This is a genomic window from Cellulosimicrobium sp. 4261 (assembly GCF_040546915.1).
Taxonomy (GTDB): domain Bacteria; phylum Actinomycetota; class Actinomycetes; order Actinomycetales; family Cellulomonadaceae; genus Cellulosimicrobium; species Cellulosimicrobium cinnabarinum.
This window is the reverse complement of the sequence record NZ_JBEPOQ010000014.1, coordinates 1-54,854: the sequence shown is the minus strand read 5'-3', so window position 1 is coordinate 54,854 and position 54,854 is coordinate 1. Positions and strand designations below refer to the sequence as shown.

Below are 54,854 nucleotides of genomic sequence, written 5' to 3'. Positions count from 1 at the left end.
CTGTTCGACCAGGTGCGCGACACGATGCTCGTCACCGTGTTCGTCTTCCTCGGGGTCGAGGGCGCGAGCGTCTACTCGCGGCACGCACGCCGCCGCGAGGACGTGGGCCGGGCGACGATCCTCGGGTTCACGAGCGTGCTCGCGATCTTCGCGTCGGTGACGATCGTGTCCTACGGGATCCTGCCGATGGCCGAGATCGCGGAGCTGCGCCAGCCGTCGATGGCGGGCGTGCTGGAGGCCGCGGTCGGGCCGTGGGGGAGCGTGCTCGTGGGCGTCGGGCTGATCGTCTCCGTCCTGGGCGCCTACCTCGCGTGGACCCTCATGGCCGCGGAGGTCCTGTTCGTCGCGGCCAAGGACCGCGACATGCCGCGGTTCCTCACCCGCACGCGCCGCGAGGACGTGCCGGTGAACGCGCTGCTGCTCAGCACGGCGCTCTCGCAGGTGGTGCTCGTCGTCACCTACTTCTCGGACGACGCGTTCGACTTCGCGCTCGACCTCACCGCCTCGATGACCCTCATCCCGTTCCTGCTGGCCGCGCTGTACGCGCTGCGGCTGCGGCTCACGCGCGAGACGTACGACGGCGCCCCCGCCCGCACCCTGACGGGCGACCTCGTGGTGGCGGTCCTCGCGTCGGCGTACACCGCCTTCCTGCTCTTCGCGGCCGGGCTCGACCTCGCGCTGCTCGCGTTCGTCTTCTACGCGCCCGTCACCGTCCTCTTCGTCATGACGCGCCGCGAGCAGGGGCGGCGGGCGTTCGGGCCCGCGGAGCTCGCGCTGCTCGGCGTCGTCGTGGCGCTCGCGGTGCTCGCCGTCGTCGGCCTCGCGGCGGGGTGGGTGTCGCTGTGAGAGCACCGGACCGTACCGACCGCACCACCGAGAGGGAGCACCCATGAGCGTCGCGTCCGCCGTCCCGTCCACCGTCCCGCCCTCCCAGCACGGCGTCCACTCCGAGGTGGGGCGCCTGCGCAAGGTCCTCGTGTGCGCGCCGGGCCTCGCGCACGAGCGGCTGACCCCGACGAACTCCGACGACCTCCTCTTCGACGACGTCATGTGGGTGGAGGCGGCCCAGCGCGACCACCTCGACTTCGTCAACAAGCTGACGAACCGGGGCGTCGAGGTCGTCGAGCTGCACGACCTCCTCGCGCAGACGCTCGCTATCCCCGAGGCGCGGGCGTGGGTGCTCGACCGCAGGGTCGTGCCGAACCAGGTGGGCCTGGGGCTCGTCGAGGGCACGCGCGCCTACCTCGACTCGCTCAGCGAGCGCGAGCTCGCGCGGTTCCTCGTGGGCGGCCTGGCGACGACCGACCTGCCCGACGACTACCGCACCGGCTACGTGAACCTCGCACGCGAGTCGACGGGCGGGTTCGAGTACCTGCTCCCGCCGCTGCCCAACACGCTGTACACGCGGGACACGACGTCCTGGGTCTACGGGGGCCTGACGCTCAACCCGCTGTACTGGCCGGCGCGCCAGGAGGAGACGCTCCTCATGAAGGCGGTCTACACGTTCCACCCCGAGTACCGGGAGTCGACGGTGTGGTGGGGCGACCCGGAGCAGGACTGGGGGCAGGCCACGCTGGAGGGCGGCGACGTCATGCCGGTGGGCAACGGCGCGGTGCTCGTCGGGATGAGCGAGCGCACGTCGCGGCAGGCGATCTCGCAGCTGGCGAAGGCGCTGTTCGACGCGGGCGCGGCGGAGCAGGTGGTCGTCGCGGGCATGCCGCGGCTGCGCGCGGCGATGCACCTCGACACCGTGTTCACGTTCGCGGACCGCGACCTCGTGACGGTGCACCCGGCGATCGTCGACGGCATCCACACGTTCACGCTGCGGCCGTCGGACCGTTCGCCGGGCGTCGAGATCACCGACGAGGGCGACACTCCCTTCGTCGACGTGGTGGCGGGCGCCCTGGACCTGCCCGCGCTCCGCGTCGTGGAGACGGCGGGCGACGCGTACGCGTCCGAGCGGCAGCAGTGGGACTCGGGGAACAACGCCGTCGCCGTCGAGCCGGGCGTCGTCGTCACCTACGACCGCAACACCCTGACCAACGCGGCGCTGCGGCGCGCGGGCGTCGAGGTCGTGACGATCGTCGGGGCGGAGCTCGGGCGCGGCCGGGGCGGCGGGCACTGCATGACGTGCCCCCTCGCGCGCGACCCGCTCGACTGAGACGCCGCTCGGCGGACCACCGGTGCGGCGCGGCTCCCGGGATACCCTGCACGGGCCGCCCACGACGAGAGGACCCGCCCGATGTCCGACCCCACCGAGCCGTACGAGCCGGTCGACGACCAGACCGTCATGCGGCCGCCGCGGCGGTACGGGGACGACGGCGCCGCGACCCCGGGCGGGACGCCGCCCCCGCCGCCTCCGCCCGGTCCCGGGCAGCCCCACGCCCAGGTCCCGTACGGCACGGACCCTTACGGGCAGCGCGGGGCGCCGCCCGCGCCGCAGGGCTACCGCGGCCCGGACCCGCACCGGACGCTCCCGCCGACGGACACGGGCGCGACCTGGCCCCCCGCGGAGACCGGTGCGACGTGGCCGCCCGCCGCGACGTCGTCCGGGCACACCGCGCCCCCGCCGCCCCGGGCGTACGCGGGCGCGCCCGGGGCGCCCTACGGCGCCCCGACCCACGGCACCCCGCCCCCTGCTCCCTACGGCACGCCGTCCGCGCCGTACGGGGCGCCGTCGGGCCCGGGCTACGGCGCGCCCGACGACGCGACGGTCGTCCCGACGGCGACCGTGCCGCCGTCGGACCCGTACGGCTTCTCCCCGTACGCGACGCCGCCGGGCCGCGGCCGTCGCCCGTGGCTCGTGCCGGTGCTCGCCGGCCTGGGCGCGTTCGTGCTCGTCGCGGGCGCCCTCGGCGTGTGGTTCGGGCTGCGCGACGACGCCGCGCCCGACCCCGGGCCGACGGCCGAGCAGGCGCCCGCGACGTCGGACGCGCCGACGGAGCCCGAGCCGGAGCCGGAGCCGGAGGAGACCGAGGACCCCGCGGACACCGACGTCACGGACGACGAGCCGTGGCTCGCGCAGGAGTACCGCGCGGGCGCGGAGATGGACCCCGAGAAGGGCCCCGGGCTCGCGCCCCTGTCGTGGGAGTACTTCTCCGACAACGACTACCTCGTCAACGACGACCGCATCGCCCTCGTCGCGCGGCGCGACTTCGCGTGCGACGACGTCCCGGCGATCCCCGCGATCCAGGCCCTCGCGGGCTCGTGCCAGGCCGGGTTCGAGGCGCGCGTCGTGTCCGACGACGGCCCGACCGTCGCGCTCGACGTCGTCGTGCTGGACGTCGGCTCGAAGGAGGAGGCCGAGCGCGCCGCCGCGGCGTTCAACGACGCGCCCGAGGGCGACCCCGTGGCCGACACCACCGGCCCGGCCCACCCGACCCTCGCCGCGGCGGTCCCGCAGCCCGGGTTCCAGGGCTCGTACGCGATCCTCGACGACGGGGACGCGCCGTCGGTCATGCTGAGCACGGGCACCGTCGTGATCATGTACCGGCTCGGGATCGACGACGGCCTGGAGCGCGACCAGGTGCTCCCGGTCGCGCAGGCGGTCGGGTTCGTCGTCACCGACCACGAGCTGGCCAAGTCGTTCGAGGAGAAGAAGTTCGCGAAGCCCAAGGCCGGCTGAGTGGACGGTCCCGGCGCTGGCTACGCTGGGAGCGGTGATGGATCCCGCCGGGGCGCAGCCGCCCGAACCGCCGCCAGGGCTGATGGTTCCTGACTCGTCGCACGTCGGCGGGCAGGACGCTGCCCGCGGGAGGAGGCCGCATGAGAGCACGGCCGCACGCGGGGCCGGTGCCCCAGCCCGCGCTCGACCGGATGGTCCCGTTCGCGGGGCACGCCGTGGTGGTGGGCGTCGTCCCGGGCGGTGACCCGCTCGTCGTCCGCACGGCGGCGGCCTGGGCGGACGCCGCCAGGTCCCGCCTCGTCGCGGCGTACGCCGACGCGTCGCGCGCCGTGGTCGAGGAGCACCCGGACGGGTCCGTGACGCACGCGTCCCTCGACCCGGACTCCGCCGACGACGCCTGGCAGGGCACCGCCGAGCGCCTGCGCGCCGAGGTCGCCGCGGAGCTCGCGGGAGCACGCGTGCCGTGGGAGCTGCGCTACCTCGCGGGGCGGCCCGACCGCGCGCTGACCCACCTCGCGCGCGCCGTCGACGCGGCGGTGATCGTCGTCGGCTCGCGCGCGCAGGGCTCGCTCGCCCACGTGCGCGAGCTCGTCGAGGGGTCGGTCGCCGTGCACCTGGCCCACCACCAGCACCGTCCGGTGCTCACGGTCCCGCTCGCCGTCGTGGACTGGAAGGAGCTCCGCACCCCGTGGGAGAGGTGACGCGCCGGACCCCGCTGCTCGCGCTCGCGGGCCTCGTCGCGGCCGGGGGAGCGGTCGGCACGACGGCGCGCGCGCTGCTCGAGCAGGCGTTCGCGCCCGTGCCGGGAGCGTGGCCGTGGACGACGTTCTGGATCAACCTCGTCGGCTCGTTCGTGCTCGGCGCGCTGCTCGAGACGCTGCTGCGCGCGGGCCCCGACTCGGGCGGGCGCCGCGCCGTCCGGCTCGGGTGCGGCACGGGCGTGCTCGGGGGCTTCACGACGTACTCGACGTTCGTCGTCGAGGTCGAGCGCCTCGCGAGCGGCGGGCACGCCGCCCTCGGCGCGGCCTACGCGCTGGGGAGCGTCGCGCTGGGGGTCGCGGCGGCGGTGGGCGGGGTCGCGCTCGGGGCCGCGGCCCGACGGCGGCGCGTCGCCCGGGGCGGTGGCGCGCGGTGACGGGGCTCCCCGACCTGCTGCTCGTCGCCGTCGCGGGCGGTCTCGGGGCGGCGTCCCGGTTCCTCCTCGACACGGTCGTCGCGCGGCACAACCGCTGGTCGACGCCCCTCGGGACGCTCGTGGTCAACGTGACGGCGTGCTTCCTGCTGGGGCTCCTCACGGGCTGGGGGGCGACGCACCCGGGCCAGGGGGACGTCGTGGCGGTGCTCGGCGTCGGGTTCCTCGGCGGGTACTCCACGTTCTCGACGGCGTCGGTGGAGGGGGCGCGGCTCCTGCTCGCGGGCCGCGGCACGGTCGCGCTCGTGCACGCGCTGGGGATGCTGCTCGTGTGCCTCGCGGCCGCCGTGGCGGGGATCGCGCTCGGAGGCGGGTGAGGCGTCGTGGGCCCAGATGCAACCTGGGGGTTGCGCTCGACCCGGCACAGTGCAACCGTGGAGTTGCACAGCAAGACCTTCCCCACGGAGAGGACGCACCATGACCACCACCAACGAGCCGGCCGTCGTCGACACGGCGTCGTACACCGTCACCCGGACCGTGACGATCGACGCCCCGGCCGCCCGCGTCTGGGCGGCGCTCACCCAGGAGGACCTCATCAGCCGCTGGTTCGGGCGGCGCACCTCCCTGCCCGACCTGCGCGTCGGCGGCGAGGGCGTGTTCAGCTGGCCCGACGTCCCCGACGTCCAGGTGCGCATCGAGGAGTACGACCCCACGACGACGTTCGCCTTCCGGTGGGGGACCCCGGTCGGGCAGCCCCTGGACGAGACGACGTCGACCGTCGCGCGCTTCACGCTCGAGCCGCAGGGGCCGACGACCGTCCTGCACGTCGTCGAGACGGGGTTCGAGCGGGCCGCCGACCCCGACGAGCTGCTCGAGAGCCACCGGCAGGGGTGGACGAGCGAGCTCGACGAGCTCGTCGAGCTGCTCGAGGGCGCGCTCGCGGGCGAGGGCGGGCACGCGTGAGCGCAGCGTCGACGGAGCTCGCGCCGGTGTTCTCCGCGCTCGCGGACGACACCCGGTGGCGGATCCTCCAGGAGCTCGGCAGCGCGGACCTCTCGGCGTCCGCGCTCGCCGAGCGGCTCCCCGTGAGCCGTCAGGCCATCGCGAAGCACCTCGCCGTGCTCGCGGAGGTCGGGCTCGTCGAGTCCGTCCGCGTGGGACGAGAGGTCCGGCACCGGGCCGTCGGGACCCGGCTCGGCGAGACCGCGCGCGCTCTCGAAGCCATCGGGGCGGCGTGGGACCGCCGGCTCGCGGCGATCAAGCGGATCGCGGAGTCGTAGGGGCCGTCGGTCAGGAGCCGGGAGCGGGGACGGGGTGCGCCGCGAGCGCCGCCGCGACGGCGTGCAGGTTGTGCGCCATGAGGCGCCCCGTCTCGCGCGCCCACTCGTGGCCGTGACCGGTCTGGACGTAGTCCGGCCCGGGGCCCGGGCCCTGGTTCCAGTAGGTCCACGCCTGGCCCGGGATCGTGTAGCCGATGTCCGCGAGGGCGCCGCTCACCTCCGAGATGACGTGGTGCGCGCCGTCCTCGTTGCCCGTGACCACGACCCCCGCGACCCGGTTGTAGGCGACCGGCATCCCCTCGGGCCCCTCCTCGGAGATCATCGCGTCCATGCGCTCGAGCACGCGCTGCGCGAGCGACGAAGGGCGCCCGAGCCACGTGGGCGTGAGGACCACGAGGATCTCCGACGCGAGCAGCCGCTCGTGCACGCGCGGCCACTCGTCGCCCTCGCCCACGTCGGTGACGACGCCGGGCGGCACGGCGAGGTCGACGAGGCGGACGTGCTCGACCTCCACCCCGCGGTCCTGGAGCGCCTCGGCGACCACGCGCCCGAGCGCCTCGGTGTTGGACGGCTCCGGGGAGCTCTTGAGCGTGCAGCTGACGAAAAGCGCCTTCATGGGGTCCTCCCGTGGCGCCGGGCGGTCGTGCCGCCCGGGACGGCCGGCGGCGGCTGGCTCCACCGTCCCGTCCAGCGTCACGGGGCCGCGCGGCGCTCGCAACGCGCGGCGTCGTCAGGGGAGGGCGGCGTCCTGGCGCCGGTAGCCCTGCGCGAGCCGGACCTCGCCCCGCCCGACGGCGGCGACGTCGTCCCACGGCACGAGGAACGTGCCGCGGTGCCGGCGCCGCACGAGCTGCGGCACCGGCCACGGCGCCGTGACGCCCGTGCGCTCGTACCCGAGGAACGACGACCCGGTCCGCGGGCTCACGAGGCCCCCGACGACCCGCGCGCGCCCGACGCGGCTGCGCCGTCGCACCTGCTCGCTCAGCGCCCGGTCCTCGCGGTGCGCGTCGTCGGGGTCGGCCCCGCCCGCGGGCGGGGCGTCGTCGGGCAGCGTGTCGAGCGCGAGGCGCACGTCGACGAGGAACCCGAGGTCCTCGCCGTCGGGCCCGAGGACGCGCGCGTCGAGCAGGTCGCCGAGGATCACGACCCCTCCTCGGGGTCGTGCCGGCCCCCCGGGACGCGGCCGACCACGTGCTCGCGCAGCCAGTCCTCGGTCCAGTGCAGGTCGAGCGAGTCCGCGCGGACGGTGAGCTCGAGCGCCGTGCCCACGTGCCCGACGTCGGACCACGGCACCCGCTCCCAGCGGGACGCGGGCGGTCGGCCGCCGAGCAGGCGCGTCACGAGCACCGGGCCGGTGAGGACCGCGCCGACCTCCGCCGGCTCGCCGGGCACCGCGTCCCGCGGGCGGTCGTCCGGCGAGCGGTCGGGCGCGTCGTCGTCCCCGGCGGGCGCGGCGACGAGCTCCAGGTCGTCGACGGTGGTGACCGGCTCGCCGTCGACGTCGAGCACCTGGCGGCTCAGCAGGTGCAGGCGCGCGTCCACGAGGCGCACCCCGGTCGGCACGGAGTCGTCGCGGTTCATGACCCTGCTCCCGTCGCGATCATCAGGGGGACCGCCGCCACCGCCGCGACGACGACGATCACCAGGTAGACCATGCCGAGCGCGTTGGTCACGCGCCCGTTGACGTGCTCGCCCATGTACTCCGGGTCGTTGGTCACGAGGAGGATCGGCACGTAGGTGAGGGGCAGCGCGACCGCGGAGAACACGACGGACATCTCGGTGACCGCCACCGGGTCGACGCTCGTCATGAGGATCGCCACGGCGAGCAGCAGCGCGACGACCATCGTCAGGTGGAAGCGTGCGGCGCGCGCCGGGCGGCGGAACTTCCCCCACGACCAGCCGAGGTACTGCGCGAGCGTGTACCCGCTGGACAGCGCGGTCTCGAGCGCGGCGCCGAACGTCGCCGCGACGATCCCGACGATCACCACCGCGAGCAGGAGCGTCCCCCCGGCCTCGGCGACGGGCAGCACGATCTGCGACAGCGACGACACCTCGATGCCCGCGGGCAGCAGCACGACGGCCGCGCACGCGGCGATCGCCACCGACAGGAGCCCGCCGAGCGGGAACCCGACGAGCACGTTGACCCGGTTCTGCGCGAGGTCCTTCGCGGTCCAGCCCTCCTCGACGGCGCCGGAGGAGAAGAAGAACACCTCGTACGGCGTCATCGCGGCGCCGAAGAGCGCGACGGCGTAGTACCAGTACGTCGCGACGTGCTCCGTCGCGGGCGGCGACGGCGGCACCGCCTGGCGCAGCAGCTCACCCCAGTCCGGCCCCAGCAGGAACAGCGCGACCCCGAACCCGACGAGCAGCAGCCCGAGCAGGCCGGCGACGTTCTCCATCACCTGGAACTTCACGCGCCACAGCACGAGCCAGACGGCGAACGCCGCGACCGGCATCCACAGCCGCGGCTCGACGCTGCTCGCGAGGTGCAGCGCGAGCGCGATGCCGCCGATCTCGGCGGTGAGCGTGAGGAGGTTGATCGCGAACGACGCCGCGAGGTTCGCGCCCGCCGCCCGCGGGCCGAGGCGCTCGCGGATGATCTCGAACGTCGCGCGACCGCTCACCGCCGCGACGCGACCCGACATCGACGCGAACAGGCAGATCCCGACGACACCCACGACCACGACCCACACGAGCGACAGCCCGAACCGCGACCCCACGACGGCGTTCGTGACGAGGTCGCCGATGTCGACGAACCCGCCGATCGCCGTGAGGATGCCGAGCGCGACACCGAGCAGCTGCTTCACGCGCCACCCGCCAGGGCGAGCACCGTGTCGAGGTCGTCGGCCGCGCGCGCGAGGTCGGCCTGGAGCTCGGACGCCGTGAGCGGCACCGCCCCGGCGGCCGACAGGTCGCCGCCCGCCTCCCGTGCGACCCACGCGCGCGCGGTGACGACCTCGGCCGTCGCGTCGGCGACGGCCGCGAGGCCCGCGTCGCGCTGCGCGGACGAGACGTCGTCCGGCGGTACCAGAGTGGTCAGGGCGGTCGTGGACTCCTCGAGGACCCGGACCTGGTCGAGCACGGCGGCGTCCGCGACGGGCGTCGTCACGCGGTCGGCGTCGAGCAGCCGCACGGTGAGCCGCGTCGTCTCGACCGCCGACCCGGCCTGCGCGACCGCGTCGGCGACGGCGGCGGTCGCCTGGCCCGGCTCCTGCCGGCTCACGGTGCAGCCCGCCGTCGTGCCGAGCGCGAGCCCGAGCAGCAGCCCGAGCGCGGCCCCGGACCGGGTGATGCGCGCACGACGTCCCACGTCAGCGATGGTGCCGCTGCTCCGGGGGGCCCGCACCCGGACGGGACGGCGGTCAGGCGGCCTGGACGCCCGCGAGCACGCGGTCGAGCGCCGGGCGCGGGTCGACCCCGGCCGGCAGGTCCTGCGCGACGGCGACGATCGACTCGGCGATGTCGCGCACCTTGACGTTGGCGAGGCTCGACGAGCGGCGGAGCGACGCGAACGCGGCGTCGGGGGTGACGCGGTAGGCGAGCGCGATGATGCCCTTGGCCTGCTCGATCGCGGCGCGGGACTGCGCCCACAGGCCGATCTGCTCGTTCGCCTGCACCCGCGCGCCGACGCCGACGACGCTCGTCACGTCGAGCACGACGCCCCGGGCGACGGGCACGCCCGTCGGGTCGGTCCAGGCGACGTCCACGAGCACGACGACCGCGCGCTCCCTGCCGCGGGCGTCCTGGATGACCTGCACCTGGACCGGCGCCTCGCCGGACACCGCGCGCGCGATGGCGGTGAGCGTCTGCTGCCGGTCCTTGCCCGTCGCCCGGTGGTGCCACAGGAGGAGCTCCGTCGTCGGGACGACCTCACCGGGGGCGTAGCCGAACAGCTCGACGAGCGGGTCCGACCACCACCACCGGTCCTCGTCCGGGTAGTACCGGAACTCTCCGGCGGCGACCGCTCCCGGAGAAGCCACCCACGTCGAGAGGGCGGTGCTGTCGGCCGAACCGTTCACGTCTGCTCCTTGCGGCCTCGAGGGCGGCGTCCGGGCCACTGCATGACCCCGTCGCCCCGGCGCACATGCTCCCGCACCGCGCCCCCGAGCGACGAATCCCGTGCTCAGGGGCGCGGCGGAGCGGTTCGACGCCGCGCTACGGGCGGTCCGGGGCCGTTCCCGCGGGCGCCTGCGCGGAGTCGGCCGACGCGTCGGCCGCCGGGCCGGAAGCCCTCTCGGCCGCCCGCCCCGGGCGCGACGGCACGAGCTTGAGGCCCACCACCGCCGCGATGATCCCGGCGATGAAGACCACCTTGCCCACGCTCACGGACTCGTCGCCCGTGAGGATGGCGTAGGTGACGGTGAGCGCCGCGCCGACCCCGACCCACACCGCGTACGCGGTGCCGATCGGGATGTGCTTGGTCGCCCAGCCGAGGCCGAGCATGCTCAGCGCGAGCGCGACGAAGAAGACGACGGAGGGCCCGAGGACGGACAGCCCGTCGGACTTGCCGAGCGCCGTCGCCCAGACGGCCTCGAAGACGGCGCTGACGAGCAGGATGATCCACGGCACGGTCAGCTCACCGCCTTGAGCCCGATGACGGAGCCCACGAGCAGCACGAGCAGGCCGACGCGCGCCACGGTGGCGCGCTCCTTGCCCGTGACGAAGCCCCAGACGACGGTCAGCGTCGCGCCGATCCCGACCCACACCGCGTACGCGGTCCCGGTGGGGAGCGTGGTCATCGCCCAGGCGAGACCGACCATGCTCAGCGACATGGCGACGAAGAAGACGACGGTCGGGCGCCAGCGGCGGAAGTTCTCCGACGCTCCGAGCGCGGTGGCCCACACCGCCTCGAGCAGGCCCGAGAGGACCAGGACGAGCCATGCCATGACAAGCAACCCCTCTGAGTCAGTCTTGTCCGTGCGGGTACTGCTCCCTCGTCCGCAGAGCTACCTCGACGCAACTCTGGTACTAACGTACCACATTCGGCGCCGCCAGCCGCCAGCCGCGGCTCACGGTCGTCAGCTCGCGGAACCCCCAGGCGCGCAGCTGCGCGATCTCCTCGTGGTCCGTCGCGTCCGTGCCGACCAGGACGCGGTGCACCCCGGCGAGCTCGAGCCACGCTCGGGCCTCGGCCAGCACCCCGGCCAGCAGGGCGTCGTCGGCCCCCGGGCCGGGCGCGAGGTCCACCAGCTCGGCGGTGCCTCCCGTCGCGGCCTGCCGCTCGGCGCGGCCGAGGGTCGTGTCGATCTCGACGTACGCGGCCGTCTCCGTGCCGCGGTGCGCGGTGAACCGCACGCCCCCGCCGGGGCCGAGCGTGCGCCGCAGGGCGACGCCGTCCGGCACGGGGACGGCGCGGGGGAGCGCCGAGGTCGGGGCGAGCAGCACCGTCTCGGCGTGCTCTCCGGGACGGAAGCCCGCGCGCTCCAGGGCCTCGCGGACGTGCGGCCACTGCTCCGGCACCCCGTAGACGCCCGCGAACGGGAGCTGCCCGTCCGCGTACGCCACGCGCACCTGCCACGCGGCGAGCTGGGCGTGGCACGCGGCCGTCAGCGCGTCCGCGGCCGCGCGGGCCTCGGCGGACTGCTCCAGGCCCTCGTCGTCGGGCGGCGTGACGAGGAGCCACTGCACGAGGCCGGCGTCGCGGTAGTCGTCGCTCGCCTCCGGCCCGGCCGTGAACCGGTGCAGGTGCGCGGCGCCCACCACCCGGTACCGGGACTCGACGACGAACGTCGCGCGCTCGACGACCCACGGGTCGACGACGTGCTCGTCGGGCTGGCGCTCCAGGCTCCCGAGCACGCTGTTGACCGAGAGCCGCGCGCCCGGCACGACGGCGGAGAGGTGGGAGTTGACGAGGTCCGTGAGCTGGTCGCGGTCGTCGCGACGGAAGGTCCGGACACGGGGACGTGCAGACATGCGGCTGCCTCCAGGCGAAGTGATGAGCTGGGAAGGCCGCCACGCGATGCGGTATGCGGGCACCCTAGCAGCCGCGGTCGCCCACCGTCAGGGGCGCAGCAGCGCCTTAATCGCGCGCCGCTCGTCCATCGCGGCGTAGCCCTCGGCCGCGTCGTCGAGCGAGACCTCGAGGTCGAACACGCGCGCGGGGTCGATGCGCCGTTCCAGCACGAGGTCGAGCAGCTCGGGCAGGTACCGGCGCACGGGCGCGGGCCCGCCGGACCAGTGCACGTGCCGGTAGAACATGTCGACCGCCGGGAGGTCGACGCCGTGCGGCAGCCCGACGACCCCGACGTGCCCGCCCGCACGGACGGCACCGAGCGCCTGGTTCATGGAGTCCTGCGTGCCCACCGCCTCGACGACGCTGTGCGCGCCGAGCCCGTCGGTCAGCTCGCGGACCCGCTCCACGCCCTCGTCGCCCCGCTCCGCGACGACCTCCGTCGCGCCGAACGCGCGCGCGAGCTCCTGGCGCGGCGCGTGCCGGCTCATCGCGATCACCTGCTCGGCGCCGAGCTGCGCGGCGGCGAGGACCGCGAGCAGCCCGACGGCGCCGTCGCCCACCACGACGACCGTCTTGCCCGGGCCTGCCTCGGCCGCACGGGCGCCGAACCACCCGGTCCCCAGCACGTCCGACGCCGTGAGCAGGCCGGGCAGGAGGTCGTCGTCGGGGCGTTCCGGCGTCGCGACGAGCGTCCCGTCCGCGAGCGGGACGCGCAGCAGCTCGGCCTGGGCGCCGCGCACGGGCTCCCGGTGCACGCACGACGTCTGGTACCCGGCCCGGCAGATCGGGCACGTGTTGTCGGACGCGAAGAACGACCCGACGACGAGCTGTCCCGGGCGCACGGTCCGCACGTCCGCGCCGACCTCCTCGACCGTGCCCACGTACTCGTGCCCCATCGCGACGGGGTGCTCGACCCGGTTGACGCCGCGGTACGTCCACAGGTCCGACCCGCACACGCACGCGGCCTCGACGCGCACGATCGCGTCGGTCGGCGCGAGCAGGCGCGGGTCGTCGCGCCGCTCCACGCGGACGTCGTACGGGGTGTGGATGACGGTCGCGCGCACGGGGGCTCCTCGGGGTGGGCGGGTGGCGGTCGGGACGTCGTCGAGCCTACGGCGACCGGTGGCGCGGGGCCTGTGCGGCCGTCGAGAGCCTGAGGTCAGCCGTCGTCGGTCCGGAGCGTCTGGACGGCGTGCTCCTCGTCGTAGGCGAAGCTGAGCCGCCTCGTGACGACCTCCTCGGCGACGTCGTCGAGCGTCGTGGACCGGGCGTAGGCGTGCGCCCGGAGCACCGCGAGCGCGTCGCCGGGAGGGATGCGGAGCTGGGCGGTGACCATGCCGGTCGCCTGGTGGACCTCCGCGCGGGGCGCCCAGTCCAACGAGTCCAGGTCGCCCAGCAGGGAGAGCCCGATGGTGTCGGCGAGGAGCTGCACGTCCTCCGGCCCCCGCGCCAGCGTCCGGGAGGAGGTGACGAGGCTCAGCACGCCGACGACCCGCCCTCCCGCGTGCATCGGCACGGCGTGGTACGCGCCCGGGCCCGTGATCGCCTCGACCGCGTGGGAGAAGACGGGGAAGTCGTGCTCGTCGCGGCCGTCGTCGGCCCCGCTGACGACGATGTGGTCCTCCGAGAGGGCGCGCTGGACCGGGCCCTCGCCGATCACCTCGCCCAGCCCCTCGATCCGAGCCGCGAGGCCGTCCGCCGTGGACACGGTGAGCCGGTCGTCCGCCGTCGGCGCGACGGTCAGCGCCGCGCTCCGGGCTCCGAGGACGGTCGCGGACGCCTGGCACAACCGCGTGGCCAGGGGGAGGCTGCGGTCGGCCCGGGAGAGCGCGCGAGAGAGCAGTTCCAACAGATCCGGCGCGGCGCCCACGATGTGCCTCCCTCCCTCGCGCACGGTCAGTCTGACAGCGCACCCCGCACTCGCTCGTCGGCGGCGGGCCGACGCTCCGACGCGCTCCGTCACGGGCAGTCCCCGGACCGGTTGCAGGAAACCGACGCCGGGCTAGAGTCCCCGGAGTCGAGTCTGGACCTGGCTCACCACCCCGCTGAACGACGACGGAGACGACCCATGTCCGTGGAGAACCCCGCACCGCTGCACCCTGTCTCGCTCGGCGACGGCGCGACGCCCGGGCAGTTCCGGGTCGACCTCGCGACCGACGCCTGGTGGTGGTCGCCGGAGACGTACCGCCTGCACGGCTTCGAGCCCGGGGAGGTCGTGCCGACGACGTCGCTCGTGCTCGCCCACAAGCACCCCGACGACCGCGACCGCGTCCGCGACCTGCTGGAGCGGGCCCGCGTCGACGGGGAGCCGTTCTCGAGCATGCACCGCATCATGGACGCGCGCGGCGGGGAGAGGGTCCTCGTGCTCGTCGGGCACGGCCGCCGCGACCGCGACACCGGCCGGCTCGTCGAGCTGATGGGCAGCTTCGTCGACGTGACGGTCGCCGTCCGGGACCGGGCGGAGCAGCAGGCCCAGCGCGACATCGCGGCCGCGGCCCGGAGCCGCGGGCCGATCGAGCAGGCCAAGGGCGTCGTCGCCGCCGCGCTCGGGGTGGGAACGGAGCAGGCGTTCGGGCTCCTCAAGCGCGTCTCGAACGACCGCAACGTGCGTCTCCGGGAGCTCGCCCGGCGGGTCGTCGAGGAGGGCACCGTGCCGAGCCCGGACCGGGCCCGGCGCGTCGTGTCCCTCCTGCGGTAGGCGCCGGGCCGGACGGTCAGCGCCGCGCGAGCGACCGGACGACCGCGGCGACGTCTCCCGGCGCCTCCTCCGCCAGGAAGTGGCCGGCCGTCGTCGTGAGGTGCTCGAGGTCGGGCGCCCAGCGCCGCCAGACGCCCGCGGCGTCGTACCCGAGCTGCGCGCCCCAGTCCTGCTGCACCACGGCGACGGGCATCGCGAGCCGGTCGCCCGCGTCGAGCGACGCCTGGTCGTGCTCGACGTCGACCGTCGCGGTCGCGCGGTAGTCGGCCACGATCGAGTCGACCGCGTCGCGGCTCGACGCGAGGTAGTGCGCGCGCACGTCGGCGGGGATCGCGGCCGGGTCCTGCGTCCACGCGTCGAGGAAGGACCCGAAGAACGCGTCGGCGCTGTTGCGGATCATCGTCTCCGGCAGGCCCGGGGGCTGCGCCATGAGGTACAGGTGGAACGCGACGGCGGCGTCCACGCCGTGCAGCACGGCCCACGTGTCGAGCGTGGGCACCACGTCGAGGATGCCGAGGTGGCTCACGCGGTCGGGGTGGTCGAGCGCCGCGCGGAACGCGACGAGCGCGCCGCGGTCGTGGCCGACGAGGACGAACCGGTCGACGTCGAGCGCGTCGGCGAGCGCGACGACGTCGGCGCCCATGGTGCGCTTGGCGTAGACGTCGGGCGTCGTGGCGGCGGGCTTCGCGCTCTCGCCGTAGCCGCGCAGGTCGGGCACGAGGACGCGGTGGTCGCGCGCGAGGTCGGTCGCGACGTGCCGCCACATGTGGCGCGTCTGCGGGAAGCCGTGCAGGAGCACGACGGGCGTGCCCTCGCCCGCGGTCTCGGCGCGCAGCGCGACGCCGGGCGCGACCTCGACGGTGCGGGTCTCGAAGCCGGGGATGTGCATGGGGTGTCCTCTCTCGGGGCGGTTCTCGGCCGTGCCGGGGTCGTGCCCGGCCGGCTCGTCGCCATCCTTCGGGCCGCGGATCAGTGTCCGATCAGTGCCGTCCGATCAGTGCCCCGGTGCGGCGAGAATGGCGGGGTGGTGGAGCTGCGCGTCGAGGTGCTCGGGCCGGTCCGCGTGCTGCGCGACGGCGCGGACGTCGACCCCGGCGGACCGCGCCAGCGCGAGCTCCTCGCGCGCCTCGCCGCCGCGCGCGGGCGCCCGGTGCCGTTCGACCGCCTCGCCGACGACCTGTGGGACGAGCCCGGCGCGGGGACGGGCGACCGGCGCGGCGCGCTCGCGACGTTCGTCGGCGACCTGCGGCGGCGCCTGGAGCCCGGGCGCGCGCCGCGCACGCCCCCGCGCGTCCTCGTCACCGCGCACGGCGGCTACGCGCTGCGGCTCCCGGACGACGCGCTCGACGCGGCGCGCCTGGAGGCGGCCGTCGCCCGGGCGAGCGCGTCTCCCGGGGCCGGGGACGCGGCGTCGGGCACGACGCGCGCGCTGGCGGACGCCGTCGCCGCCTGGCGCGGCGAGCCGTACGCCGACCTGCCGGAGCGGGAGTGGGTCCGGGCCGAGCGCCGGCATCTCGTCGAGGTGCACGCGCGCGCCGTCGAGCTGCTCGCGGACGCGCTGCTCGGCGAGGGCCGGGCCGCGGAGGCGGTCGTCGTGCTCGACGCGCACGCCGCCGCGCACCCGTGGCGCGAGCACGCGTGGGCGCTGCTCGCGCTCGCGCTGTACCGCGACGGGCGGCAGACGGACGCGCTCGACGTCCTGCGGCGCGCCCGCCGCCGCCTCGCCGACGAGCTCGGCCTAGACCCGGGCCCCGAGCTCGTCCGGCTCGAGCGCGACGTGCTGGGCCACGCGGCGTCGCTCGACGGCCCGACGCCGGGGCCGCGCCTCGCCGTCACGGCCCCCACCGGCTCGCGCACGCACCTGCGCTCGACGGTCGACGTCGCGCGCACGCTCGCCGTCGCCGGGGGCGACCACCTCGCGACCGCGCAGGAGCAGCGCGTCGCCGCGGCGCTCGCGGCCGAGGCGACCGGCGACCCGGTGCTCGCCGCCCGGACCGTCACCGCGTACGACGTCCCGGCCGTCTGGACCCGGAGCGACGACCCGGTGGCGGCCGACGCGCTCGTCGGCGTCGCGCGGCGGACCCTGGGGCGCCTCGGTCCGGGCGCGGCGCCGGTGCTGCGCGCGCGTCTGCTCGCGGTGGTCGGCATCGAGCACCGCGGGACGCGCGACGCGTGGGCGTGGGCCGCGGCGGAGGACGCCGTCGGGATCGCGCGCGACCTCGGCGACCCGGCGACGCTCGCGCTCGCGCTCAACGCGCAGTTCCTCCAGTCCTTCCAGCGGCCGGGCGCCGGTCCCGAGCGGGACCGGACCGGCGCCGAGCTCGTCGCCCTGGCGGAGGACCACGACCTCCCGACCTTCGCGATCCTCGGCCACCTCGTCCGGATGCAGGCGGCGGCGGGCGCGGGCCGGTTCCCCGACGCCGACGCCCACGCCGCCGCGGCCGAGGACGTCGCGGCAGGCTACGAGTCACCCGTGGTCCCGATGCTCACCGCCTGGTACCGGGCGATGCGCGACGCCGAGACCGCCCCGCCCGACGCCGCGGCGCGCGCGTACCGCGCCGCCGACGACCGGCTCGCCGGGGTGCGCATGCCCGGTGTGCGCGACGGGCTGCTCCCGCTCGCGCTCCTCACCGTGCGCATGCGGCACGGGCGACCGCTCGCCGGGATCGAGGCCGCCGACCTTGGCCCGTACGCCCCGTGGGCGGAGCCGCTGCTCGCGCTCGACGCCGGCGGCCCCGACGCCGCCGCGCGGCTCGCGCGCGCGGCGCCCGAGCCGCCCGCCGACCACCTGCGCGAGCTGCTGTGGGCGCTGCGCGCGGAGACCGCCCTGCGGCTCGGCGACCGCTCCCTCGCCGGGCAGGCCCGACGCGCGCTCGCCCGCACCCCCGACGAGCTCGCCGGGGCCGGGTCGGGCCTGGTCTCGCTCGGGCCCGTCCGCGGCTGGCTCGACCGGCTCGACGGGCGCCGCGCGTCGTAGGAGCGGCCGTCCGGGGTGGGCGTGAGGCCGCTCAGCGCTCCGGGAGCAACCCCGCCACGAGCGCGTCGACGACGTCGTCGGTCGGGATGTCGGGGTCGATCGGCGTGGTGAGACGGTCGAGGAGCAGCCCGTCGATCGCGTAGTGGAACAGGGCGATCTCCCGGCGTCCGCCGGGCAGGCCGGCCGACCGGTTGAACGCGACGTCGGCCTCGAATCCCGCGCGCAGCCACGGGCCGAGAACGGCCGCGAGCTCGCCCCGACGGCCGGACTCGAGCCGCAGCTCGAACAGGGCTCGGGTGACGTCGGCGTCGGTCGACAACCGGCGCACGATGTCGCGGAGGTAGTCCGCGAACAGCGCGCGGTCGGGCGTCTGGGCCGCGCGTCGGGCGAGGTCCTCGGGTGCCGGCGCGAGCCGCTCTCCGATGCGCTCGAAGAGCCCCGCGACGAGGGCGTCTCGGCTCCGGAAGTAGTTCGACGTCGTGCCCGTCGGGACCCCGGCCTCGTCGTCGATCGCGCGGTGCGTCAGGCCGCGCGACCCCTCGCGCGCGAGCACGGCGATCCCGGCGTCCGCCAGGGCGCTGCGCCGTGCGGTGTTCTTCGCCATGCGCCGAGGCTATCGCAACCACTGCACCTGTTGTAGTCTCACCGACAACCACTTCATCTGTAGTTGTCAGGAGACATGATGCGTGAGCTGACCTACTACGTCGCCGTGAGCCTCGACGGGTACATCGCCGGGCCGGGGGGCGAGTTCGACGCCTTCCTCGCCGAGGGCGACCACATGGCGCCCATCTGGTCCCGGTACCGCGGCACGGCGCCGACGGACCTGGCCGGGGCCGCCGGGCTGCCGGTCGCCGACGGCCCCTTCGACACCGTCCTCATGGGCTGGAACACCTACGCCGTCGGCCTTCCCGACCACCACCTGCCGAACCCCTACCGGCACCTGCGACAGATCGTCTTCACCCGCACGCACGAGGCGCCCGAGGGGAGCGAGGGGGTGCTGTTCACCGGCGCCGACCCGGTCGAGACGGTCCGCGCGCTCAAGCGGGAGGACGGCCGGGGGATCTGGCTGTGCGGCGGGGGAGCGCTCGCCGCCGTGCTCGTCGACGAGATCGACCGGCTCGCGCTCAAGGTCAACCCGGTGATGCTCGGCGCCGGGGTCCCGCTGTTCGGCGAGCGGGACTACGCGCCCCTCTCCTGGCGATCGACGGGCACGCAGACGTTCCGCTCCGGCGTCACGCTCGCGGAGTACGCGCGGGCGTGAGTGCCGGTCCCGGCGCGACGACCGTGCGCCTAGACGTCGAGCGGTCCCCGCACGACCGAGTCGCCCGAGTGGGACGGGTCGCCGTCGAAGTGCTCCTCGGAGACGTCGACCACGGGGAACTCGGCGAGGTCCAGGCCGTCAGGCACGTCGAAGCGACCCTCCGTGCCGTCGAGCACGCCGAGGCTCACGAGGCCGCTCAGGTCCTCCGCGAGCAGCCACACCTCGCGGTACGTGCCGTCGGGCGCCGGCGCGTCGACCGTCACGACGACCTGGCGCCGCCCGTCGGGCCGCTCCTCGACGCGCGCGTCGCCGCTCGCGCCCTGCCAGTCGGGCAGCGGGTCGAGCGTCGCGCTCGCGACCGTCGTCTCGGGCGGCTCGACCTCGCGGCGCTCCCAGAGGATGCCGCCCACGCCGCCGACGACGAGCGCGGCCGCAGCCGCCGCCGCGACCGGGACCCACACCCGACGGCGTCGCGGGGCGAGCGGCACGACGACCGCCGTGCCGGTCGCGCCGGTCGTGCTGTCGTCCGGCGCCTCCGGGCCCGTCCCGGCCGCGGCCCGCGGGAGCGTCGGACCTGCGGGAGCGTCGGTGACCGCCGCGGGGGCGACGACGGGCGGCGCGGCGGTGCCGCTCGTCAGGCCGAGCTCGGCCTGGACCCGCGACCACACCGCGGCGTCGGGGGCGACGAGGTCGTCGGCCGCGTCCGCGCCGTCGAACGCGTCGACGACGCGGGCGAGGCGGGCGATGGCGTCGGCGCACTCCGCGCAGGAGGACAGGTGCGCGCGCGCGTCGTCGTCGAGCACGTCCTCGCCGAGCGCGAGGAGCGCGAGGGTCTCGTCATCGATGTGCTGCACCGTCCACCTCCAATCGGTCGCGCAGCCGGATCAGGCTTCGTCGTACGTGGCTCTTGACCGTACCCAGCGGCAGGCCGAGCTCCTCGGCGATCTGCACGTGGGTCAGGTCGCGGAAGAACGCGAGCTCCAGGATCGTCCGCCCCGGGTCGCCGAGCCGTCGCAGCTCCTCGGTGAGGAGCACGCGGTCGGCGACGCGCCCGACGTCGGTGTCCTCGCTCGCCGCGCGACCCGGGTCCGGGGCGGTCGTGGCCGCGGCCTCCTCCGACCGGCGGACCCGCGAGCGGGCCTCGTGCGCGTCGGCCACCGTGTGCCGCGTGATCCCGACGAGCCAGGCCGGGAGCCGGGCCCGGTCGGGGTCGAACCGGGACCGGCCGCGCCACGCCGCGACGAAGACCTGCTGGGTGACGTCCTCGGCGTCGGCGCGCGTGCCGAGCGAGCGCAGCGCGATCGTGTGCACGAGCGCGGACCAGCGTCGGTAGGCCTCGGCGAGCGCCTGCTCGTCGCCGTCGGCGAAGTCGCGACCGAGGCGCCACAGGTCCGGGTCGGTGGTCCCGGTCTCGGTCACGTTCAGGGCGGGTCCTCGAGGGTCGGTGCCGACCACCCGGGCGGCAGCGGCGAGCGGGTAGCAGCGATCGTAGCGCCCGTGCGGGCCGTCACCGCGCGGGGACCGCGGTCACGACGACGTTGTCCGAGTACGAGCGTCGCTCGGCGTCCCAGCGGCCGCCGCACGTCACGAGGACGAGGCGGCGCTCGCCGTCGCGGTCGAACAGCGCGTCGAGCGGGACGTCGGGCTTCGCGATGCTCCTGATGTCGGTCACTGTGTAGGTGTACGAGGTGCCCGTCGCGTCGACGACGTCGACGCTCGCGCCCGTCGTGATCTCGCGGAGCCGCGCGAACGGCCCGACGCCGTCCGGGTCGTCCACGTGCGCCGCGACCAGGGTCGTCCCGGTGGGGCTCGCCGGGGCCGGGCCGAACCGGTACCAGGCGGCGACGTCCCCGGAGCCCGGCAGCGCCATGCGTCCCTCGGGGTCGACGCCCGCCGCCTCGACGGGCAGGTCGATCCCGAGGTCACCGACGACGACCCGTACGGGCGCCGGGGGTGGGGGAGCCGGGACGTCCCGGGCCGGGCGCACCGGCACCGGTGCGTCCCGGGCCGGCCCGGGCGTCCCCGCGGTCTCCTCCCCGCCCTGGTGGGGGGCCGGGGTGGGGAGGGGGTCGGCCGTCGGTCCGAGGAGTCCGTCGGTCGACCCGTCGGCGGGCGGCAGGGAGCATCCGCCGACGACCGCTGCGGTGACGAGCACCGCCCCCAGGAGGCTCCGGAGGCCGGCCCGCGCGCCCCGGGCGGGGCGCGCGGGACCGGCGGTCGTGCGCTGCGTCATGCCGTCCGGTCGCTCCGGACGGCGTGGGCCGCGTGCTGCTCGCGCCACGCGCGTGCCAGCATGACGGTCGCGGCGACGAGCAGGAGGCCGAACAGGGACGCGCCGAACGCGATGGCGACGCCCGTCGCGGTGCTGCTCGGCGCGTCGGCCGCCGCGAGGCCCGAGAGCCCGGCCGGGACGCCCGACGGCGAGGAGTGCAGACCCTCGACCGTCTGGGTCGCGAGGGCGAGGTTGCCCGCGTCGAGGCTGCCCCACGCGTACGCGATCGTGTTGACGCCCTCGGCGACCGTGAGGTCGGCCGGGCCGAGCACGGGCTCCGTGGTGCCCGCGGCGGCGATCGACGCCGAGATCGTGCCGGCCGGCAGGTCGAGCACGGCCTCCTTCGGGTTCTCCAGGCCGGTCACGACCGCCTCCCCGCCCGCGAGGACGTCGACCGCGGGCGCCGCGGCGACGTGCCGCACGGTCAGCCGGCCCTGGCCCGCGGCCGTCGGCTTCGTGTCGTTCGTGAAGAGCGTCGCGGTCGGCTGGCCGCCCGCGTCGAGGTGCGCGACGGCGGTGTAGCTCGTGCCGCCCGCGAGCTGGAGGTCGACCGGGCCGATGACCGGGGAGCTCGTGTCGGTCGCGTCGGGCGCGGTGATCGCGACCGTGTACGTCCCGGCGGGGAGATCGAGCGGACCCGCGAGGTCGCCGGGCTGGAAGTCGTCGAGCGTGAGCTCGTCGTTCACCCAGACGTCCACGGGCGTGTCCGGCACGCCGTGCAGGACGGAGAGCGAGGCGCCGTCGTCGGTGGCGGCCTGGGCGGGGAGCGCGACGGCCCCCAGCGCGACGAGGGTCGCTGCGCCCGCGAGCGCGGCGGTGCGTCGTGCGGTGCGGTGCATGGTGTCCTCCGGTGGTCGAGCCCGGTCCGTCCCGGGCGCTCGATCTGCTGACACCCCCTCTTCCCCCGCAGGTGCGGATCTGGATGCACACGCATCAAAAAAAGTGCCCGGCCCCGCGGGTGCGGGGCCGGGCTCGGGGTCGGGCTGGTCAGAGGTTCTGCGGTCGCAGCACCGCGCTGATGCCGTGCGCGATCTGGACGTTGCCCTTGTTGAGGTCGAGCTTGCTCTTCACGAGGAACGGGTCGAGGTCGTTGCGGTCCTGGTCGACGAGGCGGACCAGGGCGAGGCGCTTGCTCAGCACGTCGACCCGGAACGTCGCGCCCTGCGCCGTGGTGAGGACGGCGTCGTCGGACCGCAGCGCGGTGCCGGAGTCGATCGTCGCTCCGGGGACGACGTGGTAGAGCAGGACCTGCTCGATCGCGTCGATGCCGACCGCGCCGGCGAGCGAGGTGAGCACGCGCTCCTCGGTGGGCTGCCAGCGGTGCGTGAGGTCGAGCGCGAGGAGCTGGAACGCCCGGTCGTTCGGCAGGAACGCGGTGAGCGGCACCGTGCCGTCGGCCAGGACCGCCACGGGACTGTCCGGCTTGGCGGCGAGGACCGCGGCCACGGCCTGGTCGACGATGTCGAAGTCGTACCAGTTGCGGTCGAACGTGTCGCCGTCGGCCGCGAGCACCGAGGCGAGGCTCGCGGTGCCCGACGGCGGCGCCGCCGAGGGGGCGGGTGCCGCGACGGCCGGTGCGGCCGCGGCGGTCAGGGCGAGGAGCGCGGCTCCTGCCGCGGTGAGCGTGCGTCGGAGGTTCATCGTCGAGTCCCTTCGTCGTGCACGGGACGGCGGAACGCCGTCGGACGCCGGTGCGGCGTCCACCTCTCCTTCACCCGGACCGCCGCCCGCGGATGCACCCACCGCCGGACGGCCTTCCGCCGCGCTCGACGCGCCGTCCGCTCAGCCCTCCGCGTCAGGTCCGTCCGTCGCGCCGCCCCCGAGCGGTCGCGCGAGCGCCCGGACGGTGTCGATCGTGTCCGCCTCGGCGGCCGTCTTGTCGTCGCGGTACCGGACGACGCGCGCGAAGCGCAGCGCGAGCCCGCCGGGGTAGCGGGTCGAGCGCTGGAGGCCGTCGAACGCGATCTCGACGACCTGCTCGGGGCGCACGTGCACGACGTACCCCTCGTCGGCGGTCCGGAGCTCGCGGAAGCGCTGCGTCTGCCACGCGAGCATCTCGTCGGTCATGCCCTTGAACGTCTTGCCGAGCATGACGAACCCGCCCTCGGGGTCGCGCGCGCCGAGCCAGATGTTCGACAGCCACCCGCTGCGCCGGCCCGAGCCCTGCTCGACGGCGAGCACCACGAGGTCGAGCGTGTGCCGTGGCTTGACCTTCACCCACCCGGCGCCGCGCCGCCCGGCCGCGTAGGGCGCGGCGAGCGACTTCACGACGACGCCCTCCTGGCCCTCGGCGACGGCGGCGTCGAAGAACGCGGTCGCGGCCGCGGCGTCGTCGGTCACGAGGCGGCGCACGGCGAGCGGCCCCGCCGCGTCGGCGAGCAGGTCGTCGAGCACGGCGAGCCGGTCGCGCAGCGGCTCGTCCAGCAGGTCGCGACCGTCGGCGTGGAGCACGTCGAAGAAGAAGGGGGAGAGCTCGAGCGAGGCCGCGAGCTCGGCCTCCTCGGCGGCGGTGCGCTCGCCCTGGGTCGCGGAGCGGGCGGCGGTCTCCTGGAACGGGCGGGGGACGCCGTCGGGCCCGACGACGAGCGCCTCCCCGTCGAGGACGAGCGCCCGGGCGGGGAGCGCCCGCACGGCCGCGACGATCTCGGGGACGCGCGCGGTGATGTCGTCGAGCGAGCGCGTGAAGACGCGTACCTCGTCGCCGTCGCGGTGCACCTGGATGCGGATGCCGTCGAGCTTGAGGTCCACGGCGACGGCGGTGCCCGACGGGTCGCCCGGTGCGGCCCCGAGCTTGTCGAGCGCGGCGCCGACGTCGGGCGCGGACTGCGCGAGCATCGGCCGGACCGCGCGGCCGACGGTGAGCCGGAACGTCGCGAGCGCCTCCGTCGCGGCCTCCGGGCCGCCCGCCGTGAGTGCCGCGCGGGCGACCGGCCCGGTCGCGCCCGCGAGCATGACCGCGCGGCGCACCGTGTCGGCGGGGACGCCCGCCGCCTCGGCGACGGCGTCGACCACCACGGAGTCGAGTGCGCCCTGGCGCAGCTCGCCCGAGACGAGCCCGGCGAGGAGCGACTGCTCGCGCGCGGTCGCGGCGCCGAACAGGGCGGCCGCCTCGGCCTGGCGCGCGGTGGCCGACCCGGGGCCGGAGAGGTCCGCCATGCGGGCGAACGCGGTATCGACGTCGGTCAGCGTGAGGCCGGGTTCCTCGGCGGGGGCGGGGAGGTCGCGCAGCGACCGCCACCCGAGCCCGGTGCGGCGCTGGCGCAGCTCGCCCGCGAGGTACGCGACGGCGATCTCCACCTCCGCGCTCCCGGCCTCGGCGTCGTCCGCGACGCGCCGCAGCAGGTCGGCGATGGCCGCGCGCTTGGCGAGGCGCGAGCGCGTGGCGGCGACGGCGTCGGACGTGGCGGCGACCTCGGCGAGCAGCATGCCCCATCCTCGCGCCGACCACCCACGCCTCGCCCGCCGGGGCGCGCTCAGGGGGAGGGGGCCACCACGACGTCGACCCGCCCGACCGACGGCAGGACGTGCCGCAGCGCGTCGTCGGCGCAGGCCGACGTCCGGTCGGCGACGGCGACCGAGGTCTCGGGCGGGACGAGGACGCGCGCCTGCACGGTGAGCCGGTGCCCTGCCCAGCGCAGACGGACGTCGTCCACGCCGTCCAGACCGTCCACCGCGTCGAGCGCGCGGCGGGCGCGGTCCGTGAGCGCGGGGTCGACGCCGTCCAGCAGCCGACGGCCGACGTCGCGCGCGGTGCCCCACAGGAGGACGAGGATCGCGACGGTGATGAGCAGGCCGACGGCGGGGTCGGCGAGGGGGACGCCGACGAGGACACCGAGCGCGCCGAGCACGACCGCGAGCGAGGTGAACCCGTCCGTGCGCGCGTGCACGCCGTCGGCGACGAGCGCGGCGGAGCCGATGCGGCGCCCGACGCGGATCCGGTAGACGGCGACGGCCTCGTTCCCGGCGAACCCGACGACGCCCGCGGCGACCACCCACCCGAGGTTCTCCACGGGCTGCGGGTCGGCGAGGCGCCGCACGGACTCGACGCCTGCGACGACGGCCGAGAGGGCGATCATCGCGACGATGAACAGGCCCGCGAGGTCCTCGGCCCGGCCGTAGCCGTGGGTGTACCGGCGCGTCGCGGCACGACGACCGAGCACGAACGCGATCCACAGCGGCACCGCCGTGAGCGCGTCGGAGAGGTTGTGCACCGTGTCGGCGAGGAGGGCGACCGAGCCGCTCACCGCCACGATGGCGAGCTGCGCGAGCGCAGTGAGCCCGAGGACCACGAGCGAGACCTTCACCGCGCGGATGCCCTGGCCGCTGGCGACGAGCTCGTCGTCGATCGAGTCGGCCGCGTCGTGGGAGTGCGGCACGAACACCTCGTGCAGCCAGCCGCGCAGGCCCGTCGGGTGCGCGTCGTGATGATGGTCGTGGTCGTGGTCGTGGTCGTGGTCGTGGTCGTGCGGGTGGTCGTGGCCGAGGACGGCCGGCTGCGGCGCGGTCATCGCGCGGCCTCGTCCGCACTGCCCGCGGCCGGCTTCTCCGCCGCCCGGTGCGCGCCGTCGGCGTGATGCTGCGGGTGGTCGTCCACCGCGTGCTGCGCCTGGAAGACGGCCTGCGTCACGAGCGTGCGCGCGTGCTCGTCGATCAGCGAGTAGAAGACGCGGTTGCCCTCCTGGCGCGCACGGACGATCCGGCCCCACCGGAGCTTCGCGAGGTGCTGGGAGACCGCGGTCGGTGACTTCCCCACCACCTCGGCGAGGGCGTTGACCGGGAGCTCGGCGTCTCGCAGGGCGAGGACGATCCGGACCCGCGTCGCGTCGGCGAGCAGCGAGAACACCTCGGCCGCGAGCTCGACGTAGGGGCTCTCGGTACCGAAGGTGCAAGCCTTCGTATCTTCACGCATACCCAGATAGTAGCGGTCCGGCTGACCCCCGTCCTTGCTCGGACGACCCCGTCGGTCTCGCCGTCCTCGACGCCTCACGGGCGGAGCCGCGCCCCCGTGGCTGCGAGGGCACGAGCCTCCGGCCCGCCGAGCGGGGCGCACCGGTCGTACAGTGACCGCCGTGACGACCGAGCCTCCCGCTGATGTCGGCGCGGACTCCGGCGCCGCCGCGGGCACGGCTCACCGGCGACGCCGCCGTCGTCTGCCGCCGTGGTTGCTCGCCGCGGTGGTCGTCGTCGCGCTCCCCGCGACGGGGCTGCTCCCCGCGGCGGACGCGCGCGACCTGCTCGTGCGCACCGGGCCGGTCCTGGTGTTCCTCCTCGCCATCACGGTGGTCGCGGAGCTGTGCGCGGGCGCGGGCCTGTTCGACGCCGTCGCTGCCCGGGCGGCGCGGCTCGCCCGAGGTCGGCGGATCGTGCTGTGGGTGCTCGTCGTGCTGCTCGCGACGGCCAGCACCGTCGTGCTGTCGCTCGACACGACGGCGGTGCTCGTCACGCCCGTCGTGCTCGCCCTCGCCCGCCGCACGGGCACCAGGCCCCTGCCGCTCGCGCTCACCGTGCTCGCGCTCGCCAACACGGCGTCGCTCCTCCTGCCGGTCTCGAACCTCACCAACCTGCTCGCGGCGGACCGGTTCGGCACCGGGTACGTCGGGGTGATGTGGGCGCCGGCGCTCGTGGTCCTCGCGGTGACGGTCGTCGTGCTGCTCGCGCTGCACGGTCGCCACCTGCGGGGACGGTTCGACCTCGTGGGTCCCGGCCCGACGCCGCCCGACCGGGTGCTCCTGCGCCTCACCGGGGCCGTCGTCGTGCTCCTCGCGGTCGCGTTCGCGCTCGAGCTGCCCGTCGCGCCGACGGCGCTCGCGGGTGCGGCGGTGCTCGCGCTCGCGACGTGGTGGCGGCGCGTGCGCCCGCTCGTGCCGGTGCGCGAGATGCTGCCGTGGCGGTCGGCGCTCGTCGTGGCGGCGCTGTTCGTGGTCGTGGAGACCTGGCACGCGCACGGGCTCGGCGACCTCCTCGCCGCCGTCGCGGGCACGGGGACCGGACCGGGCGACCTCGCCCGCCTCGCCGCGACGGGCGTCGTCGCGGCGAACCTCGTGAACAACCTGCCCGCGTTCCTCGCGCTGCTCCCCGCGGCGGGCGAGGACGTCGAGCGGCTCGCGACCCTGCTCGTCGCGGTCGACGCCGGACCGCTGATCACGCCCTGGGCGTCGCTCGCGACCGTGCTGTGGTGGCAGCAGTACCGCCGTCACACCTTCGGGCAGGAGGCACCGCCCGCGTGGCACGTGATCCGCCAGGGCCTCGTGCTCGCGCCCCTCGCCGTCGCGGCGGGGGTCGCCGTCGTGGTGCTGCGCTGACCGGCGAGATCCGGCATCGCGGCCGGCGTCTCGGTCGCACGCGGTACCGGGCTCGAGGTCGCGGCCTGGGAGGGCCGAGCGGTACGACGGAGCCCGCGCGAGAAGGTAGCTCTCGGGACGCGCGCTTCGTGCTCTCTCAGGCGGAGAGCTTGTGGTTGGCGAGACGGTTCATGGAGATGCCCTGCGCGGCAGCCTCCTCGACGAGCCGGCGGTGCATGGCCGGGGGATCCGCACACGGAACTCGCCGGAGTAGTGGCGCTCGGACAGGGGCTCGGGGACCTCTTCGCCAGAGGCTGCCAGGTCCTCGACCACCTCGGAGGCGAGCTTCCGGATCCCGGCGAACGCGGCGGCCGACTCGGGCTCGAGCCAGGAGAGGGAGGGTAGCTCGAGAACCGTACCGACGAACTCTCCGTCGTCTGCGGACCAGGACACGCGGTAGCTGTAGTGCTCGGCGGCGTTCACTTCTCCTCCTCCGTGGAGTCGTTCTCCTCGTGCATGGCCTCGATCCTGGCCATCGCCTCGTGGACTTGTCTCACAGGCGGTCGAACGGGGCGGCGTAGGTGAACCGCCCGGCGTGCTCGCCGCGCCAGGCGCTCAGGGCGCGCGCCTGGAAGTAGTCCCCCCACGCCGGCTCGGGAGCCTCGATGCCCAGGGCGCTCGCGGGCACGAACCCGAACCGGGAGTAGAGCGCCGGCTCCCCGAGCAGCACCACGACCGGTTCGCCGAGGGCGTCCGCCGCACCGAGGATCGTGTGCATCAGCGCGGAACCCACGCCGCGCCGCTGGTGGTCGCGACGGACGCTGAGCGGTCCGAGACCGAGCGCCGGCCGGCCCCCGAGCTGACCGCGGGTGGCGACGACGTGCCCGACCACCTGGGGGTCGTGGGACCCGGTCTCGGCGACCAGCGACAGCTCCGGGATCCACCCCGGGTCCTCCCGCAGCCACCCGACCAGGGTGGCCTCGCCGGGTGCGCCGTCGGGCTCGACCGACGGCGCGGCGTGCTCGACCGCGGAGAAGGCGTCCACGGTGACGGCCCGGATCGACTGGACGTCCGACGGGCGCTCGCGTCTGATCAGCATGCCGACACTCTCGACGGGCGCACGACCGAGGGCAACGGAAATCGCTGCCGCCGCTCCCGGGAGGACCGGTGACCGTGCCGCGCGTCGGCCCGGGTGCGCTCCTCGCGGGGCCGTGGTCGGATGGGGAGCGATGACTTCGCGATCGATGACGACACGAACCGTCCGCGCCGCCGCCTCGTCGCTGGCGGCGGTCCTCCTGCTCGGCGGGGTACCCGCCGCGGCCGTCGCGGGCCCGGGGGGTGAGCCAGCCCGCACCGGCGCCGCCACGGCGTCGGCCCGCACCGGACCCGCCACGACGACGCCCGCCCAGGTCGAGGCCCCCGTGCCCGAGATCGCGTGGGGGCCGTGCGACGGCGACGGCCTCGAGGCGTTCGAGTGCGCGACGGCGCAGGTGCCGACCGACTACGACCGCCCCCACGGCCGCACGACGACCATCGGCCTGACGCGGCTCCCGGCGTCCGACCCCGAGCAGCGGATCGGGAGCCTGTTCACCAACTTCGGCGGCCCGGGCGGCCCGGGCGTCGAGACGCTGCACCTGCTCGGGGGCTCGCTCTTCGACGACGACGTGCTCGCCCGGTTCGACGTCATCGGGTTCGACCCGCGTGCCGTCGGGACGTCCGACCCCGCGACGTGCTTCCGCGACCAGGACCGCGAGAACGCGTTCCTCGCGGGCCTGCCCGCGTTCCCCGTGACCGACCGCGAGGAGGCGCGCTACCTCGGCCAGATGGCGGCGTTCGGGGCGTCGTGCACGCTGTTCTCGGGCGACCGGATCGCGCACGCGTCGACGGCGAACGTCGCGCGGGACATGGACCTGCTGCGCCAGGCGGTGGGCGACGAGCAGCTCAGCTACGTGGGGTACTCCTACGGCACGGTGCTCGGCGCGACGTACGGGGCGCTGTTCCCCGACCGCGTCCGCGCCCTGGTGCTCGACGGCACGATGGACGTCGACGCGTGGTCGGGCGTCGGGTCGCGCGAGCTGATCGGCGCCCGGATCGGGCAGGCCGCCGGCGCGACCGAGACGTTCGGCGAGTTCACGCGGCTGTGCTCGGAGGCGGGGCCGTCGGCGTGCGCGCTCGCGTCGCTCGGCGACCCGGCCGACGTCGTCGAGGCGACCTACGCCGCGCTCCGCGAGGCGCCCGTCGACGTGCCGCTCCCCGACGGCACGAGCGTGCGCGTCGGGTACCCGGACACGGTGGCGCTCGTCTTCCAGTACCTGTACGAGCCCGCCGCGTGGGGCGACCTCGACCTCACGCTCGCGTCGCTCGCGGTGCTGAGCGGCGCCGTCGAGCCGCCCGCGGCCGCGGACCGCCAGCGCACGCTCGGTGCCCTGCCCTCGCTCGGGGAGCTGCTCCGCCGCGCCGGGTTCGCCGAGGACTACGCGTCCGTCGGCGGCGCGCTCGCGAGCCTGTGCGTCGACACGACGACCCCCGGCCGGCCGTGGCAGTACCCCGCGAAGGTCGACGCGCTCGACGCGCAGTACCCGCACTTCGGGCGCTTCCGCGGCTGGGTGGGCGTCCAGTGCGAGTTCGTGCCCGTCGAGGACCGCGACGCTTTTACGGGCCCGTGGGACCAGACGACGGAGGCTCCCGTGCTCGTGGTCGGCACCCGGTTCGACCCCGCGACGCCGTACGGGTTCACGCAGCCCTACGCCGACCGCTGGCCCGACGCCCGCGTGCTCACCGTCGAGGGCTGGGGCCACACGATCATCGGCAAGAGCGCGTGCGCGGACGGCGCCGTCGCGCGGTACCTCGTGGACCTCGACGCCACCGACGGCGCCACGTGCGAGCAGGACGTCGTGCCGTTCCAGGGCCCGTCGGTCCCGCTCGGGGAGGCGCTGCGCCTGCCGGTCGTCTGACCCGCTGACCTGCGGACCCGTCGACGCGCCGACCCGCCGGACGGTGCCCGCTGGTCCCGTGCGGTCGCGGCCGTTCGGCCCTACCGCCAGGTCCCGGCGTCTGCCCACCCTGGAGGCATGACCGGACCGGGCCACCGCGTGACGGAGGCCGCCCGGCGCTACCCGTGGGTGGTCGCCACGGTGGCGGTGGGCGGTCTCGGCGGCGTGCTCGAGGCCTGGGGCCCGGACCGCTCGGCGCAGGTCGTGGTCTCGGCGTTCGCGCTCGTGCTCGTCGTGGTCCGGGCGCGGGGGATGGTGGCGGACCTGCGGGCGGGCGCGTACGGCGTCGACCTGCTGGCCGTCCTGTCCGTCACGGCCACGGTGCTCGTGGGGGAGTACTGGGCCGCGCTCGTCGTGTGTCTCATGCTCTCGGGCGGCGAGGCGCTCGAGGACTACGCGAACGGGCGCGCGCGGCGCGAGCTCTCGAGCCTGCTCGCCGGCGCCCCGCGCGTCGCCCACCGGGCCGGGCCCGGCGGGGAGCTCGAGGACGTCCCCGTCGACGACGTGCGCCCCGGCGACGAGGTGTGGGTGCGGCCCGGGGAGGTCGTCCCGGTGGACGGCGTCCTGCTCAGCACGGCGGCCACGTTCGACGAGTCGTCGCTGTCCGGGGAGTCGCTCCCGGTGGAGCACCGGCGCGGGGACGTCGTCCTGTCCGGGTCGGTGAACGGCGGCGGCGCGGCGCAGGTCCGGGCGACCGCGACGGCCGCGGGCTCGCAGTACCAGGCGATCGTCGAGCTCGTGAAGCAGGCGCAGGAGTCCAAGGCGCCGTTCGTGCGCCTCGCCGACCGCGTGGCGGTGCCGTTCACGGTCGCCGCCCTCGCGCTCGCCGTCGTGGCGTGGGTGCTCAGCGGTGAGCCCGCGCGCTTCGCCGAGGTGCTCGTCGTCGCGACGCCGTGCCCGCTGATCATCGCGGCCCCGGTCGCCTTCATGTCCGGCATGTCCCGCGCGGCGCGGAACGGGATCATCGTGAAGTCGGCCGGGACGCTCGAACAGCTGTCGCGCGTGCGCACCGTCGCGTTCGACAAGACGGGCACGCTGACCCACGGGGCGCCGGTCGTCGTGGACGTCCTGCCCGCGGGCGGCCGCACGCCGGATCACGTGCTCGCGCTCGCGGCCGCGGTCGAGCAGTACTCGGTGCACCCGCTCGCGGCGGCCATCGTCCGCGCGGCCCAGGAGCGGGACCTCGCGCTGCCCGCCGCACGGGACGCGACGGAGGAGACCGCCCGGGGAGCCCGCGCGACGGTGGACGGCCACGCGGTGGCGGTCGGCCGGCTGGCCTTCGTCGTCGCGGGCGCGCCCGCGGGCGTCCCCGTGCCCGGCGCGGGCCGCAGCGCCGTCCACGTGGGCGTCGACGGCGCGTACGCCGGGACCGTGCTCCTCGCCGACGAGCTGCGGGCCGAGGCCCGCCCCACCGTCGCCGCCCTCCACGCCGCGGGCGTGCGGACCACCGTCATGCTCACCGGCGACGGCGCGGCGACCGCCCGGCACGTCGCGGACCAGGTGGGCATCGACGACGTGCGCGCCGGCCTCCTCCCGCAGGACAAGGTCGACGCCGTCCGCGGGCTGCCGGACCGCCCCGTGATGATGGTCGGGGACGGCGTGAACGACGCCCCGGTCCTCGCGGTGGCCGACGTCGGCATGGCCATGGGCGCACGCGGCTCGACGGCGGCGACCGAGTCCGCGGACGCGGTCGTCGTCCGGGACGACCTCGCGCGCACGGTCGGCGCCGTGCGGATCGGCCGCCGCACGGTGCGGGTCGCGTGGCAGGCCATCGGCATAGGGATCGCCCTGTCCGGGCTGCTCATGGTCGTGGCCGCGACGGGGCGTCTCCCCGCGCTCGCGGGGGCGTGGCTCCAGGAGGTCGTCGACCTCGCGTGCATCCTGTGGGCGCTGCTCGCCACCCGCCCGGGCAGGGACGAGACGCCGCCCGGACCGTCCCGGACGGCGTCCACGGTCCCGGCCGTCGAGCCGCTCGTGCCGGCGGCGTCGGCCCGCTGACACCCCGCGCTCACCCGACCCGCGCGCGGGTGGCGCGGGTGGCGCGGGTACCGACGCGTCGAGGTGCGTCCCCGCGGGCCGCCGCCGCGTGCGACAGTGTTCCGGGCGTTCGAGCACAGGACGCCCGCCGCCCGACCGTGAGGCGCCCCGTGGCCACCTCGACCTCCCCGTCCGACCCCCCGGCCGCCGCCCTGGCCGAGGCGGAGCGGCTCGCCGTCGCGCTCGAACGTCGGGCGATGTCCGCGAGCGACGTGTCGTTCACCATCGCGGACGCGCGCGCCCCCGGCATGCCGCTGGTGTGGGTCAACCCGGCGTTCACGGCCACGACCGGGTACACGGCGGACGAGGTGCTGGGCACGAACTGCCGGTTCCTCCAGGGCCCGGCGACCGACCGCGACGCGGTCGCGCGGATCCGGGAGGGCGTCGTGGACGCCCGGACCGTGGGCGAGACGCTGCTCAACTACCGCAAGGACGGCACGCCGTTCTGGAACCAGCTCACCATCTCGCCCGTGCACGACGAGCTCGGCACCCTCACGCACTTCGTCGGCGTCCAGGCCGACGTCACGGCGCGGGTGGAGACGGCACGCTCGCGCGAGGCGGCCCTCGACGCCGCGATCTCCGCGAACCACCGGCTGACCACGACCACCCGGCTCGTCGAGCGGCTGGGCGAGCTCCTCGGCACGGAGGACGTGCTCGCCGAGGCGGCACAGGCCGTGGCCGAGGTGTTCTCGTGCTGGGCGGTCGTCGTGACGTACCCGGGTGGGCGCTCGCGCACCGACGTCGCGTCCCACGACCCGGCGCTCGCCGATGCCGCCCGGCGCCTGTCCCGGACGCCGGGCTGGGCGGACCGCTCGCTCGCCGCGGTCGATGTGCTCGGGGGCGGCGCGCGGTTCGCGTGGCCGTTCGACGTCACGCCCGACCTCGTCTCGCCGCACGCGGACGAGGAGGAGCTCGCCGCCATGCACGAGCTCGGGCTCGGCTCCGCGATGTCCGTCGGGCTGCGGGCCCGCGGCCGGATCGTCGGCGTGCTCGCCGTGGTCAGCGCGCAGCCCGGGTTCTTCGAGGACGAGGACGCCGTGATGTTCGAGGACCTCGGCCACCGGATCGGCCTCCTGCTCGACAACGCGCGGCTCTACGAGCGCGAGCGCGACGCCGCGCACACCCTGCAGGAGCGCATGCTGCCGCGGCTCGGATCCCTCGACGGGCTGGACGTGGCCGTGGTCTACCGGCCGGCGGGAGGTGGGTCGTCCGTGGGCGCCGCGGCGGTCGGCGGCGATTGGTTCGAGGCGATCGAGCTGCCCGACGGCCGCGTGCTGCTCGTGGTGGGGGACGTCGTCGGGCACGACATGCACGCCGCCGCCGCGATGGGTCAGATCCGGTCGGCGCTCCTCACCGTCGCGGCGGACGGCACGACGCCCGAGGAGGTCGTCGAGCGCCTGGACGGGCTCGTGAAGCGCTTCGGCCTCGCGGACGTCGCGACGTGCGTCGTCGCGACGCTCGGGCCGTCCGACGCGGACGGCGGGCGCGAGCTGGTCTACTGCCGGGCCGGCCACCCGCCGCCCCTGCTCCGCACGCCCGACGGCGCCGTCCGCCCGCTCGACGAGTCGCTCACCACGCCGATCGGGGTCGTCACGCCCCGGCCCGTCACGGCCGCCCGGCTGCGGCTGCGTGCCGGGAGCGCGCTCGTGCTGTACACCGACGGCCTCGTCGAGTCCCGCGCCCGGGGCCAGCGCGAGGGCGTCGCGGAGCTCGCGCGGGCCCTCGGCCGCGCCCCGGCGGACGCGGAAGCTGCCGCCGTCCGGGACCACCTGCTCGACCAGGCAGGGGGCCGCAGCGACGAGGACGACACGTGCCTGCTCGTCGTCCGCCTGCCGCGCGGGGACGAGGCCGCGGCGTCCGACGGCGGTGCGCCGCCCCACGCCTGAGCGGCGGGCGCTACGGACCCTCGGCGAGCGGCCCCCGCAGCCGCGCCCGGTCGTCCTCGGTCCCGCACCGGAGCCGGCGCGCGAGCGTGTCGCGCCAGCGCGCGGGGAGCGTCGGGAGGGCGGCGAGCGCCGCGGCGGCCGCGAGGTCGTCGCGGTCGACGTTCAGCACGCGGTTGACCTCGCGCACCGTCGCGCTCCGGTCCGGCCGGTCGACGACGACGGCGGTCGCGCCCGCCCGCACCGTGCCGGGCGTGAGCACGCGCAGGTACCAGCCCGTGCGGCCCGACGCCTGGACCCGGTCCGGGAGGTCGACGAGGTCGTGGACCGCCGCGAGCTTGTAGCAGGGGCGGCGCGGCATGCTCACCTGGAGGGTCGTCGTGCCGAGGGCGAGCACGTCGCCGAGCAGCAGGTCGTCCTCGGTGAGCCCGCGCATCAGGAGGTTCTCCCCGAAGGCGCCGGGCGGGAGGTCGACGCCGAGCTCGTCGCGCCACGCCGCGTAGTGCTCGACCGGGTAGACGCACACCGCCTTCTCGGGGCCGCCGTGCACGCGCCGGTCGGCCTGTACGTCGCCCTCGAGCCCTTCCGCGCCGACCGCGACGGGGTCGGCGCGCGGCTGCTTGCGGAACGCCGTCGGCACCTCGCGCCCGCGGTGGGCCACCGTGCCCACCCCGCCGGTGCGCACCTCCAGCACGACGGCGCTCGCGGGCCCCGGGGCGGGGGCGGCGGGGGAGCGCGGTGCGGCGGGGTGGGACGGTGCGGCGAGGGGGGACGGCACGGTGGCTCCTCTCAGGCGGCGCGGCGCAGGCCGACGGCGGGGAAGTCGACGGGGACGTCGAGCGCGACGTTGACGTAGTTGGTGAACAGGTTGAGCGCGACGTGCGCGACGACCTCGACCACCTGCTCGTCGGTCCATCCCGCGTCGCGGACCGCCTGGACGTCCTGCGCGGTCACGTGGCCGCGCTCCTCGACGAGGGCGAGCGCGAAGCGGAGCAGCGCCTCGACGCGCGGGTCGGACGCGGTGCCGTCCTGCGCGGCGGTGAGGTCGTCGCGCGCCACGCCGGCCTTGCGCCCGAGCGCGGTGTGGGCGGCGAGGCAGTACTCGCACGCGTTCCGGTTCGCGACGGCGACGGCGATCTGCTCGCCGACCGCGGCGCCGAGCGTGCCGGTGCCGAGGGCGCCGAACGCGCCCCACATGCTCTGCAGGGCGGCGGGCGAGTTCGCGACCGCCCGGAACATCGCCGGGACGCCGCCGAACGCGGCACGGACCTGGTCGAGCCCGTCGGCGACGGGGCCGGTGGCGGACTCGGGGCTGACGAGGGGGACACGGGACACGGGGATCTCCTCCGGGTGCGGGACGCCGGCCCGGGGCGGGCCGACGTGCTCCAGCCTGGTCGTTCGCGCCGGACGACGGGGAACGAATCGTCCTCGGAACGTGTCCGATCGTCTGGCATCCTGGGGGGATGGCTCCCGTGGACCGGCTCTCGCACCTGCTCGAGCGGTTCCGCGTGCGGACGCACCTCTTCCACACCGGGCCGCTGTGCGGCGTCACGACGTTCGACGCGCGGCCAGGCCGTGGCTTCCTGCACGTGCTCCGGCGCGGCGAGATGGACATGACCCACGTCAGCGCGGACGGCCGGGTCGAGCGCCGCAGCGTCGACCGCCCGAGCCTGCTCTTCTACCCGCGCCCGCTCGACCACGCGTTCCACAACGCGCCCACCGAGGACTCCGACTTCGCGTGCGCGACGCTCGACGTCGAGGGTGGCGCCACGCACCCCCTCGTGCGGACGCTGCCGCCCGTGCTCGTGCTGCCGCTCGACGACGTCGCAGGGCTCGAGCCCGCGCTCGACCTGCTCTTCCGCGAGATCGACGACGTCCGCTGCGGCCGCCGCGTCCTCGCCGACCGGCTCTTCGAGGTCGTGCTCGTGCAGCTCTTCCGGTGGATCCTCGACCACGCCGACGACCTCGCCCTCCCGCCGGGGCTGCTCCCCGGCCTCGCCGACGAGCGCCTCGCGCCCGTGCTCGTCGCCGTCCACGAGGCACCGGGGGAGTCCTGGACGCTCGCCTCGATGGCGCGTGCGGCGCACCTGTCCCGGAGCGCGTTCGCCGCCCGGTTCGCGGCCGTCGTGGGGCAGCCGCCCGGCGACTACGTGACCGGCTGGCGCGTCACCGTCGCGCAGGACCGGCTCCGCGCAGGCGCCTCGGTGAGCCGGACCGCGACCGAGCTTGGGTACGCGACGCCCGCCGCGTTCTCGCGCGCCTTCAGCCACCGCGTCGGCCGCTCGCCGCGCGCGTGGCTGGCCGAGCGCGCGGACCCGGTCGCGCCGCCCGTGGCATCCTGACGCGGTGCGGTCGAAGGTGCGGGGCGAACGGTGCGGACCGAACCGAGGCGGGTCGAGCCGGTGCGCGTCGAGCCGGTGAGCGAGGACGTGCTCGTCGACCGGGTCGTCGAGCGCGTGCTCGCCGTCGGGCGCGAGCGGCCCGGGGCGGTCCGCCTCCTCGTGGACGGCCACCCCTCCACGCGGCCCGAGGCGCTCGCCGACCGCCTGGTCGCGCCGCTGCGCGCCGCGGGCCGTCCGGTCGCGCGCGTGCGCGTGCAGGACTTCTGGCGTCCCGCGTCGCTGCGCCTCGAGCGCGGGCGCGAGGACCCCGACGCGCTCCTCGACGAGTGGGTCGACGTGGCCGGTCTCCAGCGTGAGGTGCTCGACGCCGTCGGGCCGGGCGGGTCCGGCCGCTACCTGCCGAGCCTGCGCGACCCCGCGACGAGCCGGTCGACGCGCGCCGCGTACGTCGAGGCCGAGCCGGGCCTCGTCGTCGTGCTCGACGGCGCGCTCTGCCTGGGCCTCGGCCTCGCGTTCGACCTCACCGTGCACCTCGCCCTGCGCCCCGCGACGCTCGCGCGCCGCACCGCGCCCGACGCGGCGTGGACGCTCGCCGCCTACGGCCGGTACGCGGAGGAGGTCCGTCCCGAGGACGTGGCGGACGTCGTCGTGCGGGTCGACGACCCGCGGCACCCGGCGCTCGTCGTCCGCTGAGTGGCCGTGGCTGCGGCTGCGGCGGCGGGGGCGGCGGGCCGGAGGGGGCGCGGTCAGCGGGGGAGGTGCGTCTCGACGAGCTCGACGATCGCCGGGTCGTCGGGCAGGGTGCGCGGCCGGAACCGGTGCACCTCGCCGCCGGGCAGGACGAGGAACTTCTCGAAGTTCCACGTGACGCGCCCCGCCTTGCCGTCCGCGTCGGGCGTCTTCTTGAGCTCCGTGTACAGCGGGTGCGCGTGCCGGCCGTTGACGCGCACGCGGTCCACCACGGGGAACGTCACGCCGTAGGTGAGCGAGCAGAACTCCTGGATCGCCTCGTTGGTGCCGAGCTCCTGGAGGAACTGGTTGCTGGGGAACCCGATGACGGTGAAGCCGCGGTCGCGGTACTTGTCCTGCATCGCCTCGAGCGTCGCGTACTGCGGCGCGAGGCCGCAGCGCGACGCGACGTTGACGACGAGCACGACGTCGTCCGCGTGCTCGCGCAGGGTGTGCGCTGTCCCGTCCATGGCGTCGAACGGGATGTCGTACAGGCTCATGGGACCTCCTCGGGCGAGGCGCCGGTGCGTCCGGGCCCGTCCCATCCTCGCACCGCGGGTGTGACGTCGTGCGGAACCTGTCCCGAACCCCGGTCGAGCGCGCGCGAGCCTGCCCGTGGCGTGCTGAAGTATGTGCGCGATGCCAACAGCCGAGAGAAGGGACGCCTCCATGCGCCCGTGGACCCCGAAGACCGACATGGTGCGCCGGTTGTACGTCGCAGGCCGGGAGGCGACGAGCCCGGCCGAGGCGCTCCGGATGTCCCCGCAGGAGCTCGCGGAGGAGTTCGACCGCTGGCTCGAGGGCGTCCGCGCCGCGCGCGAGCAGTAGGAGCGGCGGAATCTCGGTGGCCTCCGACGCCCGCGCGGGACAGACTCGGGACATGACGACGCGGGTGCCGGACGACGGGCCGGACCACGGCCTGGACAGAGGTCCGGACGACGGGCGGGACTCCACCTCGCCCGTGGTGCGGGCTGTGGTGGGTGTGGTCGTGGGCATCGCGATCTTCGCGTTCGTCGGCGTGGTGGGGTACTTCGTCGTCGTGACGGTCGGCATCCAGTCCTGGGCCGACCAGCGGGACTCCTCCGCCGAGCGGTCGGTGGCGAGCGCCCCGGCGAGCACCACGGACGGCGCCGAGGCCGGGCGGGAGACGACGCTCGACGCGTCGAACGAGGCGTACCGCCAGCGTCAGGGCACCCCTGAGCGCGACGCCGAGGCGGCCCGCTCGGTGCCCGCGGTCCGCGCCGCGCTCGACCCGGTCGCGGACGGCTCGCCGGTCGACGCCGACGAGGTCGCGACGGCGCTCGCCGCCGCGGGGTTCGAGACCGTGCAGGTCGTGGGCACGACGGCGTCCGGCGAGGTCGCGACGACCGTCGGCGTGGGTGTCGCCGTCCCGGGCGGCTGCGTGTTCGGGGGCGTCGCGCCCGACGCCGTGACGCTCGAGGCGGGCGGACCGATCGCGGACGGCGGCTGCCTGGAGATGCCCTCGCACTGAGCCGCTCGCCACCCGGTGCCCCCGTGCGCGCGGTGCCGGTGGGGTGCCGGTGGGGTGCCGGGGAGGACGCCGGGCGGGTCGATCTCGCGACCTGCGGCTCCACCTGGGTACGGTCAGCGGGGCGGGCGACGGGGCCCGCACGGCTGACGGAGGATGAGAGATGCGGATCGAGGGCGCGGTCGCGCTGGTGACGGGCGGGGCGTCGGGCCTCGGGCGCGCGACGGCGGAGGGCCTGGCGGCGGCCGGTGCGCGCGTCGTGCTCGCCGACCTCGCGTCGTCCGACGGCGCCACGGTCGCCGCGGGGCTCGGCGACGCGGCGCGGTTCGTCCCGACGGACGTGACCAGCGAGGACGACGTCGCGCGGGCCCTGGACGCCGCGGACGCCCTCGGTGGGGCGCGCGTCGTCGTGAGCTGTGCCGGGATCGTGCTCGCGCAGCGGGTCCTCGGCCGGTCCGGGGTGCACGCGCTCGACGCGTTCCGCCGCGTCGTCGACGTCAACCTCGTCGGCACGTTCAACGTCGTCCGGCTCGCGGCGGAGCGCATGCTCGCCCTCGACCCGCTCGGTCCCGACGGTCCCGACCCCGACGGCGAGGAGCGCGGCGTCGTCGTGCAGACGGCGTCGGTCGCGGCGTTCGACGGCCAGGTCGGGCAGGCGGCGTACGCCGCGTCCAAGGCCGGGGTCGCCGGCCTCACGCTCCCGCTCGCGCGCGACCTCGCGCAGCACCGGATCCGCGTCATGACGATCGCGCCCGGGATCTTCCGCACGCCGATGATGGCGTCGCTCCCCGAGGCGGCGCAGGAGTCGCTCGGGGCGCAGGTGCCGCACCCGAGCCGGCTGGGGCGGCCCGAGGAGTACGCGCACCTCGTGCGCGCGATCGTCGAGAACCCGATGCTCAACGGCGAGGTGGTCCGCCTCGACGGCGCCATCCGCATGGCGCCGCGCTGAGCCGCAGGACCCCGGGGGCACGGGCCGCCCGGACGACGTGACCGCGGGCCCGCGCCCGCACGAGAGGAGAGGGACGATGCCGCCGTACACGACGGCGACCGACTTCCGGGCCGACCTGCTCGCCCGCGCGACGGCGGCGCAGCGCCGCGCGTCCGCGCGGCAGTTCCCCGGCGACGCCACGCTCGCCGGGGTGCGCATGGGCGACGTGTTCGTGCTCGCGAAGAGCGCCCTCGACCTGCCCGTCGACCAGATCGAGCTGCTGCTCGAGGACCGCGTCCACGAGGTGCGCGCCGGCGGGTGCTCGATCATGGGCAAGGCGGCGACCGCCCGTCGCGTGACGGTCGAGCGGCACGCCGAGCTCGTCGAGCTCTTCCTGCGCCGGCACGACCGCATCGACACCTGGGACCTCGTGGACCTCACTGCGTCGCAGGTGCTCGGGACGTGGCTGCTCGACCGCCCGCGCGACGTGCTCGACGACCTCGCGCGCGCGCCCGACTGGCCGCGGCGGCGCTCCGCCGTCGTCGCGACGGCGGCGTTCCTGCGGCGCGGCCAGGTCGACGACACGTTCCGGCTCTCCGCCGTGCTGCTCGACGACCCGGAGCCGTACGTCCAGAAGGGTGTCGGCTGGATGCTCCGGCACGCGGGCGACGTCGAGCCCGAGCGGCTGCGGGCGTTCCTCGAGGAGCGGGCCGCCACGATGTCGCGCGACGTGCTGCGCGCCGCCGTCGAGAAGCTGCCGCCTGCGGAGCGCAAGGAGTGGCTCGCGCGCTGAGCGCCGTGGTCGCTCTCAGCCTCGGGACGGCACCCGGCCGCAGCATGGCTCGAGCATCCGGAGCCCCTCGCGGCGGGAGAACCACACCGTGAGCATCACGGTGGCGCTGCCGAGGAGCGCCAGGTCGACGAGCAGCACGAGCGGCTCGATCGCGCCCTGCTCCATCGACGAGGCGCTGAACGGTGCGAGGAGGAACAGGAAGAGGTTGTTGGCGACGTGCACGAGCACGGCCAGCTCCAGCCCGCCCGTCTTCCAGACGAGGAACCCGGTGCAGAGCGCGAACGCCGCGATGCCGATCTGCCCCACCCCGTCGTACCCGTGGCCGACGACGAAGAACGGGACCGGCAGGACGATCCCCCACACGGGCGAGCGGAGCCAGGTACCGAGCATCTGCTGGGGCAGGCCGCGGAACGCGTACTCCTCCGCGGCGCACTGCAGCGGCCCGAGCAGGAGGATGCACCCGAGGCTCACGAGGAGGGCCGGCGTCACGGCGGGGATCGCCAGGTCGGACGGCGGCCGGAGCAGGAACCCGCCCACGGTGACGACGCCGTAGAGCGGCACGACGAGCGGCACCGCGCTGCGGACGAGCCCCCACCGGAACCTCCCGGTCACCGAGTGGATCGTGCCGCGGCGTCGACCGCCCCAGCGCACGCCGAGCACGACGGCGGGCAGCAGGAGCGCGATGAGCCCGAGGCCGATCGCCCAGTCCAACGGGTTGAGCGGGTCGGAGAAGTCGTCGGTGGGTGTCGGCAGCCCGGGCCGGTAGGGCACCAGCACGGCGTAGGCGACCGCGACGACGGCGACCGGGGCGAGGAAGGCGAGGTAGACGAGCGCCGTCGCGCCGAACGTGGTGAGCGGGGTCCACCACCGTGCGGGGCGGACGTCGGCGCGCGCCGCCCGGTGGTACGGGAAGGTGGTCGCGGTCGTGCCGTCCGGTGCGGGCCGGGACGCGGGACCGGTGGGCAGCGGGCCGGGGAAGGGCGCCGTCGGGACGAGGCTCTCGTCGAGCGAGGGGTGCATGTCTCGAGCCTGGTCGAGCGGCCCGGCCCGGGGTATCGGTCATCGGTCTGATTTCCTGTCCGCACCCTGGGGGGTCGGGCTCCTGGGTGCCTACAGTGCTCCGGTGAGCATGTTCGCGCAGCGCCCGGCGTGGCGTCGGGTCCTCCGCGAGACCGGCCTCCTGGCCGCGGTCGCCCTGTCGGGTGCCCTGCTGTTCCTCGGCAACTTCGCCCTCAGCGTCGACACGCCCGGGGCGCAGGACGAGCCCGTGCGGTTCGCCGCACTGCTGTTCCTCGACCTCGCGTTCGGGGTCGCGGCATGGGTGGTCGTGCTCTGGCGTCGCAGCGCGCCCTTCCTCGTCGCCCTGCTGCTCGCCGTGCTCGCCGCCGTCTCCGCCGCTGCGGTGCCGGCGGCGCTCTTCGCGTTCGGGTCGCTCGCCACCCGCCGTCGGGTGCGCGAGCTGGCGACCGTCGCGGCGGTCTGGCTCGTCGGCGTCGTGGCGGTGACCGCCCTGGGGATCGACCTGGTCGGCGTCGCGCTGCCGTGGTGGGAGGTGGTGGCCGCGGTCGTCGCGACCGCCGTCGTGCTCGCCGTCGCGCTCGCCGCGGGCCTCGCGGTCGGCGCGCGGCGGGACCTCGTCGCCGCGCTGCACGAGCGGGTCCGGCTGACCGCCGAGGAGCAGCGCCTCGGCGAGGAGCGCGCGCGCCACCAGGAGCGCACGCAGATCGCCCGGGAGATGCACGACGCGCTCGCCCACCGCCTCTCGGTGACCGCGATGCACGCGAGCGTCCTGCGGCACCGGACGGACCTGGGCGCCGCCGACCGGGACGAGGCCGTCGCCGCCCTGCACGACAGCAGCCGCCAGGCGCTCGCGGACCTGCGCGAGCTCCTCACCTACGCGCGGGGTCCGAGCCGGTCGGACGACGACCGGCCCCAGCCGACCCTCGACCGGCTCGACGAGCTCGTGGCCGAGACACCGCTCGCCCGGACGGACTGCGCCGTCGACCTCGAGCGCCTGCCCCCGACCGTCAGCCGGCACTCGTTCCGGATCGTCCAGGAGTGCCTGACCAACGCCCGGCGGCACGCCCCCGGGCAGCGTGTCGACGTCGCCATCAGCGGCGCTCCCGGCCGCGAGCTGGCGATCGTCGTGCGCAACGCACTCGCGGGGCCGCGGGAGGGCGCGTCCCGACCGGGCCTCGGCGTCATCGGGATGCAGGAACGGGCGCGGGCCGTGGGCGGGTCCGTCAGCGTCCGCCCGGGCGCCGACGAGCACGTGGTCGCGGTGACGATCCCCTGGCCGGCCGCGTGAGCCGCCCGTCATCCGACGTCGTCCGGGTGGTCACCGTCGACGACCAGCCGGAGGTCCGCTCGGCGCTGCGCCTGATGCTCGGCGGCGAGCCCGACATCGCCGTGGTGGGCGAGGCGGTCGACGGGGACCACGCGCGCGACGTCATCGAGGCCTGCCGGCCGGACGTCGTGCTCATGGACCTGCGCATGCCGCGCTGCGACGGGCTGGTCGCGACGGCGCGCGAGACCGCGCTCCGGCCGGAGACGGCGATCATCGTCCTGACGACCTTCGACACGGACCACCACGTCGTGCGCGCCCTGCGTGCCGGGGCGTGCGGGTTCCTCCTCAAGGACGCGCCGCCCGACGAGCTCGCCCACGCCGTCCGCGCGGCGGCCCAGGGGCGGCCCGTCCTCGCGCCCGCGGTGCTGCGGCGGGTGATGACGCTCGCCGCCGAGAACACCCGACCGCCGGACAGCGCCGCGGTCGACGCCCTCGCGACGCTCTCCCCGCGCGAGCGCGAGATCGCGCGCGCCCTCGCCCGGGGGATGTCGAACGCGGAGATCTGCGCGGCGCTGTTCATCTCGCTCGCCACCGTGAAGACGCACGTCAGCCGGGTGATCGCCAAACTCGGCGTGGAGTCGCGGACCCAGGTCGCCGCCCTCGTGCTGCGGAACGACCCGGAGCACGAATGACCGCGGCGGGGGTTCCCGCGGTGGACCGGGCGGCGTACGGTGAGCGCACGCAGCCCGGACGCCCTGGCAAGAATCTCCCTTTCGCCTCTCTGCTGTGAAACTTTGTGCCACACTGGCCCCGTGAGCAGCAGCACGCCCGAGGGCCCGTGGGTCGTCGGGCTCGACGTCGGGGGGTCGGGGAGCCGCCTCCTCGCCCGTCGCCTGCCCGCTGCGGCAGGCTCCGGTGCGAAAGCGGACGACGTCGCGCTGACCGGCCGACCGGTCGCGATCGGGCCCACGGGGAGCGACGCCGCGGACGTCGTGCGCGATCTCCTCGACCGGCTCCGGGACGCGGTCCCCACCCTCGCCGCGGACGGCGTCGCCGCTGCCGCGGTCGGTGCGACCGGCCTCGCGTCCCTCGTGCGCGATCCCGCCGAGCTGCACGCCGCGCTGCGCACGGGCCTGCCGCCTGCCGAAGGTCTCGCGGTCGACGGCGACCCGGCCGTCCGGCCCGGCCCGCGCACCGCCGTCGCGGCCGACGCGCTCACCGCGCACCTCGGCGCGCTGGGTGGCCGTCCCGGCGCCGTCGTGGCGGTCGGGACCGGGGCGATCGCGCTCGGCACCGACCTGCGGACCGTGTGGCACCGCGTCGACGGGTGGGGCCACCTGCTCGGCGACCTGGGCTCCGGGTCGTGGATCGGCGCGCAGGGGCTGCGTGCCGCGGTCGCCGCGCACGACGGCCGCGACTCCGGCGGCTCGACGGCGCTGCTCGCCGCCGCCGTCGCGCGGTTCGGTCCGGTGCCGTCGTGGCCCGGGCAGCTCTACACGCGCCCCGACCGCGCCCAGGTGCTCGCGTCGTTCACGCCCGACGTCGCGGCCGCGGCCCGTGCCGACGACCCCGTCGCGCGGCAGGTCCTCGCGGGCGCTGGGGCCCACCTCGCGACGACGCTCGTGGCTGCGCTCGTCGACGGCGTCCCGCCGCTCGCCGCCGCGACCGGCGGGGTGCTGGGGATCGGCCCGCTGCTGACGGACGCGTTCCGGGCGCGGCTCGCCGTGCTGCGGCCCGACGTCGCGCTCGTCGACCCCGCGGGCACGCCGCTCGACGGCGCGCTGCACCTCGCCGCGCGCCTCGCGACCGAGCCGGGCTCCGTCGTCGGGCACGCACCCTGGCTCACGCTCGTGGACCACGCCGCGCCACCGACCGCCGCGCCACCGACCGCCCTGCCGCCGGGCGCGCCCGGTACCGCCCCGCAGCACCCGACCACCGCCGAGGAGACCCCATGACCGCCGACGGCCTCGTCCGCATCCGCCAGGCCCTGCCGAGCCTGCGGCCCGCCGAGGCGCGCATCGCCGAGGCCGTGCTCGCCGACCCGGCGGCCGTCGTGGGCAAGACGATCACGGAGCTCGCCGCGCTCGTCGGGACGTCGCAGGCGACGGTCGTGCGGTTCTGCCGCGCCGTCGGGTACGCCGGGTACCCGGAGTTCCGCATCGACCTCGCGCAGGCGACGAGCCGCCGCGCCGTCGAGCAGGAGCGTGCGAACGTCGCGCACGGCGAGATCGACCCGGACGACACGCTGCACGACGTCGTCACGAAGATCGCGTTCCACGAGGCGCGCACCATCGAGGAGACGGCGCGCATGCTCGACCTCGACGCGCTGGAGCAGGTCACCGCCGCGGTCGCGCAGGCGACGCGGATCGACCTGTTCGGCGTCGGGTCGAGCGGGCTCACGGCGCAGGACCTCGCGCAGAAGCTCCAGCGCATCGGGCTGCTGTGCTTCGCGTCGCCGGACCCGCACGTCCAGCTCCAGTCCGCGGCGCTGCTGGCCGAGGGCGCCGTCGCGGTCGGCGTCTCGCACAGCGGGCTCACCGTCGAGACGAACGACGCCCTGCGCATCGCGCGCGACCGCGGCGCGACGACCGTCGCGGTGACGAACTTCCCCGAGTCGCCGCTCGTCGAGCACGCGGACCTCGTGCTCACCACGACGGCGCGCGAGACGCAATTCCGGTCCGGCGCCCTGTCGAGCCGCATCGCGCAGCTCGCGCTCGTCGACTTCCTGTTCGTGCGCGTCGCGCAGCGCCTGTACGACCGCACGACCGCGAACCTGCGCGCGACGTACGAGGCCGTGCAGCCCCACCGCCTCGGCTACGACCGCCGGACGCGCCCGTGACCACCGTCGAGACGCCCGGCCTCGAGCTGCGCACGGACCTCCTCACGCGGGTCGCGCAGGCGCACGACGCGTCGCACTATCTCCTGCGGCCCGAGGTCGTCGTGCGCGCGCACGACCGCGACGGCGTCGTCGCCGCGATGCGCGAGGCCACCCGCCGCGGGCTGCCGGTGACGTTCCGGTCCGGCGGCACGAGCCTGTCCGGCCAGGCGTCGGGCGCGGGAGTGCTCGTCGACACGCGCACGCGCTTCACCCGGGTCGAGGTGCTCGACGGCGGCGAGCGCGTGCGCTGCGAGCCCGGCGCGACGCTGCGGCTCGTCAACGCGCACCTGCTGCGGCACGGGCGCCGGCTCGGCCCGGACCCGGCGAGCGAGATCGCGTGCACGATCGGCGGGGTCGTGGCGAACAACTCGTCGGGCATGTCGTCGGGGACGGCGCGGACCGCGTACCGGACGGTCGAGGCGATGACGGTCGTGCTCGCGAGCGGGACGGTCGTCGACACGGGCGCGCCCGACGCCGACGCGCGCCTGCGCGCGGCCGAGCCCGCGCTCCACCGCGGGCTCGCGGAGCTGCGCGACCGCGTGCGGGGCAGCGCCGCGATGCGCGCGGAGATCGAGCGCCAGTTCGCGATGAAGAACACGATGGGCTACTCCGTCAACGCGTTCCTCGACCACGACGCGCCCGTCAAGATCCTCGAGCACCTGCTCGTCGGGAGCGAGGGCACGCTCGGGTGGGTCGCCGACGTGACGTTCCGGACGGTGCCGCTCCTCGCGCACGCCGCGACGACCCTCCTCGTGCTCGACTCGCTGGAGCACGCGACGGACGCGCTCGTGCCGCTCGTCGCGTCGGGCGCGGAGGCGATCGAGCTGCTCGACGCGGCGTCGCTCCGCGTCGCCGCGGCGGACCCGGCCGCCGACCCCTCGATGCGCTCGCTGGCCTCCGGGGCGGGCATCCACCGGCAGACCGCGCTCCTCGTCGAGTACCGCGCGGCGACCCCCGACGGTCTCGCGCCCTTCCAGGAGGCGGCGCGCGACGTCGTCGGCTCGCTCGCCGGATCCCTCGCCGTCCCCGCCGCGGTGACGACCGACGCCGCGACGCGCGAGCGCCTGTGGCGCGTGCGCAAGGGCCTGTACACCGCCGTCGCGGGCGCGCGGCCCGCGGGCAGCACCGCGCTGCTCGAGGACGTGGCCGTCCCTGTCGCCGACCTCACCGCGACGGTGCGCGACCTCGGCGCGCTCTTCGAGCGCCTGGGCTACGGCGACGCGGTGACGTTCGGGCACGCCAAGGACGGCAACCTGCACTTCATGATCACGCCGCGCCTCGGCGACCGCGCCGAGCTCGACCGGTACGCGGCGTTCAGCGACGACCTCGTCGACCTCGTGCTCGGCCACGGCGGCACGCTCAAGGCCGAGCACGGCACCGGCCGCATCATGGCGCCGTTCGTGCGGCGTCAGTATGGCGACGAGCTCTACGCGGTCATGCGCGAGGTCAAGCGGCTGCTCGACCCGCACGGCCTGCTCAACCCGGGCGTCGTGCTCACCGACGACGACCACGAGCACCTGCGCAACCTCAAGGTCGAGTCGTCGGCGGGCGGGGACGACGCGGCGCTCGTCGACCGCTGCGTCGAGTGCGGGTACTGCGAGCCGGGCTGCCCGTCGCGCACCGTGACGACCACGCCGCGCCAGCGGATCGCGCTGCTCAAGGAGATGGCCGCCGCGCCGCCCGCCGAGCGGCGCGAGCTCGAGCGGCAGTACGCCTACCAGGGCGTCGCGACGTGCGCCGCGGACTCGCTGTGCGTCGAGGCGTGTCCCGTGGGCATCGACACGGGCGTCGTCATGAAGGGCCACCGCGCGCGGTCGCAGCCGCGGCTCGTGCAGCGCGGGGGAGCGGCCGCCGCCGAGCACTGGGGGACCGTCGTCACGGGCCTGCGCGCCGCGCTCGGCGTCGTCGAAGCGCTCCCGACGCCGCTCGTGCGCATCGCGTCCGACGTCGCCCGCGGGGTCGTCGGGACGGACGTCGTCCCGCGCGTCGACGCCGACCTGCCCGGCCCGGGGCCACGCCGCGGGACCACGGCCGTCGTGCCCGACGGCGGCGCCACCTCCGCGCGCGCGGTGCTGTTCGCGTCGTGCATGGGCGAGCTCTTCGCGCCCGCCGGGGCGGGCCTGCCCGCGGGCGCGTGCGGCGGGGACGGCGCGAGCCGCCCGGTCGGGGCCGAGGCCGCGTTCCGGGCGCTGTGCGAGCGGGCGGGCGTCGGGTTCGTGGTCCCCGACGGGATCGGCGGGCTGTGCTGCGGCACCCCGTGGTCGTCCAAGGGCCTGCCCGACGGCGCGGCCGCCATGGCCCGCAAGGTCGTGGACGCGCTGTGGGTCGCCACGCGCGAGGGCGAGCTGCCGGTCGTGTGCGACGCGTCGAGCTGCACCCACGGCCTCGCCGAGACGGCGCGCCACCTCACCGGGACGGACCCGCGCGACGAGCGGACGCGCGACCGGTTCGCCCGCCTGCGGGTCGTCGACGCCGTGACGTTCGTGCGCACCGACGTGCTGCCCGGCCTCGCGGCCCGCGGGGTCGACGTCGCGCGGGCGGGGGACGTCGTCGTGCACCCGACGTGCGCGACCGTGCACCTGGGCGCCGTGGACGACCTGCGGGCCGTGGCGGAGGCCGTCGCCGAGCGCGCCACCGTGCCGACGGCCTGGGGCTGCTGCGGGTTCGCGGGCGACCGGGGGATGCTGCACCCCGAGCTCACCGCGGGCGCGACGCGCGCCGAGGCGGACGAGGTCGCGCACCGCGCCGGCACGCTCCCCGAGGGGCGCTTCGACGCGTACGTGTCGAGCAACCGGACGTGCGAGATGGGCATGTCGCGCGCCACGGGCAAGGACTACGTCCACGTGCTCGAGCTCCTCGAGGCGGCCACGCGCCCCGGCGCGACCGTCTGAGCCGCGCGCGGTCGCGCCTCGGTCGGCGCGCTCGGCGCGGTCGCTGCGACGCGGGGAGGCGGCAGACCGCTCGTCGTGGTGCATAGGGAGAGCTGACCGGTGGACGCCACCGCCGGCACGCCCCCAGGAGGACGACCGGATGGACGGCATCACCGCGATCGCGCAGCGCGTGGCTGCCATCGAGGCGACCCTCAGTCCCGCCCGCACCGTCGACGTCCGCACCGTCGACACCCGCGCCGCGGACGCCGTCGCGAGCGGCTCCGGCGCGCGCTTCGACGAGCTCCTCAGCACGGTGCTGGCGGGCTCGACCGGCACCGGCAGCACCGCGGTGGCGGGCGCGACCGGTCCCGACCGGACGCGCACGGTCGACGGCGTCCCCGGCGACCTCGCGGCCTACGGCAACGGGAAGATCCCCCGGACCGCCCTGCAGGAGGTCGGGACGACCGGCCACCGCCTCTGGGCGCCCGCGGGCCAGGCGCTCGAAGGCCTGCTCGCCGAGGCGGCGCGCGACGGCGTCCGCATCGGCATCACGGACTCCTACCGGTCCTACGACGCGCAGGTCGACGTCGCCGCGCGCAAGGGCCTGTACTCCCAGGGCGGGCTCGCCGCCGAGCCGGGGACCAGCCCGCACGGCTGGGGCATCGCGGTCGACCTCGACCTGGACGACCGGGCCCAGGCGTGGATGCGCACCAACGGCGGCCGCTTCGGCTTCGTCGAGGACACCCCGCGCGAACCGTGGCACTGGGTGTACCGGTCCTGACCGCGGGGCCCTCCTGCAGCAAGGAGTTCCGCGGCGCCTCGCCGCGTGGTCGACCACGGTCGACCTCGTCGCACGAGCAGGCCCTGCTCGCCGCACCCGCGAGACGCGCAACGCGTGACGGCTCGGGGTCCGACCGGCGCTTCGGGGTACGTGACGACTCCTGAACCCGAGCACGCTGGAAGCGGGTCGATGGTCACGGGTGTGTGCTCGTGCGTAGCGTGCGGGGAGGGCTAGGTACGAGCGAGCCGACTCGAGTACGGCCGTGTACTGGGCCCGGGGCGTCGCTGCCGGGCGCGGACCGACAGGCACGTAGCGCGGCCGAGATGCGCACCGACCAGCCCTGCCATCTGCTCGCGCTCAAGGTGCGTGGGCGCGCCAGCGCGAGCCTGGACGAAGCCGAGTTCGTGCGACGCATGCGCCGCGTCGGATTCCTGGTTCGCGGACGGGCGCGTGGACGTCGTGACGGGCTACTCGGTGGCCGAGCGACCCGAGGCCGGCGAGCGTCCGATCTGGTACGGCGGCGGCCACCTTGCCCGCGACCTGTCCCTGCCGCGGCTGCGTGACGGGTGGCCCGACACACCGGCCGGTGCCAGTGACGCGGCGGCCGAGTGGAATGCCGCCAAGCGCGGCCGGCGGGCCGTGTCCGCGGGTCGCGAGACGGCCGAGCCGGACCCTGAGGTGTGGGCCAAGCAGCACGATGAGCTGCGTGCGCTCGTCGACCGGTTGCGGTCGGTCCCGGTCGAGGATCGGGACATGTGGGCGACCGTTGCGCGCCAGACCGCGGGCGCGTTCGCCGCGTGGTCGAACGCGACCGAGGAGACGCCTGGCGACCTCGCGGCGGCTGCCGACGCGCTGTCGCGTTCGGCTCAGACGCACCGGCGCACGGTGCGCCCGGACAAGGTCGGCACGGTCGCCATCTCTGGTGCGGCGATGCTCCTGGCGAGCGCGGCCCGCGGCGGGCAAGGAACCGTCGCGCAGGCAGCGATGATCCGCCAGCTGCTCCGACTCACCCAGGCCGTGCACGGGGCCGCCGTCGCGGCCCAGCAGGAGCGGCACGCGCGCCTGCTCGCCGCGGACACCCGTGCACGGCTCGTGCGCGTGCGCGAGGCCCTGCCGAGCCTGACGCCGAGCGGCGACGCCGCGGCGACGGTCACCGCGCCGGCGCCGACCACGACAGTGCTCGACCGGGACGCGCAGGCCGTGCTCGACAGGCTCATCGCAGGGCACACGGGCGCGAGCACCACGGACGGCACACGGTCCAGCCGGGCGCAGAGCGCGGCCCGGAGCGATAGAAGGGGGCGAGTCATGGCCGAGGAGAGCGACGGCATCGAAGAAGCGTTCGAGGGCCAGCTGCGCGTGCTGGTCACCGCGGCCGGGCAGGTCGGGGAACGCATCGCTCGGATGCGTGAGGAGGCGCTGCGCCGCGCGCAGGCACGCAGCGAGCAGCAGGCTCGCGAGTTGCAATCCCGGTTCGAGGCCGAGCGGCGTGCCGCGCGCGTCGAACTCGGGAACATGTACCGGTCGGACTGGTGGGACCGGACCTCCGCGGAACAGGTCGCCCAGACGTATCAGGTCGCCAGGGCGTGGGCGCGTGAGGACCCGGACGCGGTGCGCGCCGAGGAGCACATGCGCACCGAGATGCGCATGCGCTACGGCCTGGACCCCGACGGCCTCGCGGAGCGGGCGGCGCGGGCCGAGCGCGACGCCCGCACGCCCGGGCCGCGGTTCGAGGCCCGTGACGAGCTCGTCGGATCGCAGCTGGCCCGCGCGCTCACGAAGGACGACGCGTTGGAGATGATCGACCGCCTGCAGGCGGACGCCGACCTCGGACCGGTCGGGCGCGGCGGACTGCGTGACGTGCAGGCCTGGAAGGGCACGGATCCCGACGTCGATCTCGCGATCGCGTCGAAGTTCCCGCACCTGATGAGTCCGGCGGAGCTCGTTGCCCTGGCGGCCGCCGAGAAGGAGCGCCACCGCGCCGCGGCGGAGCACGCCGAGGCCCAACGGCTCATGCAGCAGGCCGACCGCGAGGACCGGCTGGCGGACCAAGCGCGGACCGCCGCCGAGCACGAACCGGACCCCGACGAGCGCGCGGGGGCGGCCTCCGAAGCAGCCCAGCGGGACGCGTTCGGCGACCGGGGACGCGAGGACGGGCGCGCCACGTACGACAGCGCCGAACGCCGCGCCGCCACCGCCAGCGAGCTACGCGCCAAAGGCATCCCAGGCGACGTCGTCGACACCCGGATCCGCGCCGACGTCAGCCAGGCCCGGCCGGCAACGGACGCCGTGGCGGCCAGGACCGCGGGCCGTAGCCCGAAGGCACGCAAGACCCGCGACCGCGCGATTCTCGCCCAGCGCACGGGACTGGATCGGTAGCGAGCGGAGACGGTCGTGATCGGCCTGGTGGCTTTGAAGGCTGCCGGAGGTGACGGTCTGAAAAGGTGAGGGTTCTACGAACATGGGCACTTTGCGCGCTGATCACGTCCAGGATGGGTTCGTGTCAGAAGGTGCGTCCTCCGAAGTTTCCACCGCTCGGCTTCTTCGGCGTCGTCTCTACCGCACCGGTCTCCATCTGCTGTTACTCGTCTTGGCTGGGACGATAGCGACTGCAGGGTTGTTGCTCGCCTATCGAGCTTACAGCGAACTCGGCTATGCGCCGGTGAACGCCGAGGAAATCCCCGACTCCGGGCCCGCCTTCTCGGCGGCGCGTGACGCCCTGGAACCGCTCCGGAGCATGGATGGGGTGGAGACTGTCGAGGTCTGGGCGGTCCACGTCACAGATCAAAGCGGTCGGCCCACGCTTGACCATCCTTTCGTGGAGGCACACGTCACGGTCGACTCCTGGACCTCGACCGGCGCAGCCGGAGTGCTCACCGCCGCATACGACGCGTCGAGCGACGCATGGCCCGAAGCCGATCTGCGAATCACCGTCAGCGCGCAAGGGGCGACGGTGCAGGCCTACTCCTCATCGGCTCTCACGCCGGAGGGAGCCCTCGCCTTGATGAAGGTCGCTGTCACCGATGACATCGACGACGCAGTCAGGATCGCCACGGAACCGCTTGCCCGACTTCGCGATGACCGGAACTCGATGCAGGCCACCGTGAACGTCGGTGCCAATGGAGACCGGACCGACGTCGAGAGCATCTGGCGCGAGCGGCTAAACCTGATGACGGGTGCTCCGGTTGACTTGCTGGTCCTGTAGCCCTCCGGGGACCTCGTCTCGGAGTCCTTGCCCGCTGGGCGCAGCACTGGTGCGATGTTGGACACCGAGCGCAGCGGCGGCGAGGAGATCCCCGCCGCCGCTGCGTCCCCAGCGCTAGGAGGCGTGGGAGGCGATCTTCTCTGCGAAGGCCTGCGCGGCAGCCTCGTAGGTCGACATCGGAACAAGCTCAGGCAGGACCTTCGGCTCGCCCTCGCTGAGGACCAGAGCGTACGTCGCTACAGCGAGGGTGCTCTGCTCAGGCGCGCCGGAACGCATGTTGGTGAACAGGTAGTTGGCGGCCGCAAGCAGATTGGCCTGTGTGCCGAAGCGACGCGTCCTGAAGGCGCTGAACCGGTTTGTGGTCGCTGACGGGCCACCGTAGGTGAGATGCCGGGCGACGACCGCTGCGAATGTCTCACCGGTGTTCGCGAGGACATCGCTCGCGATGTTGACGGAGTCGGCGTCCTGGCACAGGTCCGTGATCCCGAAGAGTGTGTCGCTATTGGTGGTAGGTGCACCGATGAACCTCCGGTAGAAGTCCAGCGCACTCTCGTTGGGGTTTGCGTGGCGGTAGTAGCTGGAGATCACGGACGCCAGGTCGCCGGCCCACGAGGGGATGTCCGAGATATGTGCCGTTGCGCTGGCCGATGGGACTGCAGCCCGCGCAAGGTACCCCTCGATGGCGACGAAGAGGTGAGCGGCGTCGAACGGTGATCCGAGAACCACGCCGTCCTGCGAAGGGTCCGAGTAGATCGGCACCTCGGAGACGTTCTCGTTCGCACGTCGGGTATCGACATAGGCCGTCCAGTCGTCATCGATGACGTCGACAAGCGCGTCGAAATTAACATCATCGTACTGGAGGCGACGGACATACTGGCACACGAGTCGAGCTGCGCTCCGCGATGACACGTGTGTCGACAGGTAGTCGGCTGCGGCCATCTCGAGCCAGTTGATGTAGGCGATGAAGTCCGCGTTTCCCGGCGTGTTGACTGCCACGGTGTGGTCGAAACCGTGGTCTCGCCCGGACTTGATGTTCTTGTCCAGCGGCAGGCCGGTGGTGACGGTGTACTCGTAGATCTGGTCGAAAGCCCAGTTGGTCGGCAGGGTGTATCCCAGATTGCCGCTGAACCCGGTCGACATGCCGGCGACGAAACTGTACGCCGCGAGCCCCGCGTCGGTCACTGTCTGGCACACATTCCGCGTGCCGTAGACTCCCGCCGTGTAACGACCACCTCGACTCTCCAGTGCGGCAGCGACCCCACGGAAGTGGGGCAGAACAGCAGCGGAAATTTGGTCGTCAGTGGGATCGAAATCGACTGCAAAGTAGACGGTGGTGCCCGGCGGGATCCCGTGGCCTTCTGCAGCGGAGTCGGCGCGCAGGCCCGCTTCGAATCCCTTGCCGAAAGTGAAGTTGGCGACGCTGCTGCCGACTTCCTGGTAGATCGGGTAGACGCTGAGTCCGGCGTTAAAGATGGTGTTGAGCTCGCCGGGCTTGATTTCCTTGTCGAGCGGGTTGGCTACGCGAGCGTTGGTGAGGTATCGCCCGATCGTCTCGTATCCGAGGTTGGACAGGATGGAGCCAAACGTCGGGGTGATCTGGACGCGGGTGTCGCATGCGGTTCCGAGGCGGGTGGGGTCACCGTTGGAAACGAGCAGGGAGCACCACGTGGGGTAGTCGGCATTGCCGTTGACGTCGAGCTTGCAGAAGTCTTGGAAGGATTCGACGACGGCGGAGTCGCTGGCGGAGAAGTTGGAGTCGAACGGGACCTGGTACTTGTTGAAGATCAGGGCCCCGTGGAACAGGCGAACCCACTGGCTGCCACCGGAGTCCTGGGCGCCCTGGTTGAAGGTTCCGTTGTCGCGGACCCCGTCGCGGGTACCAGGACCGAAGTTGCCGTTGGCGGTGGCGTCGGTCATGCCGATCTCGTACTGCAGCGCGTACACGAGTGCCTTTTGGGTGTTGCGGGAGTACAGGCCGTCGCACGGCATAACGAAGAAGTTCTGCCGGGCGAGGTAGGTGGCGTTGAGCCACTGCTGCACGGTGCGTGCTGCGGACGTTCCGCCGGGGGGGACTGCTGCAGGAACGGTTGACACTCCATCTGCGGGTCGAGGTCCTGCTGGAAGGATGTCGTTGTGCCTAAGAAGTTCCCGCCTGAGTTCAAG

The 54,854-nt window shown here is 75.4% G+C and carries 57 protein-coding genes and 2 riboswitches (1 of these 59 running past the window's edge); of the genes, 29 read left to right on the top strand and 28 right to left on the bottom strand.

Annotated elements, in window-relative coordinates; all coding sequences use genetic code 11:
* The 8 genes from ABIE39_RS15625 to ABIE39_RS15590 all read left to right on the top strand — a co-directional run.
* Nucleotides 1-846, top strand: the 3' portion of a protein-coding gene (locus ABIE39_RS15625) for a basic amino acid/polyamine antiporter (protein ID WP_209829294.1). The gene continues 606 nt to the left of window position 1, outside the view; the window shows 846 of its 1,452 coding nt (coding positions 607-1,452); its start codon lies off the left edge, out of view; the stop codon is at nt 844-846.
* A gap of 43 nt (nt 847-889) precedes the next feature.
* Nucleotides 890-2,161: an arginine deiminase gene (locus tag ABIE39_RS15620; protein WP_354052465.1), complete on the top strand. Its 1,272-nt coding sequence runs from the start codon at nt 890-892 to the stop codon at nt 2,159-2,161.
* Nucleotides 2,162-2,242: 81 nt separating this feature from the next.
* Nucleotides 2,243-3,625 (top strand): hypothetical protein, encoded by a 1,383-nt coding sequence (locus ABIE39_RS15615; protein ID WP_354052464.1) that lies wholly within the window; start codon nt 2,243-2,245, stop codon nt 3,623-3,625.
* Between the two features lie 24 nt (nt 3,626-3,649).
* Nucleotides 3,650-3,724, top strand: a riboswitch (Fluoride riboswitch).
* A gap of 41 nt (nt 3,725-3,765) precedes the next feature.
* Entirely contained in the window at nt 3,766-4,326 is a 561-nt protein-coding gene (locus ABIE39_RS15610; protein ID WP_114552910.1) for a universal stress protein, read from the top strand.
* Nucleotides 4,314-4,760, top strand: coding sequence for a FluC/FEX family fluoride channel (locus ABIE39_RS15605; RefSeq protein ID WP_255437311.1), 447 nt, complete (start codon nt 4,314-4,316; stop codon nt 4,758-4,760). The genes ABIE39_RS15610 and ABIE39_RS15605 overlap by 13 nt, the downstream gene beginning before the upstream one ends.
* Nucleotides 4,757-5,134: a CrcB family protein gene (locus ABIE39_RS15600; protein WP_175009471.1), complete on the top strand. Its 378-nt coding sequence runs from the start codon at nt 4,757-4,759 to the stop codon at nt 5,132-5,134. Before ABIE39_RS15605 ends, ABIE39_RS15600 begins: the two co-directional genes overlap by 4 nt.
* Nucleotides 5,135-5,234: 100 nt before the next feature.
* A complete protein-coding gene (locus tag ABIE39_RS15595; protein ID WP_354052462.1) occupies nt 5,235-5,720 on the top strand; it encodes an SRPBCC domain-containing protein in 486 nt (161 codons plus the stop codon).
* Nucleotides 5,717-6,037 (top strand): metalloregulator ArsR/SmtB family transcription factor, encoded by a 321-nt coding sequence (locus ABIE39_RS15590; RefSeq protein WP_114552907.1) that lies wholly within the window; start codon nt 5,717-5,719, stop codon nt 6,035-6,037. Before ABIE39_RS15595 ends, ABIE39_RS15590 begins: the two co-directional genes overlap by 4 nt.
* A 10-nt stretch (nt 6,038-6,047) precedes the next feature.
* On the opposite strand, the gene ABIE39_RS15585 is transcribed toward ABIE39_RS15590, so the two are convergent.
* The 11 genes from ABIE39_RS15585 to ABIE39_RS15535 all read right to left on the bottom strand — a co-directional run bounded on the left by ABIE39_RS15585 (nt 6,048) and on the right by ABIE39_RS15535 (nt 13,839).
* On the bottom strand, nt 6,048-6,653 hold the full coding sequence (locus ABIE39_RS15585) for an NAD(P)H-dependent oxidoreductase (RefSeq protein WP_114552906.1): 606 nt from the start codon (nt 6,651-6,653) through the stop codon (nt 6,048-6,050).
* A 114-nt stretch (nt 6,654-6,767) separates the two neighbouring features.
* Nucleotides 6,768-7,181: a PRC-barrel domain containing protein gene (locus ABIE39_RS15580; protein WP_354052460.1), complete on the bottom strand. Its 414-nt coding sequence runs from the start codon at nt 7,179-7,181 to the stop codon at nt 6,768-6,770.
* A complete protein-coding gene (locus ABIE39_RS15575; RefSeq protein ID WP_114552904.1) occupies nt 7,178-7,618 on the bottom strand; it encodes a hypothetical protein in 441 nt (146 codons plus the stop codon). The genes ABIE39_RS15580 and ABIE39_RS15575 overlap by 4 nt, the downstream gene beginning before the upstream one ends.
* On the bottom strand, nt 7,615-8,844 hold the full coding sequence (locus ABIE39_RS15570) for an NRAMP family divalent metal transporter (RefSeq protein ID WP_354052458.1): 1,230 nt from the start codon (nt 8,842-8,844) through the stop codon (nt 7,615-7,617). The genes ABIE39_RS15575 and ABIE39_RS15570 overlap by 4 nt, the downstream gene beginning before the upstream one ends.
* Entirely contained in the window at nt 8,841-9,347 is a 507-nt protein-coding gene (locus ABIE39_RS15565; protein ID WP_114552902.1) for a hypothetical protein, read from the bottom strand. The genes ABIE39_RS15570 and ABIE39_RS15565 overlap by 4 nt, the downstream gene beginning before the upstream one ends.
* 52 nt (nt 9,348-9,399) lie before the next feature.
* A complete protein-coding gene (locus ABIE39_RS15560; RefSeq protein ID WP_354052456.1) occupies nt 9,400-10,056 on the bottom strand; it encodes an ANTAR domain-containing protein in 657 nt (218 codons plus the stop codon).
* A 136-nt stretch (nt 10,057-10,192) separates the two neighbouring features.
* Nucleotides 10,193-10,606, bottom strand: coding sequence for a DMT family transporter (locus tag ABIE39_RS15555; protein ID WP_114552900.1), 414 nt, complete (start codon nt 10,604-10,606; stop codon nt 10,193-10,195).
* 2 nt (nt 10,607-10,608) lie between these two features.
* A complete protein-coding gene (locus ABIE39_RS15550; protein ID WP_021482216.1) occupies nt 10,609-10,923 on the bottom strand; it encodes a DMT family transporter in 315 nt (104 codons plus the stop codon).
* Between the two features lie 13 nt (nt 10,924-10,936).
* Nucleotides 10,937-11,003, bottom strand: a riboswitch (guanidine-III (ykkC-III) riboswitch).
* A gap of 2 nt (nt 11,004-11,005) precedes the next feature.
* Nucleotides 11,006-11,950: a hypothetical protein gene (locus tag ABIE39_RS15545; RefSeq protein ID WP_354052453.1), complete on the bottom strand. Its 945-nt coding sequence runs from the start codon at nt 11,948-11,950 to the stop codon at nt 11,006-11,008.
* A gap of 87 nt (nt 11,951-12,037) precedes the next feature.
* Nucleotides 12,038-13,054 (bottom strand): zinc-binding dehydrogenase, encoded by a 1,017-nt coding sequence (locus ABIE39_RS15540; protein ID WP_175009477.1) that lies wholly within the window; start codon nt 13,052-13,054, stop codon nt 12,038-12,040.
* Between the two features lie 95 nt (nt 13,055-13,149).
* Complete coding sequence (locus tag ABIE39_RS15535; protein WP_175009478.1) at nt 13,150-13,839, bottom strand: ANTAR domain-containing protein; 690 nt, start codon at nt 13,837-13,839, stop codon at nt 13,150-13,152.
* A gap of 219 nt (nt 13,840-14,058) precedes the next feature.
* Between ABIE39_RS15535 and ABIE39_RS15530 the strand changes: the two genes are divergently transcribed.
* On the top strand, nt 14,059-14,688 hold the full coding sequence (locus ABIE39_RS15530; RefSeq protein ID WP_175009479.1) for a PAS and ANTAR domain-containing protein: 630 nt from the start codon (nt 14,059-14,061) through the stop codon (nt 14,686-14,688).
* A gap of 16 nt (nt 14,689-14,704) precedes the next feature.
* Here the strand turns inward: ABIE39_RS15530 and ABIE39_RS15525 are convergent, their stop codons facing one another.
* The gene (locus ABIE39_RS15525) at nt 14,705-15,577 is read right to left on the bottom strand and encodes an alpha/beta fold hydrolase (RefSeq protein ID WP_175009480.1); all 873 of its coding nucleotides are present in this window, start codon (nt 15,575-15,577) and stop codon (nt 14,705-14,707) included.
* Nucleotides 15,578-15,712: 135 nt separating this feature from the next.
* On the opposite strand from ABIE39_RS15525, the gene ABIE39_RS15520 reads away from it, so the two are divergent.
* The gene (locus ABIE39_RS15520) at nt 15,713-17,665 is read left to right on the top strand and encodes an AfsR/SARP family transcriptional regulator (RefSeq protein ID WP_222592409.1); all 1,953 of its coding nucleotides are present in this window, start codon (nt 15,713-15,715) and stop codon (nt 17,663-17,665) included.
* 31 nt (nt 17,666-17,696) lie between these two features.
* On the opposite strand, the gene ABIE39_RS15515 is transcribed toward ABIE39_RS15520, so the two are convergent.
* Nucleotides 17,697-18,269, bottom strand: coding sequence for a TetR/AcrR family transcriptional regulator (locus ABIE39_RS15515; protein WP_021483352.1), 573 nt, complete (start codon nt 18,267-18,269; stop codon nt 17,697-17,699).
* A 78-nt stretch (nt 18,270-18,347) separates the two neighbouring features.
* Between ABIE39_RS15515 and ABIE39_RS15510 the strand changes: the two genes are divergently transcribed.
* Complete coding sequence (locus ABIE39_RS15510; RefSeq protein ID WP_175009482.1) at nt 18,348-18,926, top strand: dihydrofolate reductase family protein; 579 nt, start codon at nt 18,348-18,350, stop codon at nt 18,924-18,926.
* A gap of 29 nt (nt 18,927-18,955) precedes the next feature.
* Here the strand turns inward: ABIE39_RS15510 and ABIE39_RS15505 are convergent, their stop codons facing one another.
* From ABIE39_RS15505 to ABIE39_RS15470, 8 genes are all read right to left on the bottom strand, one after another.
* The gene (locus ABIE39_RS15505) at nt 18,956-19,780 is read right to left on the bottom strand and encodes an anti-sigma factor (RefSeq protein WP_209829282.1); all 825 of its coding nucleotides are present in this window, start codon (nt 19,778-19,780) and stop codon (nt 18,956-18,958) included.
* Entirely contained in the window at nt 19,764-20,345 is a 582-nt protein-coding gene (locus tag ABIE39_RS15500) for an RNA polymerase sigma factor (protein ID WP_074803869.1), read from the bottom strand. Before ABIE39_RS15500 ends, ABIE39_RS15505 begins: the two co-directional genes overlap by 17 nt.
* Nucleotides 20,346-20,433: 88 nt before the next feature.
* Nucleotides 20,434-21,159, bottom strand: a complete 726-nt coding sequence (locus ABIE39_RS15495; RefSeq protein ID WP_354052449.1) for a class F sortase — start codon at nt 21,157-21,159, stop codon at nt 20,434-20,436.
* Nucleotides 21,156-22,037: a DUF4397 domain-containing protein gene (locus ABIE39_RS15490; RefSeq protein ID WP_354052447.1), complete on the bottom strand. Its 882-nt coding sequence runs from the start codon at nt 22,035-22,037 to the stop codon at nt 21,156-21,158. The genes ABIE39_RS15495 and ABIE39_RS15490 overlap by 4 nt, the downstream gene beginning before the upstream one ends.
* A gap of 148 nt (nt 22,038-22,185) precedes the next feature.
* Nucleotides 22,186-22,839 carry a fasciclin domain-containing protein gene (locus ABIE39_RS15485; protein WP_354052445.1) on the bottom strand — a complete coding sequence of 218 codons (654 nt, stop codon included), beginning with the start codon at nt 22,837-22,839 and terminating at the stop codon, nt 22,186-22,188.
* Nucleotides 22,840-22,980: 141 nt separating this feature from the next.
* Nucleotides 22,981-24,624: an ATP-dependent DNA ligase gene (locus ABIE39_RS15480; protein WP_354052443.1), complete on the bottom strand. Its 1,644-nt coding sequence runs from the start codon at nt 24,622-24,624 to the stop codon at nt 22,981-22,983.
* Between the two features lie 47 nt (nt 24,625-24,671).
* Nucleotides 24,672-25,706: a cation diffusion facilitator family transporter gene (locus ABIE39_RS15475; RefSeq protein WP_354052441.1), complete on the bottom strand. Its 1,035-nt coding sequence runs from the start codon at nt 25,704-25,706 to the stop codon at nt 24,672-24,674.
* A complete protein-coding gene (locus ABIE39_RS15470; protein ID WP_354052440.1) occupies nt 25,703-26,107 on the bottom strand; it encodes an ArsR/SmtB family transcription factor in 405 nt (134 codons plus the stop codon). Before ABIE39_RS15470 ends, ABIE39_RS15475 begins: the two co-directional genes overlap by 4 nt.
* 160 nt (nt 26,108-26,267) lie before the next feature.
* On the opposite strand from ABIE39_RS15470, the gene ABIE39_RS15465 reads away from it, so the two are divergent.
* Nucleotides 26,268-27,500, top strand: coding sequence for an SLC13 family permease (locus ABIE39_RS15465; protein WP_354052438.1), 1,233 nt, complete (start codon nt 26,268-26,270; stop codon nt 27,498-27,500).
* A 136-nt stretch (nt 27,501-27,636) separates the two neighbouring features.
* Here the strand turns inward: ABIE39_RS15465 and ABIE39_RS15460 are convergent, their stop codons facing one another.
* Together ABIE39_RS15460 and ABIE39_RS15455 are read right to left on the bottom strand one after the other, a co-directional pair.
* Nucleotides 27,637-27,717 carry a toxin-antitoxin system HicB family antitoxin gene (locus tag ABIE39_RS15460; RefSeq protein WP_354052490.1) on the bottom strand — a complete coding sequence of 27 codons (81 nt, stop codon included), beginning with the start codon at nt 27,715-27,717 and terminating at the stop codon, nt 27,637-27,639.
* Between the two features lie 315 nt (nt 27,718-28,032).
* Nucleotides 28,033-28,578, bottom strand: a complete 546-nt coding sequence (locus ABIE39_RS15455) for a GNAT family N-acetyltransferase (protein WP_086150066.1) — start codon at nt 28,576-28,578, stop codon at nt 28,033-28,035.
* A 145-nt stretch (nt 28,579-28,723) separates the two neighbouring features.
* On the opposite strand from ABIE39_RS15455, the gene ABIE39_RS15450 reads away from it, so the two are divergent.
* From ABIE39_RS15450 to ABIE39_RS15440, 3 genes are all read left to right on the top strand, one after another.
* Nucleotides 28,724-30,433 (top strand): alpha/beta fold hydrolase, encoded by a 1,710-nt coding sequence (locus tag ABIE39_RS15450; protein ID WP_175009490.1) that lies wholly within the window; start codon nt 28,724-28,726, stop codon nt 30,431-30,433.
* A 117-nt stretch (nt 30,434-30,550) separates the two neighbouring features.
* Nucleotides 30,551-32,470 carry a heavy metal translocating P-type ATPase gene (locus ABIE39_RS15445; protein ID WP_175009491.1) on the top strand — a complete coding sequence of 640 codons (1,920 nt, stop codon included), beginning with the start codon at nt 30,551-30,553 and terminating at the stop codon, nt 32,468-32,470.
* Between the two features lie 149 nt (nt 32,471-32,619).
* Nucleotides 32,620-34,395, top strand: a complete 1,776-nt coding sequence (locus ABIE39_RS15440) for a SpoIIE family protein phosphatase (RefSeq protein WP_175009492.1) — start codon at nt 32,620-32,622, stop codon at nt 34,393-34,395.
* Between the two features lie 10 nt (nt 34,396-34,405).
* Here the strand turns inward: ABIE39_RS15440 and ABIE39_RS15435 are convergent, their stop codons facing one another.
* Together ABIE39_RS15435 and ABIE39_RS15430 are read right to left on the bottom strand one after the other, a co-directional pair.
* A complete protein-coding gene (locus tag ABIE39_RS15435; protein WP_354052435.1) occupies nt 34,406-35,170 on the bottom strand; it encodes an MOSC domain-containing protein in 765 nt (254 codons plus the stop codon).
* Nucleotides 35,171-35,181: 11 nt separating this feature from the next.
* On the bottom strand, nt 35,182-35,727 hold the full coding sequence (locus ABIE39_RS15430) for a carboxymuconolactone decarboxylase family protein (RefSeq protein WP_354052433.1): 546 nt from the start codon (nt 35,725-35,727) through the stop codon (nt 35,182-35,184).
* A 128-nt stretch (nt 35,728-35,855) separates the two neighbouring features.
* Here ABIE39_RS15430 and ABIE39_RS15425 point away from each other — a divergent pair, with 128 nt between their 5' ends.
* Together ABIE39_RS15425 and ABIE39_RS15420 are read left to right on the top strand one after the other, a co-directional pair.
* On the top strand, nt 35,856-36,734 hold the full coding sequence (locus ABIE39_RS15425) for a cupin domain-containing protein (RefSeq protein WP_175009495.1): 879 nt from the start codon (nt 35,856-35,858) through the stop codon (nt 36,732-36,734).
* A gap of 30 nt (nt 36,735-36,764) precedes the next feature.
* The gene (locus ABIE39_RS15420) at nt 36,765-37,427 is read left to right on the top strand and encodes a nucleoside/nucleotide kinase family protein (protein ID WP_354052431.1); all 663 of its coding nucleotides are present in this window, start codon (nt 36,765-36,767) and stop codon (nt 37,425-37,427) included.
* A 53-nt stretch (nt 37,428-37,480) separates the two neighbouring features.
* On the opposite strand, the gene ABIE39_RS15415 is transcribed toward ABIE39_RS15420, so the two are convergent.
* Nucleotides 37,481-37,963 (bottom strand): glutathione peroxidase, encoded by a 483-nt coding sequence (locus ABIE39_RS15415; protein WP_074803854.1) that lies wholly within the window; start codon nt 37,961-37,963, stop codon nt 37,481-37,483.
* Between the two features lie 169 nt (nt 37,964-38,132).
* On the opposite strand from ABIE39_RS15415, the gene ABIE39_RS15410 reads away from it, so the two are divergent.
* The 4 genes from ABIE39_RS15410 to ABIE39_RS15395 all read left to right on the top strand — a co-directional run bounded on the left by ABIE39_RS15410 (nt 38,133) and on the right by ABIE39_RS15395 (nt 40,673).
* Complete coding sequence (locus tag ABIE39_RS15410; protein WP_021483806.1) at nt 38,133-38,291, top strand: hypothetical protein; 159 nt, start codon at nt 38,133-38,135, stop codon at nt 38,289-38,291.
* Between the two features lie 52 nt (nt 38,292-38,343).
* Nucleotides 38,344-38,955 carry a DUF6993 domain-containing protein gene (locus tag ABIE39_RS15405; protein WP_354052428.1) on the top strand — a complete coding sequence of 204 codons (612 nt, stop codon included), beginning with the start codon at nt 38,344-38,346 and terminating at the stop codon, nt 38,953-38,955.
* Between the two features lie 160 nt (nt 38,956-39,115).
* The gene (locus tag ABIE39_RS15400) at nt 39,116-39,901 is read left to right on the top strand and encodes an SDR family NAD(P)-dependent oxidoreductase (RefSeq protein ID WP_354052426.1); all 786 of its coding nucleotides are present in this window, start codon (nt 39,116-39,118) and stop codon (nt 39,899-39,901) included.
* A 76-nt stretch (nt 39,902-39,977) separates the two neighbouring features.
* The gene (locus ABIE39_RS15395) at nt 39,978-40,673 is read left to right on the top strand and encodes a DNA alkylation repair protein (protein WP_175009498.1); all 696 of its coding nucleotides are present in this window, start codon (nt 39,978-39,980) and stop codon (nt 40,671-40,673) included.
* Between the two features lie 15 nt (nt 40,674-40,688).
* On the opposite strand, the gene ABIE39_RS15390 is transcribed toward ABIE39_RS15395, so the two are convergent.
* A complete protein-coding gene (locus ABIE39_RS15390) occupies nt 40,689-41,693 on the bottom strand; it encodes a CPBP family intramembrane glutamic endopeptidase (protein ID WP_354052424.1) in 1,005 nt (334 codons plus the stop codon).
* A gap of 109 nt (nt 41,694-41,802) precedes the next feature.
* Between ABIE39_RS15390 and ABIE39_RS15385 the strand changes: the two genes are divergently transcribed.
* The 8 genes from ABIE39_RS15385 to ABIE39_RS15350 all read left to right on the top strand — a co-directional run bounded on the left by ABIE39_RS15385 (nt 41,803) and on the right by ABIE39_RS15350 (nt 52,691).
* Nucleotides 41,803-42,981: a sensor histidine kinase gene (locus tag ABIE39_RS15385; RefSeq protein WP_255437322.1), complete on the top strand. Its 1,179-nt coding sequence runs from the start codon at nt 41,803-41,805 to the stop codon at nt 42,979-42,981.
* Complete coding sequence (locus tag ABIE39_RS15380) at nt 42,978-43,652, top strand: response regulator (protein ID WP_175009501.1); 675 nt, start codon at nt 42,978-42,980, stop codon at nt 43,650-43,652. The genes ABIE39_RS15385 and ABIE39_RS15380 overlap by 4 nt, the downstream gene beginning before the upstream one ends.
* Nucleotides 43,653-43,772: 120 nt before the next feature.
* The gene (locus ABIE39_RS15375) at nt 43,773-44,915 is read left to right on the top strand and encodes a BadF/BadG/BcrA/BcrD ATPase family protein (RefSeq protein ID WP_186810464.1); all 1,143 of its coding nucleotides are present in this window, start codon (nt 43,773-43,775) and stop codon (nt 44,913-44,915) included.
* On the top strand, nt 44,912-45,799 hold the full coding sequence (locus ABIE39_RS15370) for a MurR/RpiR family transcriptional regulator (protein WP_021482220.1): 888 nt from the start codon (nt 44,912-44,914) through the stop codon (nt 45,797-45,799). Before ABIE39_RS15375 ends, ABIE39_RS15370 begins: the two co-directional genes overlap by 4 nt.
* Nucleotides 45,796-48,729 (top strand): FAD-binding and (Fe-S)-binding domain-containing protein, encoded by a 2,934-nt coding sequence (locus ABIE39_RS15365; RefSeq protein WP_354052422.1) that lies wholly within the window; start codon nt 45,796-45,798, stop codon nt 48,727-48,729. Before ABIE39_RS15370 ends, ABIE39_RS15365 begins: the two co-directional genes overlap by 4 nt.
* Before the next feature lie 139 nt (nt 48,730-48,868).
* The gene (locus ABIE39_RS15360) at nt 48,869-49,489 is read left to right on the top strand and encodes a M15 family metallopeptidase (protein WP_061269404.1); all 621 of its coding nucleotides are present in this window, start codon (nt 48,869-48,871) and stop codon (nt 49,487-49,489) included.
* A 450-nt stretch (nt 49,490-49,939) separates the two neighbouring features.
* The gene (locus ABIE39_RS15355) at nt 49,940-51,865 is read left to right on the top strand and encodes a hypothetical protein (protein WP_186810465.1); all 1,926 of its coding nucleotides are present in this window, start codon (nt 49,940-49,942) and stop codon (nt 51,863-51,865) included.
* Nucleotides 51,866-51,986: 121 nt separating this feature from the next.
* Nucleotides 51,987-52,691: a hypothetical protein gene (locus ABIE39_RS15350; protein WP_175009504.1), complete on the top strand. Its 705-nt coding sequence runs from the start codon at nt 51,987-51,989 to the stop codon at nt 52,689-52,691.
* Between the two features lie 114 nt (nt 52,692-52,805).
* On the opposite strand, the gene ABIE39_RS15345 is transcribed toward ABIE39_RS15350, so the two are convergent.
* Nucleotides 52,806-54,785, bottom strand: a complete 1,980-nt coding sequence (locus ABIE39_RS15345) for a glycoside hydrolase domain-containing protein (RefSeq protein WP_502914882.1) — start codon at nt 54,783-54,785, stop codon at nt 52,806-52,808.
* Between the last annotated feature and the right edge of the window lie 69 nt (nt 54,786-54,854).

Excerpts from the sequence above, each read along its gene's own strand:
- ABIE39_RS15410 (WP_021483806.1), top strand. The coding sequence starts at position 38,133 with ATGCGCCCGTGGACCCCGAAGACCGACATGGTGCGCCGGTTGTACGTC.
- ABIE39_RS15495 (WP_354052449.1), bottom strand. The coding sequence starts at position 21,159 with ATGACGCAGCGCACGACCGCCGGTCCCGCGCGCCCCGCCCGGGGCGCG.
- ABIE39_RS15485 (WP_354052445.1), bottom strand. The coding sequence starts at position 22,839 with ATGAACCTCCGACGCACGCTCACCGCGGCAGGAGCCGCGCTCCTCGCC.
- ABIE39_RS15510 (WP_175009482.1), top strand. The coding sequence starts at position 18,348 with ATGCGTGAGCTGACCTACTACGTCGCCGTGAGCCTCGACGGGTACATC.
- ABIE39_RS15530 (WP_175009479.1), top strand. The coding sequence starts at position 14,059 with ATGTCCGTGGAGAACCCCGCACCGCTGCACCCTGTCTCGCTCGGCGAC.
- ABIE39_RS15390 (WP_354052424.1), bottom strand. The coding sequence starts at position 41,693 with ATGCACCCCTCGCTCGACGAGAGCCTCGTCCCGACGGCGCCCTTCCCC.
- ABIE39_RS15415 (WP_074803854.1), bottom strand. The coding sequence starts at position 37,963 with ATGAGCCTGTACGACATCCCGTTCGACGCCATGGACGGGACAGCGCAC.
- ABIE39_RS15475 (WP_354052441.1), bottom strand. The coding sequence starts at position 25,706 with ATGACCGCGCCGCAGCCGGCCGTCCTCGGCCACGACCACCCGCACGAC.
- ABIE39_RS15615 (WP_354052464.1), top strand. The coding sequence starts at position 2,243 with ATGTCCGACCCCACCGAGCCGTACGAGCCGGTCGACGACCAGACCGTC.
- ABIE39_RS15595 (WP_354052462.1), top strand. The coding sequence starts at position 5,235 with ATGACCACCACCAACGAGCCGGCCGTCGTCGACACGGCGTCGTACACC.
- ABIE39_RS15370 (WP_021482220.1), top strand. The coding sequence starts at position 44,912 with ATGACCGCCGACGGCCTCGTCCGCATCCGCCAGGCCCTGCCGAGCCTG.
- ABIE39_RS15385 (WP_255437322.1), top strand. The coding sequence starts at position 41,803 with ATGTTCGCGCAGCGCCCGGCGTGGCGTCGGGTCCTCCGCGAGACCGGC.
- ABIE39_RS15550 (WP_021482216.1), bottom strand. The coding sequence starts at position 10,923 with ATGGCATGGCTCGTCCTGGTCCTCTCGGGCCTGCTCGAGGCGGTGTGG.
- ABIE39_RS15480 (WP_354052443.1), bottom strand. The coding sequence starts at position 24,624 with ATGCTGCTCGCCGAGGTCGCCGCCACGTCCGACGCCGTCGCCGCCACG.
- ABIE39_RS15425 (WP_175009495.1), top strand. The coding sequence starts at position 35,856 with ATGGCTCCCGTGGACCGGCTCTCGCACCTGCTCGAGCGGTTCCGCGTG.
- ABIE39_RS15585 (WP_114552906.1), bottom strand. The coding sequence starts at position 6,653 with ATGAAGGCGCTTTTCGTCAGCTGCACGCTCAAGAGCTCCCCGGAGCCG.
- ABIE39_RS15445 (WP_175009491.1), top strand. The coding sequence starts at position 30,551 with ATGACCGGACCGGGCCACCGCGTGACGGAGGCCGCCCGGCGCTACCCG.
- ABIE39_RS15455 (WP_086150066.1), bottom strand. The coding sequence starts at position 28,578 with ATGCTGATCAGACGCGAGCGCCCGTCGGACGTCCAGTCGATCCGGGCC.
- ABIE39_RS15395 (WP_175009498.1), top strand. The coding sequence starts at position 39,978 with ATGCCGCCGTACACGACGGCGACCGACTTCCGGGCCGACCTGCTCGCC.
- ABIE39_RS15545 (WP_354052453.1), bottom strand. The coding sequence starts at position 11,950 with ATGTCTGCACGTCCCCGTGTCCGGACCTTCCGTCGCGACGACCGCGAC.
- ABIE39_RS15405 (WP_354052428.1), top strand. The coding sequence starts at position 38,344 with ATGACGACGCGGGTGCCGGACGACGGGCCGGACCACGGCCTGGACAGA.
- ABIE39_RS15515 (WP_021483352.1), bottom strand. The coding sequence starts at position 18,269 with ATGGCGAAGAACACCGCACGGCGCAGCGCCCTGGCGGACGCCGGGATC.
- ABIE39_RS15525 (WP_175009480.1), bottom strand. The coding sequence starts at position 15,577 with ATGCACATCCCCGGCTTCGAGACCCGCACCGTCGAGGTCGCGCCCGGC.
- ABIE39_RS15460 (WP_354052490.1), bottom strand. The coding sequence starts at position 27,717 with ATGCACCGCCGGCTCGTCGAGGAGGCTGCCGCGCAGGGCATCTCCATG.
- ABIE39_RS15620 (WP_354052465.1), top strand. The coding sequence starts at position 890 with ATGAGCGTCGCGTCCGCCGTCCCGTCCACCGTCCCGCCCTCCCAGCAC.
- ABIE39_RS15470 (WP_354052440.1), bottom strand. The coding sequence starts at position 26,107 with ATGCGTGAAGATACGAAGGCTTGCACCTTCGGTACCGAGAGCCCCTAC.
- ABIE39_RS15400 (WP_354052426.1), top strand. The coding sequence starts at position 39,116 with ATGCGGATCGAGGGCGCGGTCGCGCTGGTGACGGGCGGGGCGTCGGGC.
- ABIE39_RS15490 (WP_354052447.1), bottom strand. The coding sequence starts at position 22,037 with ATGCACCGCACCGCACGACGCACCGCCGCGCTCGCGGGCGCAGCGACC.
- ABIE39_RS15610 (WP_114552910.1), top strand. The coding sequence starts at position 3,766 with ATGAGAGCACGGCCGCACGCGGGGCCGGTGCCCCAGCCCGCGCTCGAC.
- ABIE39_RS15360 (WP_061269404.1), top strand. The coding sequence starts at position 48,869 with ATGGACGGCATCACCGCGATCGCGCAGCGCGTGGCTGCCATCGAGGCG.
- ABIE39_RS15450 (WP_175009490.1), top strand. The coding sequence starts at position 28,724 with ATGACGACACGAACCGTCCGCGCCGCCGCCTCGTCGCTGGCGGCGGTC.
- ABIE39_RS15575 (WP_114552904.1), bottom strand. The coding sequence starts at position 7,618 with ATGAACCGCGACGACTCCGTGCCGACCGGGGTGCGCCTCGTGGACGCG.